The sequence below is a fragment of the Polaromonas sp. P1_F4 genome, assembly GCF_056405675.1.
This window is the reverse complement of sequence record NZ_JBFUBP010000003.1, coordinates 278,643-335,344: the sequence shown is the minus strand read 5'-3', so window position 1 is coordinate 335,344 and position 56,702 is coordinate 278,643. Positions and strand designations below refer to the sequence as shown.

Here is a 56,702-nt window from a genome sequence, read left to right as displayed (position 1 = left end):
GAAAAAGAGCCGACCAAAACCTATGAGCAGCCCGACATCGTCGGCCTGCGCGACGAGCTCATCGACAGCATCCTGACCGACATGGCGCGTATCTCGCGCGGCGCGGCCCTGCCGGCGTTAGGGGAGGGCAAGGCGTGCGACTACTGCGCCGCCCGCGGGTTATGCCGGAAGGACTTCTGGACAAACTGATGCCCCCACGTTCGTTCACTTCGTGTAACTCTCTGCCCCCCGAGGGGGCCGCTGCGCCTGCGGTCTGGCAAAGCCAGTCCCGCGGCCCCTGCTTGTATGGGACACCTGAGCTCGCCGGGGGAGTCGGACTATGAAGATCGCTCACGCCGCCGCTTACGAATGCAACGGCGAGCCGCTCTCCGCCGATGCCTTCTACGCCATCGCCTGCGACCCGCGGCGCAGTGTGGCTGTCGAGGCTTGCGCAGGCGCCGGCAAGACCTGGATGCTGGTGTCGCGTATCGTTCGGGCCTTGCTTGACGGCGCCACGGCCGCACCGGGGCAGCAGGTCTTGCCGCACGAGATCCTGGCCATCACCTTCACCAAAAAAGCCGCCGGCGAAATGCGCGAGCGCCTGGACGACTGGCTCAAGGCCTTTGCCCACGCCGACGATGAGACCCTGCAGCGTGAACTCGAAATGCGCGGCGTCAGGGTCGACTTTTCAAGCCAAAAAGGCCTGAAAGCCGCGCAGGCCGTGCGCGAGCAGCTATCAAATTTATACCGCTCCATCCTGGCCAGCGGCCGCTCGGTGCAGATTCGCACCTTCCACAGCTGGTTTGCGGCCCTGCTGCGCAGCGCGCCGGTGGCGGTGCTGCAGCGCCTGGAGCTGCCGGTGAACTACGAGCTGCTGGAAGACGATGCGCCGGCGCGCGCGCTGGTGTGGCGGCGGTTTTACGCGGCCGTCGCGGCTGATGCTTCGCTCAAGGCCGACTTTGAGGCCGTGGTGCTGGCGTATGGACGTTTCCAGGCCGACAAAGCCTTGCAGGCCGCGCTCGACAAGCGCACCGAGTTCACGCTGGCCGATGAAAAAGGTGTGATCGACACCTCCGTGCAGGCCTTCAGCGCTCAGTTCACCGAATTTGGCGGCCTGGATGAACCCGAAGAGCTGCTCAGCACCAACCGCTTTCACCGGCAAACCTTGAGGGATGCCGCCATCGCGCTGGGCCGCGCGAGCGCGCCGACTTTCTCAGCCAAAGGCGTGGAGCTCGAACAGGCGCTGACGGCCGGTGACTTTCCGGCAGCCATCGCGGCCCTGCTGACCGAAAAGGGCACGCCGCGCAAGTTCGGCGAAAAAATCGTCGGCATCGAACAGGTGCGCATCGCGCAAGACCTGGTGCTGCGTGTGGTGGCCGCCCGCCAGCAGCACGACGCCTGGCTGTACCAGCAGCGCATGGCGCGCCTGACGCGCGTGTTGATCGCCCAGTTCACCGCCTTGAAGCGCGACCGCGGTTGGGTCGACATGAATGATGTCGAGCGCGCCGCACTGCTGATGTTGGCCGACCCTGTTCTCTCGGGCTGGGTGCAGGAGCGGCTGGACGCCCGCATCCGGCATCTGATGATTGACGAGTTCCAGGACACCAATCCGCTGCAATGGCAGGCGCTGTATGCCTGGCTCATCGGCTACTCGGGTGCGGGCAGCGCGCCCAGCGTGTTCCTGGTGGGTGACCCCAAGCAAAGCATTTACCGCTTCCGCCGTGCCGAGCCGCAGGTGTTTCGCGCCGCGCAGGCCTTTGTGGTGCACGGCTTGGGCGGCGACTTGCTCAGTTGCGACCATACGCGGCGCAATGCCGAAGCCGTGATCGACACCGTCAATTCGGCCATGGCCACGGCGCGTGAAACCGATGGGTACGACGGCTTTCGCGAACACACCACGGCTTCAGGCCTGGCCGGTGCTGTGGGCAGGCTTCCGCCCATTGCACGCAACAAGGATGAAGAGGAAGCCTCGCCGCTGGCCGCCGGCTGGCGCGACAGCCTCACTACGCCGCGCGAATTGCCCGAGGAGACCCTGCGCACGCGCGAGGCGCGCCAGGCCGCTGCCTGGATTTCCGAGCAGGTCGCCGGTGGCCTCAGGCCGCAAGACGTGATGGTCCTTTCACGCAAACGCGCAGGCCTGCTGCCGCTGCAGGACGAACTGCGCGCGCTGCACATTCCCGCGCAGGTGGGCGAGAAAACCGAGCTGATCGACTGCTGCGAAGTGCAGGACATGGTGGCGCTGCTCGACGTGCTGGTGTCGCCGCAGCACGACCTTTCCTTGGCGCGCGCACTGCGCTCGCCGCTGTTTGGCCTGGCAGACGATTGCCTGGTGCAACTGGCGCTGCTGCAGCGGGAGCACCATCTGCCCTGGTACAGCCTGCTACAAAAAGAGGAGCTGCTTGCGCCCGGCCTGAAAGGGCTGGGGCCTGTTTTGATCAAGTGGAAGAGCTGGCTGGACCGCCTGCCGCCACACGATGCGCTGCAGGGCATTTACGACGACGGCGACGTGCTGGCGCGTTTTGGCGCTGCCGCCCCGGCGGCGCAGCGCAGCGCGGTGCTGGCCAACCTGCGCGCGCTGCTGGGTGTGTCGCTGGCGCTGGACGGCGGGCGTTACGCCACGCCTTACGGTTTTGTGCGCGCGCTCAAGGCCGGCGGCACCCAGGCGCCGGCAGCCGTCAGCAGTGAGGCGGTCAGGTTGCTGACCATCCACGGCGCCAAGGGCCTTGAAGCCGAGGCCGTGCTGCTGCTAGACACCGACACCGTGGAACGCAACGCCGACAGCATGGGCGTGCTGGTTGACTGGCCCGGCGAGGCGACCGAGCCGCGCAAGTTTGTCTTCCTGGTCAGCGAAAGCCGCCCGCCCGCCTGCGCTGCCGACACGCTGGCCAGCGAGCAGGCCGCCCGCAAGCGCGAAGAACTCAACGCCCTCTATGTGGCGCTGACGCGCGCCCGGCATACCTTGGTCATCTCTTCCATCGAGCCGCACCGCGTGACCACCGAGAGCTGGTGGCAGCGTCTGCACGCACTGGTGGGCGAGCTGCCTGCGCCGGTCGCGGATGAGTCTGCAGCCGCCCATCTCGATGCGGCCGACGCGGGCGTGTTCTACCTGCCCGAGCTGCCTGAACTGCCCGAGGTCATGGCGATTTCCGAGCCTGCTGCGGTGCGCGTTGATGAAGATTCGCTCAAGGCGCGCATCGGCAAGGCCATGCACCGCTTGCTGGAGTGGGGCGGTGCGCTGTCGGCGGAACAGCTGAAGGCCGCGGCGCGCGAGTTTCGCCTGAGCCCGGCACAAGTCGCCGAGGCCGCCGGCCTGGCCGGGCGCATTCTGGCGGGTGAGGGCGCCTGGGCCTGGAGTCCGCAAGCCGTGGCCTGGCAAGGCAACGAAGTCGGCCTTGTCTACGCCGGGAAAGACTTGCGGCTGGATCGCCTGGTGCAGCGCAAGGACGCCGGCCACGAAGGACACTGGTGGGTGCTCGACTACAAATCCGCCGTGGCGCCGGAGCTGCAGCCCGCGCTGGTGGCGCAGCTGCAGGACTACCGTGCGGCGGTGCAGCTGATTTACCCCGGCGCGCCGGTGAAAGCAGCTTTCCTGACGGGGCGGGGAACTGTTGTCGAGCTGGATTGATCTCACACAGCCCGCGCTCTACCCCATGTTATTCGCCGACCTGAAGAAAGAGACAACCATGTTCAAGCAACTTGCCGCCTCGCTAACCTTCCTGGCCGTCCTGCCACTGGCATGGGCCCAAACCCCGGCACCGACTAACCCCACGGTGCGCCTGCGCGCGACGATTGAAAAAGTCGATGCGACCAGCCTCACCATCAGGGAACGCAGCGGCGAAGTGATCACGCTGGTGCGCCCGGCCGAGATGGACGTGTCCGAGGTGTACCCGCTGTCGCTCGCCGACATCAAGCCCGGCAGCTACATCGGCACCGCCGGCATGCCGCAGCCCGACGGCAGCCAGCTGGCGCTGGAGGTGCTGGTGTTCCCCGAAGCCGCGCGCGGCGCCGGTGAAGGCCACCGCCCCTGGGACTTGCGTCCCGACAGCACCATGACCAATGCCACCGTGGCCGACCTGGCCGCGGCGCCAACGTCGGTGCCCGGCGGACAAAAGCTCACGCTGCGCTACAAAGACGGCGAGAAAACCGTGATCGTTCCGCCGGATGTGCCGGTGGTGTCCTTCAAGCCCGGCAAGGCCGATGAAAACGCCTTGCTGGTGCCGGGCGCCAAAGTGATGATCACTGCGCAGGAAAAAGCCGGCAAGCCGACTGCGCTGCGCGTCATCGTCGGCCGTGATGGTTTTGCGCCGCCCATGTAATGCACCGCGCGCGGGCCGGCAAGTGAGGCCTGTGATAATTGGCGCATGCCGCCAATCGGCGCCAAACCTGTACCTGGCCCCTGTTTTAAGCGATTTAGCCCTGCAGGCCAATAGGGCCAAGCGCAAGCAGCTATCAAAAACAGAGCAAACACATTCGCCTGCGAAGAGTTATCTTTGATACTTTTTACGAAGGCTGCTGCTGCCTGGCCTTGATTTCTCCAACTTCACCCTGGCTCGCCTCCGCGAGCAGACGGACACCTTTTGAACGATTCAACCTCTCCCGTGAAACAGCCGCCTTCCGGCCCCCTGCGTATTGCCGTCATAGGCGGCGGACCCGCCGGCCTGATGGCCGCCGAGGTGCTGGCCGCTGCCGGTGCGGCCGTGAAGGTCGAGGTCTATGACGCCATGCCTTCGGTCGGACGCAAGTTTTTGCTGGCCGGCAAGGGCGGGCTCAACCTCACGCATTCCGAAGCACCGGAGGTCTTTTTGAGCCGCTATGGCGAGCGCGCTGCACAACTGGCGCCGTTACTGGCCGCATTCGGCCCGGCCGAGCTGCGCACCTGGGCTGAAGCGCTGGGGGTGGAAACCTTTGTCGGTAGCTCGGGCCGCGTTTTCCCCAAAGACATGAAGGCTGCGCCGCTGCTGCGCGCGTGGCTGCACCGTCTTCGCCTGGCCGGCGTGCAGTTTTCCATGCGGCACCGCTGGCTGGGCTGGGCGGATGACGGCGCGCTGAAGTTCTCGACGCCGGCCGGCGAGGTGCTGGCACAAGCCGACGCCGTGGTACTGGCTTTAGGTGGCGGCAGCTGGGCCCGGTTGGGCTCTGACGGCGCCTGGGTTCCCTTGCTGGCCGAGCGCGGCGTGGCCGTGGCGCCGCTGCTGCCGTCCAACTGCGGCTTCGACGTGGCAGCGCGCGCGGACAGCCCGGCGCAGCTTGAAGAGGCAGCAGCCGATGCCGGCGAGACCCGCCGCGAATTCCTGCAGGAACTCATCGGGAAAAGTCCGCTAACCAAGGCCGGCTGGACTGAACACTTCGCCAGCCGTTTTGCCGGCCAGCCCTTCAAGTCCGTGGCCATCAGCTTCACCGATTCACATGGCCGCAGCTTCAGCCGCAAGGGCGAGTTTGTCGCCACAGCCACCGGCGTCGAAGGCAGCCTGATCTATGCCGCTTCCTCCTTGCTGCGTGACGAGATCGCTGAACACGGCGGCGCCACCTTTATGCTCGATTTGCTGCCCGCCAAGACCGCCGGGCAGGTGCTGGTGGAGGTGCGGCACCCGCGCGGCTCACGCTCGCTGTCTAGCCACCTGAAAAGCCGCCTGAACCTCGACGGTATCAAGGCCGCGATGTTGTACGAACTGCTGGGCAAGGATGCGATTGCCGATCCGGTGCGCCTGGCCGCCGGCATCAAGGCGCTGCCGGTGCGCGTCACCGCGGCCAGGCCGATGGACGAAGCCATCAGCACGGCAGGCGGCGTGATGTTTGAGGGCCTGAGCGCGCAGTTACAGCTGGGTGCTGCTGCTGCTGCAGTGCCCCAGCCCGTGTTTTGCGCCGGTGAAATGCTGGACTGGGAAGCGCCCACGGGCGGCTACCTGCTGACGGCCTGTTTTGCCGGCGGGCGTGTTGCCGGGCAGGGCGTTCTAAGCCATTTTGGCCTGTAGCCCAATAGGGGCGAGCGCAAGCAGCTATTGATTTTGTAGCAAATTTTCTGAACCATTCGCCGTTGCGCGAGAGGAACTGCCATGATCGTCCGCTTTAACATCGACTCTTTTGACAAGACCCAGTACGAATACCGCGTGACCCACGAAGGTGAAGACCTGTTCGGCGACGCCGGGCTGGGCGGCATTGAAGAATGCATCATCGCCGCCACCGAAGGCCTGGGCCAGGACGCCGTGGCCGCGGAAGTCGCCTTCCGGGGCATCATCAGCGGCACCTATCCGCTGGCCTCACTGGCGCTCATGTCGGCACAAATCGCCATTCATGCATTGCAGACCACCGAGGCGGTTGAAGAAGTGAGCCGGTAGTACCGAGGCCCACAAAAGCCCTGGAGGTAGACTTTGCCGGGGAACTTTCGTTTGTGCGGTAGCGCACATACCGGGGGGCCGTTAGTGCCTATACTTCGAAGACGGTGCGAGATCTCTGCCAGAGGCCCAACTCGAAGCCAGATCCGCCCCGGAGTGTCTCGATGGCCCATTCTTCCAACCCCAAAGACAACGAGCTGCTTGCCGCATTGCCGGAGGCAGAGTGGCAGCGCTGGCTGCCGCAACTGGAGTGGGTCGACATGCCGCTGGGCCAGGTGCTTTACGAGTCGGGCACCACGCTGGACCATGTGTACTTTCCCACCACGGCCATCGTCTCGCTGCTTTATGTGATGGAAAACGGCTCTTCGGCCGAGATTGCCGTCGTCGGCCATGAAGGCGTCGTGGGCATTTCCCTGTTCATGGGCGGAGAGTCCACACCCAGCCGCGCCGTCGTGCAAAGCGCCGGCCAGGGCTTTCGCCTCAAGGCACAGGCGATCAAGGACGAGTTCAAGCGCGCACCGGTGCTGCACCTGCTGCTGCGCTACACGCAGGCGCTGATCACGCAGATGGCGCAAACCGCGGTGTGCAACCGCCACCATTCGCTCGACCAGCAACTGTGCCGCTGGCTGCTGCTCAGCCTTGACCGGTTGCAGAGCAATGAGCTGGTGATGACGCAGGAACTGATCGCCAACATGCTGGGCGTGCGCCGCGAAGGCGTGACCGAAGGCGCGACCAAGCTGCAAAACCTCGGGCTGATCCGCTATTCGCGTGGCCGCATCACAGTGTTGGACCGCCCGGGCCTGGAGCAGCGCACCTGCGAGTGTTATGCCGTGGTCAAGAAGGAATACGACCGCTTGCTTCCCGAAAAACTTGCCTCCTAGCATCCCGGTGTGCGGCCTGTTGTGTGCTGTGTGCGCTGGCACACGGTGGCGTTGGCGACACCTCGTGCATACTGAGGCACCGAATTGAACTGACGACAGTAGCGCGGCCTTGTCCATGACCCGGCACTCCCCGGGGGCCATAGAACCTATTCACGATCTAAACGGAGCCGCGTTGGGGTGCAATCGGGATGAGTGGGCCGCGCAGGACCGCCGCATGGGCTAATGCCCATGCAAGGGTCTGGGTGGCTCAATCGCCCGATTTCACCCCAACCCGGAGGGCAAGCGCCTTCTCGGGCGATCTGCGGCGTTGCGGCGCTTGCCCATAGCTGCACTATGGGCAGCGCACCGCGCCTTGCATCCCATCCCGAGAAGGTGCTTGCGCGGCCCCGTTTAGACCGTGAACAGGTTCTTACACCGGAGAGCCATTTTGGCCCCTGTCGAAAACCACCTCATTGAGCTTCTCCCTCGCAAGGACCGCCTGCGCCTGCTCGCCGTCTGCGAGCCCGTCGAGTTGTCGCTGGCCGAGGTGCTGTGTGAACCCGGCAAACCCACACGTTACGTCTATTTCCCGGTCGAAAGCTTCATTTCCCTCGTGGCCTTGGTGGAAGGCAGCCCGGGGGTGGAGGTTGGCATGGTGGGCCGTGAAGGCATGCTGGGCGCGCAACTGGTGCTGGGCGTTGTCACCGCGCCAGTGCATGCGGTGGTGCAGGGCGCGGGGGCATCCTGGCGGATCAGCACCGCCGTGTTCCGGCGCGAGCTGGCGCGTAGCGCTTCGTTGCAACGCGGCCTGAACCGCTACCTTTATGTCTTGATGGCGCAGCAGTCTGCATCGGCGGCCTGCCTTCGTTTTCACCTGACGAGCCAGCGCCTGGCCCGATGGCTGTTGATGAGCCAGGACCGCGCCCATTCCGACAGTTTTCATGTGACGCACGAATTTCTGGCCTACATGCTGGGCATGCGCCGCGTCGGCATCACATCGGCCGCCAGCGCGCTGCAGCGCGGTGGATTGATCGAATACCACCGTGGTGAATTGAAGGTTCTTGACCGCGGCGGCCTGGAAGCCGCGGCATGCAGCTGTTACGCGGCTGACCGGAAAACCTATACCCAATTGCTGCATTGAGGGGCGGCTTTGGGATGGCGGGGGCCTGTCTGTCAGGCAAAAGCATCGGTTTACCTGTTTCAGCTCAACTGCGGCCCGCGACACGGCCTGAAAACCTTTTGCGGCCGATGTGCGTTACCGCACGGACGGATCGCCTAGGGCCGCCTAAAAAGGAGCGTACGGCGATATTGCGAACCTTTGAAGACGCAGCGCCCGACCGCTGTTGCAGCGCCATGCAACTCCTTTAGCGAGGGTTCTGAAATGATCCGGCTTGCTTCCTCACCCCCTCCCAATATCAGGCTGCTGGCGCGCTCGGCGCTGACCATGCTGAGCTCTCCTGAACTCATGAAGGAGTCCCGATGCGAGCTGCCCGCGACCAGTGCCGCAGCGCTGGATGTTCTGCGCGACTGGGCCAAAGGAAGCGGCGAGGGCGCTGACGACGCCCATCTCGCCTCGCTTCCCGAGCGGCAGCTCGAAGCGCTCACACCCGACCACCCGCTGGACATCGCGATCGCCGACTGGGACGCGCTGTTTGGCGCCGTCAAGGCCAGGCTCATGCTCAGCGTCGGTGAAAAACTCGCAGCAGCACCCAACTCGCAGGCCGGCGAGGCCGCGGAGCTGGTCCAGTCCACCGTGTTGGAGTGTGTGGGCGCCTTGCACCAGCTTCACCTGGCACTGACGCAGGAGCGCGGGCAGCGTGCTCATCCGGCAGTTCCAGGCGCGCAGGCCACCCAGCCTATGGCGCCAGGTTAACGCCGGGTTAGCGCCGGGCTAACTTCTCTGCCTGCCTTCTGGGATGTCCGTGAAGCCGTCAGGCCGGCTTTGACGCAACCGGCACGGGCTGAAAAGTTTCCAGGTGGGCGATGATCAGATCGGTCACCTCCATCCCGCTCAACGAACTCAACGCAAAAAACGCCACAGAGTCGGCATGGCCGGCCCGGGGATCGTAGTACTGCGACGGCACCTGCCGCAAATAACGCGCACGCGGCCTGCTGCCCTGTACGTCATACACCAGGGCGTCGTCGGCAATTCCTACTTGCAGCCCGTGAAGCGGGCCTCCTATGCAGGTCATCAGCATTGCATGGTTGTCTCCGTCAATGGACTGTATACGGATGGGGTGGCTGTGGCTATGGGCCGTCTGGCCTAGTGGTGGCTTTGTCGGCTGGATGGGCGGTGGCAAACCTAAAATGGTTCTGGCAGCCCCAGGCCGCATGTTCTTTGGGCCTTCCATGGCGAATCCCGGCTCAACCTTCAACCCATGAAACCCTATTCCATCCTCTTTGTTTGCATGGGCAATATCTGCCGCAGCCCGACGGCCCACGGCGTGTTCCAACAAAAGGTCAAAGATCGCGGCTTGGCTCATCAAATCCAGGTCGACTCCGCCGGCACCCACAACTACCACCCCAGCAACCCGCCCGACGAGCGCTCGCAGGCGCATGCGTCCAGGCGAGGTTATGACCTCTCAGGTCTGAGAGCCCGGCAGATTTCGGATTCAGATTTTGAGCGCCACGACTTGATTCTGGCTATGGACTGGGACAACCTGGCCTTGATTCAGGAAGAGTGCCCAGCGGAACACCTAGGCAAGGTGCGCAGGCTCACGGAGTTTTGCTTGAAGCATGACAGCCCGGTGGTGCCTGATCCTTACTACGGTGGCAAGGACGGGTTTGAGCATGTGCTCGATCTGGTGGAGGATGCTTGCGAGGGGCTGCTTCGGTATGTTGAGCAGCGGTTGACACCGGCGCATTGATCGGCAGCGGCTACGCGCGCTGCAACTTGAATAAGGTGACGAGCCTTGACCCCGGCACTGACTCCACAGTTAGGGCTGCTTGGTTCCCCACCTGACCCGGTTGGCCGCTTTACCATGCGGGAAGGCCCGTCACTTGGTATTTTATCCGAGGTGGGAGTTCACCCGGACGAATATCATCCAATAGCTGAAAAATAGTCCGGCCTTTCAGCCCGGATGCAGCATTTGGCGCGCCTGCAGAGCGCGCGTCGCACGCATAAAAGAAGAGGGAGAAAATTCATGTCCTGGTTTTTGAAGGTCCTGACGGGTGTGTCGGTATGCGTCGTTTTGAATGCTGCGCAAGCGCAGTTTGACGCCGAGGCTTTCAAGCCGGCGAAAACCCTGGCTGCTTTTACGGACGAGGCTGCGCTGCAGGCCTGGTTGGAGCCGTTTGTAGTGGAGCGCAAGCGGCAGGAAGAACAGCGGCGCAAGGAGCAAGAAGAATGGCGGCTGCGCCAGGACGAGGCCCGGAAGAAATGGGAGGCCGCGAACCCCGGCAAGACCTGGGTGCCGGCCCTCAGTGTTCCCCAGCCTGTCGCGATGCCCGCGCCGGCGGCCGCGCCCGCGTCCGCATCTCTTATCGGCGGCGCGGAGTCCATCACCAACAACCAGACGGCCGGCGTGGATGAAGGCGGCATCGTCAAAGTGCATGGCAAGCACCTCGTCATTCTGCGCAGGGGACGGCTGTTCACGGTGGATGTAGACCGCTACCAGCTGCAGCCGGTGTCGTCTATCAACGCCTATGGGCCGGACGTCAATCCCTCGGGCGCCTGGTACGACGAAATGATGGTGGCGGGCAACACCGTAGCCGTGATTGGCTATAGCTATGAGCGCGGCGGTACCGAGCTCGGCTTGTTCAATATCGACGATGCGGGCAAGCTCAGCTACCGCGCCACCTGGCACCTGCGCTCCAGCGACTATTACTCTTCGCGCAACTACGCCAGCCGCCTGATCGGCAGCCAGCTCATCCTGTACACCCCCATTCCGCTCAACGCCTGGGGTGACGATCCGGCGGCACGCCTGCCCGCGCTGCGGCGCTGGCAGCCGGGCGCCGGGCCCGCCGACTTCAAGCGAATTGTTGACGCCACGCGCATCTACCGGACTGACGAGCCGCTGAACGCGCAAGAAGGCACGACCATGCACACCATCGTGCGGTGCGACCTGGCCCAGCCCGAACTGGATTGCCGGTCCAGCGCAGTGCTCGGGCCGGCAGGCCGGGTGTTTTATGTGTCGAGCCGGGCGGTGTATGTCTGGACCGTCGGTTACCAGCGCGACGCCGCCACCGGGAACTTTGCGTTGCGCTCAGCGATTTTTCGTTTACCACTCGATGGCGCGCCGCCCAGCATGCTCAAGACGCAAGGCAGCCCGATCGATCAGTTCTCCTTTCTTGAGGGCGACGATGGTTACCTGAACGTGCTGCTGCGTGGCAACGGCCAAGGTGACGGCATGTGGCGCGCTGAGGGAAGCGGCGGGAATTTGTCCTTGCTGCGTGTCGCGGTGCGCGATTTCGGAGATGGTCAAACCGCTGCCGCGGCGCAAGCCTATGCGAGCTTGCCCGCTCTTTCCCCCTCTGTGGGCAACGGCAGCTTGCAGAACCGTTTTGTTGGCCAGCGCCTGCTTTATGGCGCGGGTAGCGGCTGGGGCCGGCCTGCAGCGGGGACGGTGGGGGAATTGCGGGTGGTGCATTTTGCCGACCGTGCCAGGACCGAAACCCTGACGCTACCGCATGGCCTGGACCGGATTGAGGCACTGGGCAACGATGCGATTGCCGTGGGCACAGATGGCAAGGACCTGTATTTTTCCAGCGTGCAGCTTGCGAGCACGGCACGCGTGGCCGGGCGCTACGTGCAGGCGCAGGCTGCGCAAGGCGAGACACGCAGCCATGGTTTTTTCTACAAACCCGACAGCGGTGACTCCGGGCTGGTTGGCCTGCCGGTCCGTGGTAGTGGGCAGGGCGGCTATCGCCAGCTGTGGGACGAGCCTGCCGGCATGCTCTATCTGCGCAACAGCCGCCTGAAGCTGGCCGGTGTCGGCAGCCTCGCGTCGCGCCGGGGTATAGGCAGGGACGACGGCTGTCGCGCCTCTTGCGTGGACTGGTATGGCAATGCTCGCCCTATTTTTCTGCGCAACCGGGTTTTTGCACTGCTGGGATACGAGCTGGTCGAGGGGCGCGTGTTGAAGGCGCCAGGCAAGCCCGAACGCCTGCTGGAGATGCGTCGCATCAGTTTTGCGCCTGGCTCGGCGGATTACCAGCCTTAGGAAACGGTTTACGGTCTAAACGGGGCTGTGGGCTTGGCCGCAACCGTAGAATCAGGGAATGTCCTACTTAGTTCTCGCCCGCAAATACCGCCCCAAAAATTTCTCTGAAATGGTGGGGCAGTCGCATGTGGTGCAGGCGCTGGGCAATGCGCTGGCCACCCAGCGTTTGCACCATGCTTACCTGTTCACCGGCACGCGGGGCGTAGGCAAGACAACCATTTCACGCATTCTGGCCAAGTCGCTCAACTGCCTGGGCCCGGACGGGCAGGGCGGCATCACGGCCACGCCGTGTGGCGTGTGCCAGGCCTGTACCGACATCGACAGCGGCCGCTTTGTGGATTACACGGAGCTGGACGCTGCGTCCAACCGCGGTGTCGATGAAATTGCCCAGCTGCTGGAGCAAGCTGTTTACAAACCTGTCGTCGGCCGTTTCAAGGTCTTCATGATCGACGAGGTGCACATGCTCACGAACACGGCGTTCAACGCCATGCTCAAGACGCTGGAAGAACCCCCCGAATACCTGAAGTTCGTGCTGGCCACGACTGACCCGCAAAAAGTGCCAGCCACCGTGCTGTCGCGTTGCCTGCAGTTCAACCTGCGGCCCATGGCGCCCGAGACGGTGCTGGAGCATTTGACGCAAGTGCTGGGCGTTGAAAACGTCCCGGCCGAGCAACAGGCGCTGCGCCTGCTGGCACGCGCGGCGCGCGGCTCCATGCGTGACGCCCTGTCGCTGACGGACCAGGCCATTGCCTTTGGCTCGGGCAAGCTTGAAGAAGCCAGTGTGCGCACCATGCTGGGCAGCGTGGACCGCAGCTATGTCTACCGCCTGCTGGACGCCCTGGCGCGCGGTGATGGCAAAACCGTGGTGGAAACCTCCGAAGCGTTGCGGCTGAACGGCTTGAGCGCGGCTTCCACCCTGGAAGAAATGACGACGGTGCTGCAACGCATGGCGGTGTTGCAGGCCGTACCCGAGATGGGGGCGGGCGACGATGGGGCCGACCCGGACATCGCGGAGACGGCGCGGCTGGCCCAGGCGCTGCCCGCTGATGAAACGCAGCTGCTTTACAGCCTGTGCCTGCATGGCCGCGGTGAACTGGGCCTGGCGCCCGACGAATACGCGGGCCTGACCATGGTGCTGCTGCGCTTGCTGGCCTTCAAACCCTCGGCTTCGGCTACCACCCATGCGGGGGGTGCCGCCGAGCCTGGAAAAAAGCCCCAGTCTGAGGTGGCGCGGGCCCATGCGCCCGTGGCTATGCCTGAACGGCGTGTGGCGCCGGCGCCTGCCGCTGCACGCGAACCTGCCCATGATGAGCCCGTGCCCGCTGCGCCGCGTGTTTCACAAGAACCACCCATCGCTCAAAATTTTGAGCAAAAACAGCCCGTAGCCCAAGCAGAACGGGCGCAAGCAGCTATCAATTCAGTAGCGGCTCCTGTGGTGATGCCGGAGCGCCCAGTGCCGCAGCAGCGCCCGCAGCAGGGCGCGCCAGCCGCTGCCGTTGCGCCTCTGGTGCCTGTTCCGCACGGCGAAGACTGGAGCCAGACTGTCAACCAGCTGGTGGCCGCCGAAGCCGTGGCGGCGCTGACGCGTGAGCTGGGCCTGCAGTCGGAGCTGCGCAGCCAGGCCGATGGGCTGTGGACGCTTCGGGTAGAACGCGAGTCGCTGAACCAGGCGGCAGCGCGTGAAAAGCTGCAAGCCGCACTGCAGGCGCATCTTGGCGATGCGGCCCTGCGGCTCGCGGTGGAAGTGGGGCCCGTCACCGACACCCCGGCCCGCCGCAATGCGGCAGCACAGGCCGAGCGGCAGCACGCTGCCGAAGAAATGATCCAGAACGACCCGTTTGTGCAGGACATGATTCGCGACTGGGGCGCCAAAATTGTCCCCGGCAGCATCCGGCCGCTGGCCGCGAAGTCGATATGATCAAAGGCAGGTTTTAAAACCAATTTCTGCCCCCAATTTCGACGCAATTTCAGACGCAAAGCACACCTCGATTTCAAGTTTTAAAGGAACTACCATGTTTAACAAAGGACAACTCGCGGGCCTCATGAAGCAGGCGCAGGCGATGCAGGACAACCTCAAAAAAGCCCAGGAAGAACTGGCATTTGTGGAAGTTACCGCCGAGGCCGGCGCCGGCCTGGTGAAGGTCACCATGACCTGCAAGCATGATGTCAAACGCGTCGAGATCGACCCCAGTCTGCTGACCGACGACAAGGACATGCTGGAAGACCTGGTAGCCGCTGCGTTCAACGCCGCCGTGCGCAAGGCCGAAGAAGTGAGCAACGAGAAAATGGGCAAACTGACGGCCGGGATGCCCGGTCTGCCCGGCGGCATGAAGCTCCCCTTCTAACGGCTACTGCGCGGGCTCATGGCCGCGTTGCGGGTCCCGATCAGGTCATCCTCATGCACCTCAAGTGCATTCCGGTGACCTGACACCCGCGCCTTGCCCTGAACCCGCTCGCTACGCCTTGTTCTTCATATTCTTAAAGCTGCATTTCCCACTACATGGCTGACTCCAACGCTCTCGAAGGCTTGACCCAGGCGCTGCGCAAGCTGCCGGGCGTGGGCGCCAAGTCGGCCGCGCGCATGGCGTTCCATCTGCTGCAGCACGACAAGCCCGGCGCGCTGCAGATTGCCCGTGCGCTGGAGCACGCCGTCAACAGCGTGCGGCATTGCACCCTGTGCAACACGCTGACCGAGCAGGAGGTTTGCACCACCTGCGCCAACCCGCAGCGTGACCGCAGCAAGCTGTGCGTGGTTGAAACACCGGCCGACCAGGCTGCTCTTGAGCGCACGCTGGCCTACAAGGGCCTTTATTTTGTGCTTATGGGCAAGCTCAGCCCGCTTGACGGCATAGGCCCCAACGACATCGGCTTGCAAAAACTGTTTGACCGCGTGGTGCCCAAGAACGAGCGCGGCGAGGCGTTGCCGCCTGCATCGCGCGAAGTGCAGGAAGTCATCCTGGCGACCAATTTCACGGCCGAAGGCGAAGCCACTGCGCACGTGATTGCACAGGCGCTGAAAAGCCGCGGCGTCCAGGTGACGCGCCTGGCGCGCGGAGTGCCGGTGGGAAGCGAACTTGAATACGTAGACTTGGGCACCATTGCCCACGCGTTGGTGGACCGCAGGTGAGGGCGGTGTTTTTAGTTTTATCTTGACAGCTTCATGCCCGCAGCGGGCGACCATAACGAAAGGAACCCACCATGACATTCGCACGCTTCACCATCGCCTATTGGTGTGTTCTGATTGCGGCCCTGTTGCCCATTGTGTGTGCTGCCATTGCCAAATACGGCACGATGAGCACCCCGCGTCGCGACGGCGGATATGACAACCACAACCCGCGAGGCTGGCTGGCGCAGCAAACCGATTGGCGTGCCCGGGCCAACGCCGCACAGGCCAACACATTCGAGGCGCTGCCCTTTTTCTTTGCAGCAGTCATCATTGCGCACATCCTGCAGGCGGGGCAGACACGGCTGGACATCCTGGCGCTGCTCTTTGTCGTGCTGCGCATCGCCTACATCATGATGTACATCGCAGACCTCGCCAAAGCCCGCTCGGCCATCTGGGCGTGTGCGCTTTTTATCAATATCGTCATTCTTTTTTCGGGCTTTCGTTGACACATGCGTCGGGAGGGTGAAAGTTACCTCTGGTAACGCGATCACCTTCGGTAAAAACCCGCACGGGATGACCCCGATGCGGGTTTTTTTATGCCTCGATAAGCTTGTGACATCAAAAAAAGAGAGAGGCTTGCATGAATCGCCAACCCCTGATTTCCCGCCGGGCTTTTGCCGGTGGCACCGCACTGGCAGCAGCAACGCTGGCATTGCCGGTGCTTCGCGCGCAGCCCAGGCTCGAGAAAACAAAAATTGCGCTGGCGGTCGGCGGCAAGGCGGCGTTCTATTACCTGCCTCTCACCATTTCCGAGCAATTGGGGTATTTCAAGGCCGAAGGCCTGGACATTGAAATCAGCGACTTTGCCGGTGGTGCACGCGCGCTGCAGGCTGTGGTCGGCGGCTCTGCCGACGTCTGCTCGGGTGCTTTCGAGCACACCATCAACCTTCAGTCCAAAAACCAGATGTTCCAGGCTTTTGTGCTGCAGGGCAGGGCGCCGCAAATCGCTTTTGGCGTCTCGACCAAAAACATGCCCAACTACAAAACGGTCGCAGACCTGAAGGGCAAAAGAATCGGTGTGTCTGCGCCGGGTTCATCCACCAACATGATGGCCAACCTGGTACTTTCGCGCGCAGGCCTCAAACCCGGCGACGTGAGTTTTATCGGAGTCGGCACTGCGGCGGGCGCACTGACCGCGATGCGTTCGGGGCAGATCGATGCCATGAGCAATACCGACCCGGTCATGACCATGCTCGAGCAAAAGGGCGAGGTAAAGATCATCAGCGATACGCGCACCCTCAAGGGCACGATCGAAGTTTTTGGCGGTTCCATGCCGGCGGCCTGCCTGTACGCACCGATAGAGTTCGTCCAGAAGAATCCCAACACTTGCCAGGCACTGGCCAATGCGATCGTGCACGGGCTCAAATGGCTGCAGACGGCAGGCCCCGGTGACATCATCAAGACGGTGCCCGAGAGCTACCTGCTGGGCGACCGGGCGCTGTACCTTGCGTCATTCAACAAGGTGCGTGAGTCGATTTCTCTCGACGGCATCATTCCTGATGACGGTGCGCGCACGGCGCTCAAGGCACTGGCAAGCTTTGACCCCAGCATCAAGACCGACAAGATCGACATCGCCAAGACCTATACCAACGAGTTCGCACGCAAGGCCAAGGACCGATTTAAAGCTTGAGCCCCCACGCTTTTCACTTCGTGTAATGCGCGAGGCCTTGCAGGCCGCGGCTCGCGAGACGCTTCGCCTCTGTCGCCCGTCCAGGCCTGCGCAGGCAGGCTTGGAGCCGCGGGCTCCAGCCCCTCGGGGCCGCTGCGCCTGCGGTCTGGCAAAGCCAGTCCCGCGGCCCCGGCTGGTGAAGAGGCCCTGCGCAAGCGCCTTGCTGTAAGCTCCCGCCATGCCAGAACCCGACGACGCCTACGCCCTGGAGCTGATCAACATCAGCTGCACCTTTCGCTCGCGCGACGATGCGGGCCAGCGTTATACGGCGGTGAGCGACACCACCTTGCGCATACGGGCCGGTGAATTCGTTTCGGTTGTCGGGCCTACAGGTTGCGGTAAATCCACGTTGCTCAATATTGGCGCCGGTTTGCTGGAACCGTCTTCCGGCGAGGTTCGGGCGTTTGGCCAACCGCTGGGCGGCATCAACACCCGCGCCGGCTACATGTTCCAGACCGAAGCCTTGATGCCATGGCGCAGCGCCATCGACAACGTCATGATGGGCTTGCAGTACCGGGGTGTTCCGGATGCCGAAGCGCGCCGTCAGGCGCAAGCCTGGCTGGAGCGCGTGGGGCTGGGCGGGTTCGGCGACCGTTATCCGCACCAGCTCTCGGGCGGAATGCGCAAACGCACTGCATTGGCCCAGGTGCTGGCACTGGACCCGGACATCATCCTGATGGACGAGCCGTTCAGTGCGCTGGACATTCAGACACGCCAGCTCATGGAAAACGAAGTGCTGGACCTGTGGGCTGCCAAGAAAAAGGCGGTGCTGTTCATCACGCATGATCTGGACGAAGCCATTGCCATGAGCGACAGGGTGGTGGTGCTGTCGGCTGGCCCGGCTACGCACCCGATCGGAGAATTCACGATTGATCTGCCGCGTCCGCGTGATGTGGCCGAGGTGCGCAGCCAGCCGCGTTTTGTGGAGCTGCACAAACAGATCTGGGACGTGCTGCGCGATGAAGTGCTTAAAGGCTATGCACAGCAACTCAAGAAGGCAGCCTGATCATGTGGCGCCATCTCAAGCCCTCTGAAAGCAATCTCCGCGCATGGCAAGTCGGCTTGCTGGCGTTCATGCTGATCGGCTGGCACCTGGTTTCGCGCGACCAGCAGATTGCTTTTTTCCTGGGCGAGCCCATCAAGGTAGCTGGCAGGGTGTGGAGCTGGTTCATGCCTTTTGGTTTTGGTGAAAGCCGCATGTTCCCCGATGGCTTGCCGGGCAACGCCGACATCTACCTCCACCTGGGCACCACCTTGCTGGAAACCGTGCTGGCCTTCGGCATAGGCACCGTGCTTGGCCTGGCGTGCGGCCTGTGGCTTGCCCTGGCCCCTACAGCCAGCGCCATCCTGGATCCCTACATCAAGGCGGCCAATTCCATGCCCCGTGTGATCCTGGCGCCCATTTTTGCGCTGTGGTTCGGCCTTGGCATCTGGAGCAAGGTGGCGCTGGCGGTCACGCTGGTGTTTTTCATTGTGTTTTTCAATGTTTACCAGGGTGTGAAAGAGGTCAGCCCGGTGGTGCTGGCGAATGCCCGCATGCTGGGCGCCAACCAGCGCCAGCTGTTGCGCACGGTGTACCTGCCAAGCGCGACCAGCTGGGTGTTTTCCAGCCTGCATACCTCTGTGGGCCTGGCATTTGTCGGAGCAGTCGTGGGTGAATACCTGGGCTCTGCGCGGGGAGTGGGCTACCTGATTTTGCAGGCCGAAGGCACGTTTGATGTGAATACGGTGTTTGCCGGCATTGTGGTGCTGACGGCATTTGCCCTGGTGCTGGACGGCATCGTGGGCCGGCTCGAAAAACGGCTCATGAAATGGCAGCCGCGCACGGGTGAGACGGAAAAACTCTGACGTTTTCCCTGTACCGCAACTCTTCCTGTCGTCCTACAGCCTGCGGCCGGTCGGCTCCTTAAAGTCGTGGCTGCCTGCACCGCTTCTGCCATGCGCAGTAACGGTGAGCCGGCTTCACTCCAAGGACACACCATGAATCTTTCACTCAGCATCGGCCCCATCGTGTCGCTCATCGCGGGGATCCTTATCCTGCTGATACCGCGCCTGCTCAATTACATCGTGGCGATTTACCTGATCGTTATCGGCCTGATCGGGCTGTTCGGCAGCGGTTCGTTCAAGCTGTAGCAACAGTCCGCAGGTGGTGACTGCTGAAGCGCGTGCTCCGGAACGTCAACGTTTTTTGGACTTGACGACCGTCTTGGCATTGCTGCGTTTGGTCACTTTCGCGGAACTGCCGCGACTGCGGCTGGAGGCTGAGGCCTGGCTTTTGGAGGCGTGGCTTTTGACCGGAAGGAAAACCACCACCTGATGGCCCAGCTTGAACGCGCTGGAAGTGCTGACATTGTTCCATTCGGCAACGCTGGCAGCGCTCAGGCCGTAGCGCTTGGCAATGGTTGCAACCGACTCGCCCTTGCGGGCCTTGACGGTGGTGCGGCGCGTCACGACTTCAGGAGAGAAGGAGACCTGGGCGGTATCCGCAACGTGGCTGGTAACGTCGTTTTCCACCTTGGCGGAACGCGGCACCAGCAAGGTCGAACCGGCCTTGATGAGCATGCGCGGCGGTATGTTGTTAACGCTGCGCAGATCGGCCTCACTCATGCCGGTGCGGCGTGCTGCTTCGGCCGGGTTCATGGTGCTGGGGGCCGACCAGGCGGTCCAGCTGGCGTATTGCCCCTGGGTGTAGGCTTCGAAATTACGCTGAAACACCGTAGCGTTGTCCCAGGGAAGCAGTATCTGGGGCGTCCCCGCCGCAATGATGACGGGGCGGTGCGCCGAAGGGTTCAATGCCTTGAAGTCTTCAATCTTGACGTCGGCAAGGCGTGCGGCCAGGGCCACATCAATGTCGCGTGTGATCAGCACCTGCTGGAAATAAGGGTGGTTTTCGATCAACGGCAATTCCGTGCGAAATGCCTGGGGATTGGCCACAATGTTTTTGACGGCCTGCAGCTTGGGCACGTAGAGCCTGGTTTCTGCCGGCATGTTCAGGTCGGTGTAACTGGTGCCCAGCCCCGCTCTCTGGTTTTTGGCGATGGCGCGGCCCACACTGCCTTCCCCCCAGTTGTAGGCCGCCAGCGCCAGATGCCAGTCGCCAAACATGCCATGCAGCTTTTGCAGGTAGTCCAGCGCCGCGCGGGTGGAAGCCAGTACGTCACGCCGGTCGTCGCGAAAGGCGTTTTGCTTCAGGTCGAAATATTTGCCGGTGGCCGGCATGAACTGCCACATGCCGGCGGCTTTGGCGCTGGAAACGGCCTGCGGGTTAAAAGCGCTTTCGATGAACGGCAACAGGGCCAGTTCCGTCGGCATCTGGCGGCGCTCGAGTTCTTCAACGATATGAAAAAGGTATTTGCTGGAGCGCTCGGTCATGCGCAGGATGTAATCCGGCCGGCTGGCATACCACTGCTCGCGATCCGTCACCAGTTCGTTTTGCAGGTCAGGCATGGCGAAGCCGCGGCGAATACGGTCCCAAAGTTCCTTGGGAGGCTCCGTGGAGGCGATCTGGTAAGAGCCGATCTGACCTGGTGTGATGGCTTGAAGCGGGCCGCCCGGCACTTGCGGTTTGGCGGTAGGGCTTGTTCCTGTTGTGAGGACCGGGTCACCCGGCATGCCGGGCGGCTGTGTGGCGCAGCCCGCCAGCAGTGCTGCCACAAGCAGAAACGCCAGCGGAACAATACGGAAATTGACGAGTTTGGGAAGAAGAGCGGCTGCAGTGGTTCGGTCGTGTGGCGTCATTTGAATTGGTTTTTCCACTGCCGGATGGCGGCAAATACGGTGTTGTCGTCTCGGGCCGACGCATCAAAGTGCCGGGCAGCAGCCATGATAGTGGGTTGGCGGGTCCGCAAGAAGGGGTTGATCAGCAATTCCTGGGCCACAGAGGTCGGCAAGGTTGGCTTTCCCTGGGCGCGAAGTGCAACGCATTGCGCCTGATATGCCGCCAGGTCGGCATTTTCTGGCTCGACTGCCATGGCAAAGCGGAGATTGCTGAGTGTGTATTCATGGGTACAACAGACGACGGTGTTGCCAGGCAACGCAGCCAGCTTGTCGAGCGAGGCCAGCATTTGCGCCGGTGTACCCTCGAACAAACGTCCGCAGCCTCCCGAGAACAGTGTGTCGCCGCAAAACAGCAGCGGCCTGCCGTTCACGGCAAGGCCATCCGGCGCCGGGCCGCCCCAAGCCGGATGAGCCCCCTCGGGGGGCAGCGCATCACGCGAAGCGGAAAGCGTGGGGGCAAGGTAATAAGCAATGTGACCTGCGGTATGCCCGGGCACGTCGATCACCTGGAAATCCAGGCCGAGGGCCGTGAGGCTGTCACCTCCATTGAGATGTGTGTAAGGCTGCGGAATGCGTTCGGTGGCAGGGCCCCAGACTTGGGCGCCCGTCGCTTCGCGCAGGGCATCGACACCGCCCGTGTGGTCGGGATGGTGATGCGTGACTAGAATCGACTCCAGTTGCAATGCGTGCTGCTCCAGGGTGCGCTGCACCGGCCCGGCATCTCCCGGGTCCACGACCAGGGCACGCCTGCCGTCATGCAACAACCAGAGGTAGTTGTCGTCGAAGGCAGGAATGGGAATCAAATACATACAGTGGTCTCAATGAGCTCTGAAATTATAGGTTTGACGGACTGGCTGAAGACCCCTCCCGGTGGTTATCTTCTGGACTGGGAACGCACGCATTTTGACCAGGCCGTCAGCGACGTTTTTGGCTACCACGCACTGCAATTGGGCTTGCCGGAGCTCGACGCCCTGCAGGCCAATCGCATGCCGCACAAATGGCTGGCGCTGGATTCATTGCCGCCGCCATCTGAACCCGGAAAGTCCCCGGCTACAGATACGAGCGGCCGCACAGCCGCAAGTTCCCGGCGCGCGGCGCTCCTGACCGAAGCGGGAGCGCTTCCGTTCCCGGAGAACAGCCTGGACCTGGTGGTATTGCCGCATACGCTGGAACTCAGCAGCGACCCGCATGCCAGCCTGCGCGAGGTGAGCCGGGTGCTTGTTCCGGAAGGTCGGGTGGTCATCAGCGGCTTCAACCCGACCAGCTTGTGGGGGCTGCGCCAGCGCCGCGGCCACATCTACCAGCGCTGGGGGTATGACAACCTGTTTCTTCCCAAAACAGGCGAGTTCATCGGCTACTGGCGCCTTCGCGACTGGCTGAGGCTGCTGGACTTTGAGGTAGAGTCGGGGCGCTTCGGCTGCTACCGGCCGGCGCTCACAAGCCAGGCCTGGCTGGACCGGTTCGAGTGGATGGATGCGGCGGGCGAACGCTGGTGGCCTATTTTTGGCGCTGTTTATTTCCTCGCGGCGGTCAAGCGTGTGCGGGGCGTCCGCTTGCTTGAGCCGGCCTGGAAGGCGCGAAGGGCACCGGCGACAGCGCCGGCCGCGATAGCCAACAAGGAGCCGCTCACCCGCTCATCCCGCTCACGGCCGCCTGCCTGATTTTCTTTAACCACCGGCCGCTTTTTGGAGCTTCCCGGGAGCATTTGTAACGCATGACCGACACACCAACAGGCACAACGCCACAACCACAACACGTCGTGATCTATACCGACGGCGCATGCAAGGGAAACCCCGGCCCCGGAGGTTGGGGGGCGCTGCTGGCGATGGGCGGCACCGAAAAAGAGCTATTTGGCGGCGAACTTGGCACTACCAACAACCGCATGGAGATGACTGCCGTCATCGAAGCGCTGGCGGCGCTGAAGCGGCCCTGCAGCGTGACGCTTTACCTGGACAGCGAATACGTGCGCAAGGGCATTACCGAGTGGATTCACGGCTGGAAAGCCCGGGGCTGGCGTACGGCGGCCAAGACGCCGGTCAAGAATGTGGATCTCTGGCAGCGCCTGGACGCCCTGGTCGTCTCCAGCGGCCACAAGATCGACTGGCGTTGGGTCAAAGGGCATGCCGGCGATCCGGGCAACGAGCGTGCCGATGCACTGGCCAACAAAGGCGTGGAACGCGCGCTTGGCCGCTTGTAACAAAGACCTGGCTGGGAGTTTGAAGCCGGGGCGGGAACATGTGCGCAAAAACACGCACCAAGCAGCCAAGGCCCACGCAAAAATTGCGTCCCCGAGGCGCACCGTAAGCGTACATAGCATCCGCACCGTTTTGGTCGCTCAGGGCGTTTGGTAAAGCCGTTGTAAAGCTACCGCGCTTACCCTGTGCAAAGGCCAGAAAAAGGCTGCGCGCGCCATGGTGTCCTGCTACATTGGAAGTTTGTATCTCTTTGTATAACAAGTTTTCCTCCCCATGGCATCAAAAGCAATTTACACAGCGGTCGCGATAGCGGGCATTGCGGTCGCCTCGGGTGCTGCCTGGTGGGTGCAAAAACCCAAGGCGCAGGGCGGTGCGGCCGAGTCTTCTCCGGTTGCCTCGACGGGCCAGGGCGCCGGCAATGGAACCAACGGCGCCGCCGCCGGAAAACCGGTGACCGTGGAAGCCGCGAAGGTGGAACTCGCCAGACTGTCGGATGACACCTCGGCCGTGGGCAGCTTGCGTTCGCGCCGCGGCGTGGTCTTGCGGCCCGAGGTGAGCGGGCGCATCACCCAGCTCAATTTCACTGATGGCCAGCGTGTGCGCAAAGGCCAGGTGCTGGTGCAGTTCGACGACCAGTTGCCGTTGGCGCAGGTACAGCAAAGCCAGGCTGAACTGTCGATCGCGCGGGCCAACCAGAAGCGCAACCAGGAACTGGTGGCGCAAAACTTCATCAGCCAGCGCTCGCTCGATGAAAGTGCCGCCAACCTGCAGGTGGCCGAGGCCAAGCTGTCGCTGGCCAAGGCCACCGCAGCGCGGCTGAAGATTGTTGCGCCATTTGACGGCATCGCCGGCATCCGGCTCGTCAACGTGGGCGACTACCTGAAAGACGGCGCGGACATCGTCAACATCGAGGACATCGAGGCCATCTTTGTCGATTTCCGGCTGCCCGAACGCTTCCAGAACAAGGTCAGGCGCGGCCAGACAGCTGTCCTCGACATTGACGCCTTGCCAGGGCGCAAGTACAACGCGCAAATCCAGGCCATAGACCCGTTGATCGACGCCAATGGCCGCTCCATTGGCATCCGCGGCTGCATAGACAACCGCCAGCTGCAGCTGCGGCCCGGCATGTTCGCCCGGGTCAATACGGTGTTCGGCGTGCGCGAGAACGCCCGCGTGGTGCCCGAGGAAGCCATTGTTCCGCAGGGCGGCCGGCAGTTCGTCATCAAGCTGCTGGAAGGCCCGAACGAACAGACCCGCACGACCAAGCGCGTGGAAGTCAAGGTCGGCCTGCGCAGCCCCGGCAAGGTCGAGATCCTCGAAGGCCTGGAGTCCGGCGACGTGGTGGTTGCGACCGGCCAGCAGCGCGTACAGCGTGATGGCACGGTGGTGTCCGTGGTGGACCTGGCCGCAAATGCTTCTGCCCGTGCGGGCAACGCAAAAGCACCTGCCGCTGCCGGTACTGCGCCCGCGGCAGCTGCCGCAACGGCCCCTGCGGCTGAGGCCGCGCCGGCCAAAGCTGTGGCCGCCGCCGTGTCGCAAGCACCACCGGCCGGCCCCAACCCCTGTGGCGTGGTGGTGTCGGAGGCCCCAGGCGCCCTTGTGCCGGTGCGTAGCGTCGCCCCAGCCGAGCGCCGCCCGGCCGGCCCGCCGGCCCGCGATCCCACTTGAGCGGCAGCCGCGCCATAGCCCCCACAGGCCCTTATGCAACTCGCTGAAGTTTCCATACGCCGCCCGGTCTTTGCCACCGTGCTGTCTTTGCTCATCGTGCTGGTCGGTGCGGTGAGCTTCAACCGCCTTTCGGTGCGTGAATATCCCAAGATCGATGAACCCGTTGTGACTGTGAGCGTGCGCTATGCAGGCGCATCCGCGGAGGTCATTGAAACGCAGGTGACCAAACCGCTGGAAGATTCCATCGCAGGCATTGATGCTGTCGACGTCATTACCTCCATCAGCCGTGCCGACCAAGCGCAGATCAGCGTGCGTTTCAGGCTCGAAAAAGACGCTGACTCGGCTGCCGCCGAAGTACGCGACCGTACGTCGCGGGTGCGCAACCGGCTGCCTCAGGCGATTGAAGAGCCTGTGATCGCCAAGGTTGAGGCTGATGCCTTTCCGGTCATCCAGGTGGCTTTTTCCAGCGATTCACTGACGCCGCTGCAGATCAACGACCTGGTCAACCGCATCGTCAAGCCGCGCCTGCAGACCGTGACCGGCGTGGCCGACGTGCGCGTCTTTGGCGAGCGCAAGTACGCCATGCGCGTCTGGCTGGATACCGACAAGCTCGCCTCCTACAAGCTGACCACCCAGGACGTGGAAGACGCCATCAGCCGCAGCAACCTCGAGCTGCCGGCCGGCCGCATTGAGTCGCAGCAGCGCGAATTCAGTGTGACCTCGCAGACCGACCTGGTCAGGCCCGCGCAGTTCCGCGAGATCGTCATCAAGAATGTGAACGGCTTTTCCGTCAAGGTACGCGACGTCGCGCGTGTGGAGGAGGGCGCGGCCGACGAGCGCACGGCGGTCAGGCTCAACGGCCGCTCCGCCGTGGCAGTCGGCGTCATCCGCCAGGCCACGGCCAATCCGCTGGACTTGTCCAGGGGTGTGCGGGAGGCCTTCCCCAAGCTGAAGGCGGACCTGCCGTCCGACATGCTGATTGACGTTGCCAACGACAACTCGGTGTTCATCGACCGTTCCGTCAACAACGTGTACCACACCATCGCCGAGGCGATCGTGCTGGTGGCCCTGGTGATCTTTGTGTTCCTGCGCACCCTGCGTGCCTCCATCATCCCCATCGTCACCATCCCGGTGAGCCTGATCGGCACCTTCGGCATGATGGCGCTGGCGGGCTTCACCATCAACACGCTGACCCTGCTGGCGCTGGTGCTGGCTATCGGCCTGGTGGTGGACGACGCCATCGTGATGCTGGAAAACATCTTCCGGCACATTGAGGAGGGCATGGACCCGTTCTCGGCCGGCATCAAGGGCGCGCGTGAGATCGGCTTTGCCGTGGTCACCATGACGGCCACGCTGGTAGCCGTGTATGCGCCGCTGGCGTTTACGCCGGGCCGCACCGGGCGGCTCTTCGTGGAGTTTGCCCTGGCGCTGGCCGGTGCGGTGGTGGTGTCGGGCTTTGTGGCGCTGACGCTTACGCCCATGATGTGCACCCAACTGCTCAAGCACAATCCCAAGCCCAATCGTTTTGACCGGTTCATGGAGCGGGCGTTGACGTCGATTTCCGACCGTTACGGTTCCGTGCTGCGCTGGGTCGTCACCACACGTTATGTGCCCGCGGCGGAGGAAGGCCCTGCCGGCCGGCCCTCGCTGGCCCAGCGCCTCAAAGGCATGGCCTTGCAGGCCCGCTGGCTTGTCATCGGCGTGATGGTGCTCAGTGCCCTGGCCATTGCGCTGGTGTTCCCGAGCATGAAGCAGGAGCTTTCGCCCATTGAAGACCGCGGGGTGATTCTGGCCAACGTCAATGCCCCTGACGGCGCCACGCTGGACTACACCAACCGCTATGCCAGGGCGCTGGAAAAAATGGGTGAACCCTTTCCCGAGTTCGACCGCATTTTTGCCAACGTGGGCAACCCGACGGTGGCGCAGGCCAGCGTGGTGTACCGCACAGTCGACTGGGACAAGCGTACGCGCTCCACCATCGACATGGCGCGCGAACTGCAGCCCAAATTCAACGCACTGCCCGGCGTTACTGCCTTCCCGATCACGCCGCCGTCCCTCGGGCAGGGCTTTCGCGAACGGCCGCTCAATTTTGTGATCCAGACCTCCGACAGTTACCAGAACCTGAACACGGTGGTGCGCCAGATGCTGGAGGAGATCGCCAAAAACCCCGGCATCGTCTCGCCCGACGTAGACCTGCGGCTGAACAAGCCCGAACTGCGCATTGAGGTAGAGCGGGACAAGGCCGCCGACCTCGGCGTCAGCGTCCAGGTTGTCGCGAAGGCCATCGAGACCCTGCTGGGCGGGCGCAACGTGACGCGCTACAAGCGCGATGCCGAGCAGTACGACGTGATCGTGCAGACCGAAGCCAGCGGCCGCACCACGCCTGAAGACATTGACCGCATTTATGTGCGGGGCCGCAACGACGCGATGATTCCGCTGTCGGCACTGGTAAAGGTGCGTGAAAGCGTGTCACCGCGCGAGTTGAACCATTTCGGCCAGCGTCGCTCGGTGTCCATCACGGCCAGCCTTGCGGGCGACTATTCGCTGGGCGAAGCGCTCAAGTTCATGGACCAGACCGCCGCCAAGGTGCTCAAGACCGGCTACAGCACCGACCTGAACGGCACCTCGCGCGAGTTCAGAAACTCGCAGGGCGCCCTGGCCATTGTGTTTGTATTGGCACTGGTGTTTATTTTCCTGGTGCTGGCCGCACAGTTTGAAAGTTTTATCGATCCGCTGGTCATCATGCTGTCGGTGCCGCTGTCCATGATCGGGGCCTTGCTGGCGCTCAAATGGTCGGGCGGCTCTCTCAATGTGTATTCCCAAATTGGTCTGATCACGCTGGTTGGCCTGATCACCAAGCACGGCATCCTGATTGTGGAGTTCACCAACCAGCTGCGCGGGCAGGGCATGGAAATGATCGACGCGCTGGTCAAGGCGTCATCGCAGCGCCTTCGCCCCATCATGATGACGACTGGTGCCATGGTGCTGGGAGCCTTGCCGCTGGCCCTGGCCAAGGGCGCGGGTGCCGAAAGCCGCACGCAGATCGGCTGGGTTATCGTGGGGGGCATGTCGCTGGGCACTTTGCTCACTGTGTTTGTGGTGCCCACCATGTACACGCTGTTTGCCCGCAAGGCGGTCCCAGGGGCCAACAAGGCCATTGCCAGGGAGCAACCCGATGAACACCTTGAGCATCCGGAGTACGTGGCGAAATGATCATGAGGAACCACACCCCCCAGGCCGGGTTCCTGGCATGCTGATGAGAAAACCGGTTTGACCGCAAACCCTGCGGGCCGAATCCGTACCGTTGCTTCTTTCCTCCTGATTCCATTCCTGCTTGCGCTGGCCCATACGGCTTCTGCGCAAGTCCAGGAAGCGCCTGGAACGGGCGCATATGGCGTGCAGTTCTTCTGTTCACCGTCCCAGCTGGAGCGGCTCGGCCCCCACATGTTCCGATATCTCCAGCAGCTCGGCATTCCAGCCCGCCTGGTTCAGGAAACTGTCGACAAGCCGCGGGGCACCATGACGTATTCCCTGCTGGGCTCAGGCGCGGCCGTGAGCACCCTGTTTTTGGCGCAACGCCCGGAGCTGGCGATCAAGGACGAGGTAGTGCTGGTGCCGGTGAGAAACAACAAGACACGCAAGCTCAAGACGGTTTCCAAAAAAGAAATCCTGTTGGCCTTGTTGCACCCGGGCCGGTTGACCGAATTCAGGGGAAAGGCTTGCGATGTGCAGGCATTGGCCGACCATGTCGGGATTCGCCAGAACACCGTGATCTGGGCAGAGGTGCTGGAATGGGGCTGGCCAGAGGGTGGCCCTGCCAAGTGGAATGCCCGCTATTGGATCAATGGAACTCCCAGGCTTCGTACCCCTTTGCACAAAGCCCTCAATGACATGTTTTTTGAGCAGGGGAAATACGAGATAGGCTGCTACGCCGCGACCAAGGTGGTATTTGCCCAGGGTGCACTGGATTACTTCCGCCGCGTCAAGAAGGATGTGGGCAGGGCGCAAGGCGTGGAGCGGCGATTACTGGCCGACGGTGAGCCGCTGGTTGACCTGGAACCCGGCCGTATGTGGAGTTTTGAAACGGATTTTGATCCGCTGGAGCTTGAACGGCCAGGCAAGGTCTTGCGCATGGTGGGCGGTGTTGCCGCCGGCAACTTTGTCCCGGGCGATTGGGCTTATTTTCTGAACACCGACCAGCGCACCAACCAGAAAACGGGGTATGAAGGCTCCAATGCCATCTACCTGGGCGGCAACCGGTTTGACGACTATTACAACGACAACGACCACCACTACACCTACGAGGAAAAACTCAGTGAGGTCTATCAGTGGCGTCATGATGTTTTCAGCCGGCAACGCGACGCCGCAAAAATACAGCACCTGGCCGCGCACGACTATGAGCGCCTGAACGCAACGCCGGAAAACGGCGGCTTGCTGATGAGCTTTCGGGTTGTGCCCTATTTTTTCGGCTACGAAGACCTGCCCCCGCTACCAGGTCCCCGAAACGACTAAGGCGGCGGCGCCGAGGATTCAAGGAGTTTACAGGGCGCCCTCAAACATGAGGACGTCAACCATGTCCCCTGCAGCGACATTGCCTTGCGCATGGTGAAGCACCATCAGGCCATTGGCTTCGGCCATGGAGCGCAAGACGCCCGAGCCCTGGCTGCCGGTGGTCCGGACCTCCAGGGAGCCGTCAGGCGCGGTGGATACCCAGCCGCGCTGGTATTCGGTGCGCCCCGGTTTCTTGCGAATAGGCTCCAGGCTGCGTGCCTTGAGCAGCGGCGCCGGTGCGGCGCTGGCGCCCATCATCTGGAGCAGGGCGGGGCGCACAAAGGCCAGAAAAGTCACCATCACCGCAACGGGATTGCCGGGCAAACCAAAAAGGATGGCGCCGTTGGGGTTGGGATTTGAGTATGAGTGTGGAGCGCTATATTTTTCATAGCTGCTTGCGCCCGTAGATATTGGGTTAGAGGTCGATTTCACTGTTGAAATTCGCCCCACGGCCATGGGCCGGCCTGGCCGCATCGCAATGCGCCAGAAAGCCACGTCGCCCAGCTTTTTCATCATGGCCTTGGTGAAGTCGGCTTCGCCCACGCTGACACCGCCGGAGGTGATGACAGCGTCGGCCTCAGCTGCCGCTCGTTTGAATGCGGCCTCCAGAAGTGCCGGCTCGTCGCGCACCACACCCATGTCGATGACCTCGCAGCCCAGCCGGCTGAGCATGCCGAACACGGTGTAGCGGTTGCTGTCATACACCGCGCCTTCGCGCGGTGCTTCGCCCAGCGACAAAATCTCATCGCCGGTGGAGAAGTAGGCCACCCGCAGCGGCCGCCAGGTTGACAAGGTTTTAAGACCCAAAGAGGCCGCCAGGCCAAGGCGCGCGGGCGTGAGCAGCTCTCCTTTTTGTAGCGCCGGCTTGCCCTGCATGAGGTCTTCGCCGCGCAGGCGGCGGTTGTCGCCGGGCTGGAGCAAACCTGGCGGGACGCTGATGCGCGTGCCCTGGCCGTCCTGGTGCACGTTGACAAATTCTTGCGGCACCACGGTGTCCAGGCCGGCAGGCATGATGGCACCGGTCATGATCTTGACGCACTGGCCGGGCCCGGCGCTGCCTTGCCAGGCCTTGCCGGCCAGCGCTGTGCCGTCGGCCACCTGCAGTTCAAGCGCCTTGCCGGCAGCCAGCTGCCCGCTGTCGAGAGCGTAGCCGTCCATGGCCGAGTTGTCGTGCGGCGGCACGTCAAACGGCGAAACCACATCCTGGGCCAGCACTCGCCCGAAAGCCTCCATCAAGGGCAGCTCGATCTGCTCCTGCACCGGCACGACAAGCCGGGACAGGAAGTCCAGCACCTGGTCGGCAGACAGGGACTGTGGGTCGTAGCCTTGCAGCTCTGCGGCAATCTGGTCGAGTGTTTTCACGGCTGGCGGGATTCCAGCTGGTGCAGCTCGGCCAGCGTATTGGCATTGAAGAAACTGCGGCTGTCGTCGCCGGGCTTGTCAAACGGCACGATGGCTGTTTTGTGCTGCGCCGTCCAGGCGTCTATCTTGCGGCCGCCACTGTGGGTGAAACGCACCAGGCTTTCCAGCATGTGGGTGCCCATGAGGCAAAACACTGGTTGGGGCCTGAGCTGCCCATCTTCTTCGGGCGCCGCGGCCACGGCAAAATCAGCGCCGTCCTGCGCAAGCGCTTCGGCAAGCCGTGCCACCAGGTCGTCAGGAAACAGCGGAGTGTCGCAGGGCACCGTCAGCAGGTAGGGCGTTTCGCAACGTTCCAGACCTGTGAGGAATCCCGCCAGCGGCCCGGCGAATTCGCCCAGACCTGTGCTGTCGGGCCAGACCGGAACGCCGAATGATTCATAAGCGGACAGATTGCGGTTGGCATTGATCATCACGTCGCCGACCTGCGGCGACAGCCGCATCAGCGTATGCAGGGCCAGCGGCACACCGTTGAAGTTCTGCAGGCCTTTGTCGACCCCGCCCATGCGCGAACCACGGCCACCGGCCAGGATCACGCCGGTGATGGCTTCGGCGTGGATGGGCATGGTGTTGTGGTCGTTGGTTGTCAAATCAGCCGCCTATGTAGCTCATCTCAACGCGCTTGGCGTTGTTTGAATCGGGTGTGCTGGTGTCAGCGGGCATCGCAGCGCGCAACTCCGAATAGCGGTCATCGCGCCCTTGCCAGATATGGGCCACCGCAGCTGCGATCTGGTCGTCGCCGTAGCCGCCGCGCAGCAGGGCGCGCAAGTCCTGGCCCTGGCTGGCAAAGAGGCACAAGAACAGCTTGCCTTCGGTCGATAGCCTTGCCCGGTTGCAGTCGCTGCAAAAAGCCTGGGTCACGCTGCTGATCACGCCGATCTCGCCAGCGCCGTCGGCATAACGCCAGCGCTCGGCGGTCTCACCGGTGTAGTTGGGGTCTATGGCTACCAAGGGAAATTCGGCGCCCAGGCGCTCCACCACCTGGGCAGAAGGCAGCACCTCGTCCATGCGCCAGCCGTTGGTGGCGCCCACGTCCATGTATTCAATAAAGCGCAGCACGGCACCCGAATGGCGGAAATGCCGGGCCATGGGCACGATCTCCGCGTCATTGGTGCCGCGCTTGACCACCATGTTGACCTTCAGCGGCGCAAGGCCCACTTTTTGCGCAACCTCGATGCCTTTGAGTACATCGGCCACCGGAAAGTCCACATCGTTCATGCGGCGGAAGATGGTGTCGTCCAGTGCGTCCAGGCTGACGGTGACTCGCTGCAACCCCGCGTCCTTGAGCGATTGGGCTTTTTTGGCGAGCAGGGATGCATTGGTGGTGAGGGTGATGTCCAGTGGTTTACCCTGCGGCGTTTGCAGTTTGGCCAGCATTTCAATCAGCACCTCCAGGTGCTTGCGCAGCAGCGGTTCGCCTCCGGTCAGCCGGATTTTTTCGACGCCGTGTGCTACAAAAACCTTGGCCAGTCGGGTAATTTCTTCAAAGCTCAGCAGCGAGGTTTGCGGCAGAAAGGCATAGTCCTTGTCGAATACCTCGCGCGGCATGCAGTAGCTGCAGCGGAAGTTGCAGCGGTCCGTCACGCTGATGCGCAAATCCCGCAGCGGCCGGCCCAGCGTGTCGCTCAGCAGTCCCATCGGCGCAGACAACCGGGCAGGGATATGCGGTACGCGGCTTGCGTAGCGGATATCTGCCAGCGGAATGATTTTGTCGGTCGTCATCGTGAGGGGCCCAAAGGGAGAATTTACCCCATTGGCCCGGCTGGAGCGCTAAAAAGCAGCCTTATCCCCAAAGGATGGGCGTTATTGCCGCCTGCTCATCCTCACCTTTGCGCGGGACTCTTCACCAGCAGGGGCCGCGGGACTGGCTTTGCCAGACCGCAGGCGCAGCGCCCCCTCGGGGGGAGCGAACCACACGCAGTGGGGAGCGTGGGGGCTCTATTTAGACACACCGGGCGCCGTCTACTTCCAGGCATACACCGCTGATGAAGTCCGCTTCGTCGCTGGCCAGGTAAAGCGCGGCATTGGCCACATCCAGCGCGGTCGAAAAACGTCCCAGCGGAATGCTCGCGCGAAACTTTGCCTTGCGTTCTTCATCCAGCGGGCCACCCGCAAATTCAGCCGAGAGGCCTGTGTCGGGGTTGAATACCGGGTTGATGCAATTGACCCGGATGTTGTCGGGGCCGAGCTCGGCCGCGAGTGATTTCGAGGTGGTGATGACCGCCCCTTTGGAGCCGTTGTACCAGGTCAGGCCCGGTCGCGGGCGTACCCCCGCCGTCGACGCAATGTTGATGAAACTGCCCCCGCCTTGCTCGCGAAATACCGGTGTGGCATGGATGGTAGCCAGGTAAATGCTTTTGACGTTGATGGCGTAGCACTTGTCAAAATCATCTTCGCTGACGTCCAGCGCTGGTTGGTTACGGTGCGTCCAGCCGGCGTTGCTGACCATCACGTCGAGCCGGCCGTAGCGCTGCACAGCGGCGTCAACCAGCGCCTTGACCTCGGCGGACTTTGTGACGTCGGCGGCAAAGAACGAAGCTGTGCCGCCGGCCTTGACGATGGCAGCCACGACTTTCTCACCCAGCGCCACATTGATGTCGTTGACGATGACCTTGGCGCCTTCGGCTGCCAGCCGTCGTGCTATGCCTTCACCGATACCGCCTCCGGAGCCGGTCACGATGATAGATTTTTCCTTGACCCGCATGGGTTTGTCTCCAGATTTTTGATTTGATACGTGAGCTTATTACATCTCTCGACACGGCCAGGCGGTTAACCGTGCCGTACCGCCACTGTTTTCAGCGTGGTGAAGCCATACAAGGCCTCAAAGCCTTTTTCACGGCCGTAGCCCGAGGATTTCACGCCGCCGAAAGGTAATTCCACGCCACCGCCGGCGCCGTAGTTGTTGATGAACACCTGGCCGCTTTTCACGCGCCTGGCCATGCGGAACTGGCGTGCCCCATCGCGCGTCCAGACGCCGGCGACCAGCCCGAACTGCGTGGCATTGGCAAGTTCCACTGCGTGATCCTCGTTTTTGAAGCTCATGGCGCACAGCACCGGGCCAAACACTTCCTCCTGCGCCAGCCGGTGCATCACCGGCACGTCGCGCAGCAGGGTGGGGGCCTGGTAAAACCCGGTGTCGGGTGCCTCGTCGACGATCTGGCCCTGGGCCACCATGGGAATGCTGGCAACCTGCGCATCGCTTAAAAAGTCCCAGACGCGCTGCTGCTGGTTTTGCCGGATCAACGGGCCGACGTCCAGGTCCATGGCGGCGGGGCCGACGCGCAGGTTTTCAAAGGCCTCGCCCAGGCGCAGCAGCAGGGGTTCGTAAATCGCCTGTTCTACCAGCAGGCGTGAGCCGGCCGAGCAGGTTTGCCCGGCGTTTTGCACGATGGCGTTAATGATGGCCGGGATGGCGGCATCCAGGTCGGCATCGGCAAACACGATTTGCGGACTTTTTCCACCCAGCTCCAGCGTGACAGGGCAGTGGCGCTCGGCCGCCACCTGCTGGATCAGCGTGCCCACCGAGGGGCTGCCGGTGAAGCTGATGTGGTCGATGCCTTTGTGGCGCGCCAGCGCGTCGCCGACCTCATGGCCGTAGCCAGTGACGATATTGATGGCGCCGGCTGGAAAACCCACTTCGGCCGCGAGTTGCGCCACGCGGATCAACGACAGGCAGGCGTCTTCGGCCGGCTTGACCACACAAACGTTGCCCGCGGCCAGTGCGCCACCCACGCTGCGGCCAAAGATCTGCATCGGGTAGTTCCACGGAATCACGTGGCCCGTCACGCCGTGGGGCTCGCGCCAGGTCATCACGCTGTAGCCGTCCAGGTAAGGAATGGTGTCGCCGTGCAGCTTGTCGCAGGCGCCGGCGTAAAACTCGAAGTAGCGCACCAGGGCCGCCGCGTCGGCTCGTGCCTGTTTGGTGGGCTTGCCGCAGTCGCGCTGCTCGATCATGGCCAGCTCTTCGGCATGCTCGGCCACCTTGGCGGAAAGCCGCATCAACAGTCGCCCGCGCTCGGCAGCGCTGAAGCGGCTCCATACCAGTTCCAGGCATTCCCGGGCGCTCTTCACGGCAGTGTCCATGTCGTGCGCGTTGCTGCGCTGGATCTCGTCAAACACCTGCCCGTCGGACGGGTCGATCATCGGGATGGTTTTGCCTGAAGAAGATGCGACAGAGGTGTTGGCGATGTAGTTGAGTTGCATGGCGCTATTGTGCTGAATTTGCCCCAAGCCGGAGTTGCCCGCCTCCGACGGGCAGAAATGGGCCATGAAGGCAAGGCCGGCCCGCGAGGTAACGGTCCCCAAAAACGTGCGTTTGTCACAGCCACAGCGTTGTGTCCCGGCCAATTTACAAATCCTTTGCTGCGCCAGGATTGGCATTTATGTAGGATTGAACCTACACATGCACCTTGCCAATTCCTGCAGGGAACGGTGCTCATGTTACGCAGCGGCCCGGCCGTATTGGCGTGACGACAGCGGCAGGCAGCCGGCAACTGCGGGTCCACATTTTTGACGCATACCGCGATGACTGATCCCACCAAAAGCCCAGCCGATGTCCCGCCCGGCGACGACGCGCCCACCACCAGCCTGCTGGCCTGGTTCAAAGCTTCCATGGCCCGTTTGCGCGACTGGTTGGCGATCCAGGCCTTTGGAATGAAGTTCGCCGTTTTGGCCGTGGCATTGATGATTCCGGCAAGCGCCTATTACGCCTGGTCGACCCTGGAGCGGCAGGAAAAAATGGCGCTGGAAGTCAAGGCCATGGCGGCATCAGGGCCGGGTGTTGAAGCGGCCTGGACTTACAACACCGCATTGCCGGTCGTCTTCGGAAGCGGGTCGGTCCTGAGCTTTCTCGAAGCCCATCCGGTCACGCGCATCACCATCATTTACCGGCCTATTTTGTGGACCGTTTCCGAGCGTTTTGTGCTGATTGAATCGGAGGGCAGGCAGTACGCCTATTACCCCTCGGACATGGAAACCAAGATACTGGCTGACAAGGCCGTCACAGCGCCCTGGGGCGGAAAGCTTACCTTCGTGCCCCGGGGCGCGCTTGATGACGCGAGCAAGGACATGCTGGCGCGCCTTGAGCAGCGTTTCGGTGACGCACGTCCGCAATCCGAACAGGACGCGTGGAAAGGCGGCGCCAGCGCGCTGGTCTCAGCCACCTTGACGCTGGGACTCATTGCCTTCCTCTGGTACCAGACGGGCGGGCAGCGCAAGTCCCTCAAGTTCATTTCCCCGGGACAGATCAGCGGCGACCTTGAGGACCTCGTCGGCATGGACGACATCAAGGCCGAGGTTGCGCAAATCCGCGACCAGTACGAACGCCGCCTCGAATACGCCGCTTACGGTGTGAACAAACCCTTCAACGTGATGTTCAGCGGCCCGGCAGGCACAGGCAAGACCAAGCTGGCCAGCTACCTCGCCAAAGAGCTGAACCTGCCGATCCTTTTCCATTCAGCCGCCAACCTTGAAACCGGCTATGTGGCCGGCGGCTCCAATACCCTGTCGCGCATTCTTGCCCTGGCCAAGCGGCGTAAACGCTGCATCGTCTTTCTTGATGAAGCGCAGGACCTTTTCATGAAGCGCGGCGGCAACCGCAAATACGACGATGACACGCAGAACATGTTGCTGGCCATCCTGGACGGCGTGCGGACCAAGTCGGATACTGAAATCATCTGGATCGTGGCGTCCAACTTCAATTCGGCCAACCTGCAGATGGACGAGGCCATGCTGCGCCGCTTCCAGATGAAGGTCGACTTCCGCATGCCCAACCAGCAGGAGCGCCTGGCCATCACCGGCCACTACCTGCGCCAGCGTGCCGACAAAGTGCTGCCCGACATGGACCTGCGTCATTTTGTCGAATTGACGGAAGGCTGCAGTCCGGCAGACCTCGAAACCATGGTCAACCAAGCCGGCATCATCGCAGTGCAGGCGGGCCAGATGATAGGCGCGCACACCCTGATGCAGGCTGCCGAGCGTGTGCTGGTGGGCAATGTCAACGACAACACCACCAAAGAGCGCGAGCGTGACCGGCGCATCATCGCCGTACATGAGTGGGGCCACTTCCTGATGGACTTCCAGCACCGGCGCAAGCTGGCCGGCGACAACTGGAACGCGCTGCTGGCCGACATGACCACCATCAAAATTTCGTTGAAGGCCAACCCCCGCAACAATGCCCTCGGCTTTGTACTGCACAAGCAGGACAGCAACCTGCTGCAGACAAAGGGTGACATGGAGCATGAGGTGCGGGTGCTGCTGGGCGGCATGGCGAACGAGGAGATATTCTTCGGCGAAGACGGAACCACGGGCGGCGCCCACAATGACATCACCCGTGTCACGCGGCTGCTGCACCATGCGGTGGCTGAAATGGGCATGTACCGCAAGACCCGGCTGAACTACGCCGCGCTCCTCAAGGACGGCGGCACGGCACCGCCGGACGAGGAAACCCGCAGCATCATGGAAGCCCAGAGCGAGCGGCTTTACAGTGAAACCAAGGCCACGCTGGCGCAGTACACCGCCCTGACGGAGTATCTGACCGGCTGCCTGATGAATGCCGGAGAGATGACATTGAGCGAAGCACTCCGCGAAATCAGGTACTTTGAAAGCGTGACTGCCGCACCGGATCTGGCGCTGCCTGGGCCGGGTTCCAGCCAGTGGATGCCGGCCTGAGTCAACGAACCTTTGCAGCTCCGTCCTCACCGGACACCAAAAAAAAGCCCTGCAATGCAGGGCTTTTTGCATGGGCCGGAGCGGTCTAGCGTGACGCTGGTGCGGCCGGCGTTGGGGTAGCCGCTGCATTGGGCGCTTGCGTAGGCGCGGGGGCCGGCATGGCGGGCGCAGTTGGTGTGGCGGCCGGCGCACTCATGGCAGCGGGCGCAGCCATGGGTGCTGCCGGGGCCGCTGCGGCTTCACCGCCGTGGAACTTCATCACCAGCGGCACGATCAGCAGCGCCACGATGTTGATGATCTTGATCAGCGGGTTCACGGCCGGGCCGGCTGTGTCCTTGTAGGGGTCGCCCACGGTGTCGCCGGTCACGGCGGCCTTGTGTGCCTCGGAACCCTTGCCGCCGTGGTGGCCGTCTTCAATGTACTTCTTGGCGTTGTCCCAGGCACCGCCGCCGGTGCACATCGAGATGGCAACGAAGAGGCCGGTGACGATGGTGCCCATCAGCAGACCGCCCAGTGCCTGGGGGCCGAGTGCCAGGCCGACCACGATGGGTACAACCACGGGCAGCAGCGACGGGATCATCATTTCCTTGATGGCGGCTGTGGTCAGCATGTCCACGGCGGTATCGTACTCGGGCTTGCCCGTGCCGTCCATGATGCCCTTGATGTCGCGGAACTGGCGGCGCACTTCGACCACCACGGCGCCGGCAGCGCGGCCCACGGCCTCCATCGCCATGGCGCCGAACAGGTAGGGGATCAGGCCGCCGATGAAGAGGCCGACGATGACCTTGGGATTGCTCAAGTCAAAGCTGATCACGTTGCCGTAGGCTTCGAGCTTGTGGGTGTAGTCGGCAAACAGCACCAGCGCGGCCAGGCCGGCGGAGCCGATGGCGTAGCCCTTGGTCACGGCCTTGGTGGTGTTGCCCACCGCGTCCAGCGGGTCGGTAACGGCCCGCACCTCGGGGGGCATGTCGGCCATCTCGGCGATGCCGCCGGCGTTGTCGGTGATGGGGCCGTAGGCGTCCAGTGCGACCACGATGCCCGCCATGCTCAGCATGGAGGTGGCGGCAATCGCAATGCCGTACAGGCCCGCCAGCGAATACGCCGTCAGGATGGCGATACAGACAAAAATCACCGGCCATGCGGTCGAGCGCATGGAGACGCCCAGGCCGGCAATGATGTTGGTGCCGTGGCCGGTGGTGGAGGCCTGTGCAATGTGCTGCACCGGCTTGTACTGTGTGCCGGTGTAGTACTCGGTAACCCAGCACAGCGCACCGGTCAGGATCAGGCCGACCGCGCAGGCACCGAAGAGGCGTATCTGCGTGCCGCTTGCCGTGACGGCGTTGTCGGGCATCAACCACATCGTGACGAAGTAGAAAGCGATCAGCGACAGTACGCCGGCAATCGCCAGACCCTTGTACAGGGCCGGCATCACGTTCTTCATGCCGGGCGAGGCCTTAACGAAGAAGCAGCCGATGATGGAGGCGATGATGGACACGCCGCCCAGCGCCAGCGGGTAGACCGCGGCAGTGGCGCCCGCGCCTGAGAGCAGCAGGGCGCCCAGCACCATGGTGGCAATCAGTGTCACCGCATAGGTTTCAAACAGGTCGGCGGCCATGCCGGCGCAGTCACCCACGTTGTCGCCGACGTTGTCGGCAATCACGGCGGGGTTGCGCGGGTCGTCTTCGGGAATACCTGCTTCGACCTTGCCCACCAGGTCGGCGCCGACGTCGGCGCCCTTGGTGAAGATGCCGCCGCCCAGCCGGGCAAAGATGGAAATCAGCGACGAGCCGAAAGCAAAACCAATCAGCGGGTTGAGCAGGTTGGCCAGCTTGAGGTCGGGTGTGTAGTTGCCATTGCCCACCAGGAACCAGTAAAAGCCGGTCACGCCCAGAAGGCCCAGGCCCACGACCAGCATGCCCGTGATGGCGCCGCCGCGAAAGGCGACGTCAAGCGCGGGGCCAATGCCTTTGGTGGCGGCTTGGGCGGTGCGCACATTGGCGCGAACCGACACGTTCATGCCGATAAAGCCGCAAGCGCCTGACAGCACTGCGCCGACGACGAAGCCGATGGCAGTTTTTCCGTCAAGGAAAAAGCCGATCAGTACGGTGAGGACGACGCCCACCATGGCGATGGTTTTGTATTGCCGTGCCAGGTAGGCGGCGGCGCCGGTCTGGATGGCGGCTGCAATTTCCTGCATGCGCGCATTGCCTGCATCCTGGGAAAGAATCCAGCTGCGAGCCCAGATGCCGTAACCCACGGCGACCAGCCCGCAGACGAGCGCAAGAATAAGCGCTGAGTTGCCTGTCATAGAAATCTCCTACGTTGTTTTTCGCTTGGAGGGGGTTTCAACGCTAGCAAATGGTGTCTTGACCCCCGCTGCGTTGCTTCCTCGTTGCTTGGTCTACGTAGAGACAAGACGATTGGCCAACTCGCGCAATTTACAGTGAAAACATGACAACTTTAAGAACCGTAAGGTGTGAATCAGTAAAATGAGGGTAAATACCGAGCAGTTGGCCTGTGCCACGGCTGCGCAGGTAGCCCATGTGTTTTAAGAATCTTCTTTTCTCCTTTCTTCCCTTCCTTTCTTCTTCCTTCCATAAAGAACTCAAGCGACCATGTCCCTCGATAAAGTTTCCCCCGGCAAAAACGTTCCCGAATCCTTCAACGTCATCATCGAGATCCCGATGAATGCCGACCCGGTGAAATACGAGGTGGACAAGGAGTCCGGCGCGATTTTTGTGGACCGCTTCATGAGCACGTCCATGCACTACCCGACCAATTACGGTTATGTGCCCAAAACCATCAGCGGCGACGGCGACCCGGTCGACGTGCTGGTGATCACCCCGGTGCCCCTGATTCCCGGTGTGGTGGTGACCTGCCGCGCCATCGGCATCCTGAAAATGACCGACGAAGCCGGTGAAGACGGCAAGGTGCTGGCGGTGCCCATCGACAAGAAATGCTCGCTCTACACCCAGTGGCAAAAACCTGAAGACATGAACCCGCTGCGCCTGAAGACGATTGCGCACTTCTTCGAGCACTACAAGGACCTGGAAGAAGGCAAATGGGTCAAGGTGCTGGGCTGGGAAGGCCCGGACGCGGCCAAAAAAGAAATCACGGACGGCATTGCCAACTATGCAAAGGCCGGCAAGGCCTGAGACCCGGGCACCAGGCCTGAAAATTTAAGCGTTTTAGTGTTGTAACTCGCTCAGGCCGTGCGCAAGCAGCTATAAAAAATATAGCAGTGGCGTTGAGGAAACGTAAAAAAGGCGCCTGCAGCGTGGTCTGCAGGCGCTTTTTTTATGCCTGGGTGGAATGGTATGTGGCGCCGCCCGGCGCCACATTGAAGCCTTACGCTTTTCGTGCAGGGTCCGGGAACACCAGGCCGTGCAGCTTGCCTTTATCCCCGCGCGAAAACGGCTTCCATTGGCCCTCAGCCTGCGCCAGCCGGTCGGCCACGGCCCACCAGGCGCTGGGGTTCACGCCCATGCCGATATGGCTGGCCAGCACTTCGATGTTTTCGGTCTGCGGATGGGTGGCACTGGCTGCCTGGATGCTGGCCTGCCATGCCACCACACCGTCGCTGCGCGAATAAATGCTGGTGGTCGGCACAGGCGGGGCGGCCGGCAGATCGTAGCTTTCGGATTCGCGCTCGACGTTGCGGCCGCTGGTGAGTTCATAGATGCGCCAGGCGTTGGTGGCCTTGTGCGAGCCCGCGAAGGGCGTGCCCAGCGTGATCACGCCGCGCACCATGTGCGGCAGCTCCTTGGCCAGTTCGCGTGCGTAGACGCCGCCCAGACTCCAGCCGATCAGGCTGACCTTGCGGCCTGTGGCGTCGAAGGTGCGGGTGAGGCTGTCGCGGGCTTCTTCCAGCACGCCGGCGCGCGGGCCGAAGTTAAAACCCTGTTCCCAGCCCCAGGGCCTGTAATTGAGCGACTGCAGGTATTGGCGCAGCGGCACGGTGGTGGCGTCGTTGGCCGACAGGCCCGGAAACACCATCACGGCATGGCCGTCGCCGCGTGGCGCGCGGGCCAGCAAGGGCCAGGCGGGCAGCAGGGCACCGAATTCCCAGAACGCACGCAGCTCAAGCGCCAGCAGCCAGGCGCTGGGCGGAACATCGTGCGGGGACGGTTTTGCTTGATCTTGGGGGGAGGATGAAGACGGATTTCGCCTGGGTGACGGGCTTGCCATGGCTTGAAGCATTGATTGTCTTGTTGGAGTTCCGACTAGGGTCTGATAGCGCTGTTTTTGCAAGATGCGTTGCGAGTCAAAAAGGCCATGAGCAAGGCGCAAAACGCAGGCGGGGTGAACCCCGTCAAGGCTTTGCAACGCCGCGCAGGGCCTTTTTGATCGCAACCCGTAGGGAACGGGGTAAAAAAGGCGCCACTCGGCGTTGCGCTCCTAGCTCAGACGCCCGGTCTGAGCGTCGTCGCGCGCCTTGATTGGCGCCTTTTTTACCCCGTTCGCATTTGCAAAAACAGCGCTATTAGACCCTAAGAGTATGGAGGCGCTTACGGTTTTTTACAGAGAGAGGGCTCTCTAAGGTGAGCGCCTGGCGGCGGTTTTCGTCGCTTTCGTGACAGCGGTTTTGCGGGTTTTTACCGGGGCGGCCTTCACGGCGGCTTTAACGGAGGCCTTCTTTGCCCTCTTTTTCGGCGCGGGCGCCGTGGCGGCGGGTGCAACAGGCGCCGTGCTCACCATCAAGGCTTGGGCCTGAGTGAAGGCCTCCTCGATTGCTTTCGCCAAATCCTTCGCATGCGGCAGCGCCTTCTTGTCGGCAACGATGCCGAAATCCACATGGCCGGCATAGGTCTGTATGGTGATATTGAGCGCCAACCCGTGCATGACGATGGACAGCGGGTGGAAGGTCAGGAACTTCGCGCCGGCCAGGTACAGCGGCACCGGCGGGCCCGGCACGTTGGAAATCGCCAGGTTGGCCACCATGGGCAGGCGGCTGGCGATACCGCTTTTGCCGTAGGCGTTCAGCGCCATCTTGGCTGCGCCGCCCACCAGCCACGGCGCCAGCAGCGAAGGGTAGTCGGTCGGCAGCAGGCCCTTCAGGCTTTGCATCGACGTTTTCACCTTGGCGGTCGATGCCATGATGGCGTTCATGCGCTTGAGCGGGTGCGCCAGCTGCGTGCCCAGCTCCACCAGGCTCATGCTGACCTGATTGCCCAGGTTGCTGGCGTCTGTGGCGCCGGCTTCGCGCAGCGACACCGGCATGGCCGCCACCAGTGACTTTTTCGGCAGGCTGTGGTGCTGCGTGAGGTAGCTGCGCAGCGCTGTTGAGCAGATCCACAAGACCACGTCGTTAAACGAGCCGCCCACCGCCTTGCCCATGGCCTTGCATTCAGCCAGCGGCAGGGTGGCCGTCACGAAGACGCGGTCCGTGGTGATGCCGGTATTAAAGGGCGTTTGTGGCGCCAGCTTCATCGGCATTTTGGCTTTGATGCCCGTGGCCGAACTGGTGGTGGATTGCTTTGCCAGCGTGCTGCCAAAAGTGCTGGCCGCAGACGGTAGCGCCTTGGCCAGTTTGGCCAGTTGGCCCAGCGAACTCGAAAACACCGAGCCGATCATCTTGCCCAGCTTCAGGTCGGCCTCGGTTTTGCGGCGGCGGGCAGGGTCGGGCGGCGGCACCTCGCGCGGCACCGGGCTGAAATCGAGCAGGGCATTGGCCAGCATCACGCCGCCTTTGCCGTCCAGCGCCGCATGGTGAATCTTCGAGAAAAACCCGGCCACCACCTTGCCGCCCTGCGATGCGGGCAACTGGATGCGGTCAAAAATATAAAACTCCCAGAGCGGGAAATTGCGGTCGATGACCTCGCTGTGCAGTTGCGCGCACAGCTTGTGTACCTCGGCCAGCGTCATGGCTGAATTTTGGTGTGAAGCACCTTTTTTGGCGGAGTCCGCGCGGCGGATGTGAAAGTCGATATCCACCGCGTCGGCATCCACCCACAGCGGATGGCCCAGATCCAGCGGCATGAACACCAGCTTGCGGCTGAATACCGGCGCCAGGTGCATGCGTTTGGCGATGTGCGCTTTGACCGCCTTGTGAAAACTGCCCTTGAAGCCCGCCGGCAGTTCGCACAGGTTGAGCGAGCCCACATGCATGGGCATCTCGGGGGTTTCAAGGTAAAGAAAGGTCGCGTCCAGGCCGGTAAGGGATTTCATTGTTATGTCTCCGTGAGGGAGACATTAACCGAGCGGGCCGGGTTGCGGCACTAGGGTTTGCCGTAGCGGCCTGTCCCGCAAAGCGCAGCCCGGAACGCATCAACACGGCAGGCCTGCGCGTGCTGGTGTCCAGGCGCTCAGCATTCGCCGAGCATTCCCTGTTCGTCGTCGATGAGCCCGGCCACCGGTGTCGCCTTGGCCAGCGCCATCCATACGCCCAGCGGCAGTTGCTGGCGCATACGCCGCGGTGCGGCCCTGGCAACGGCCAGGCGCGTGTTCTCCAGCACCATCACACCGCACTCCAGCGGCAACTCGCTGGCATCGCCAATCGGCCGGCCCTTGGCGTCGCAACCGAGCACATACCAGCACTCGCCGCCCAGGTCGAGGTAGGCGGCGCGTTTGTCGGGGCGGCGCAGGTCGCCCAGCAGGTCGGAGCGATGCACCTTGATCTCGTGCACGATCGGGTCGACGTATTCCTGCACGGTGGTGTTGCGGATGGAAAACACATCGGGCCGGGCGATGCACCAGCGGGCCTTGCCGCCTTCTTCTTCGGGCGGCAGCTGGGCGCGCAGGCCCAGGCCGCGCCAGGTGACGCGGCCGGCACGCACCATTTCGCAGGCCACCTGCTCGACCAGTGCCTCATGCTTTGAAAGCGCCGAGCGGTTGCGTACGAGCACGGTGGCCAGGTAGGCCACGCCGGCATCGGTCACGCGCAGGGTTTCGTGGCCTGCAGGGCCGGCCACGCGCTGCAGCATGCCGGTGGCCAGCAGTTCGATCTCCAGCAGGTCCTGGCAGGGCCAGCCGGCGGAGCGGTAGACCTCGCGCAGGCGCCGGGCGTGCGGACGGCCCAGCGGGGTCGCAGGGTCGGCGGTCTGCGTTGCGGGGTTTTCGGGTGTAGCAGTCACGAGAGCATTCATGGGGAAATAGCGGTTTGAGCCGGCGGTAGGGTGGCCGCCGGCGCCTTGAAAACCGTTCGGAAACAGGCCTGAAAGACAGAGCTTAAATCAAGCCGGGGCTTAAGGGAAACAGGCCACTGGCGCAATGCTGACGGGCGCGAGCAGCTATCAATACGATAGCGATTCCGCGCCGGCCGCACCGCGAAGCAGGCCGCCCGCCGGGCAAACTGCTTGAGGGGTCAAAGCGGAAGGATTTCGAAACGCGCGTTGTCCAGGTTGTCGCCCAGCGGCCGCATCGCCGCCAGGATCGCGTCGGTCTCGGCGTGTTGCCAGAGCGCAATGACCTGTTCTTCCGCCTCCGAGGCGTTCTCCAGCGGCAGGCCTTCGTGCAGCGTTTGCGTCAGCATGTAGGCCTGCAGCGAAGGCAGTACATATTCGGGGCCGCCCAATGCGAATTCAAGCGCCATGCGAAAACGCAGCTCAGCCGCTGCGCGCTCGTCGGTGGTCAGGGTTGGGCATTCGACGAGGTTGACGGTGTACGTACGTTCGTTGGCGCGGTTTTGGTTGCTCATGGAAATTCCTTTGAACGGGCTTTATAGCAAATAAAGATTGCCCGTGTGATGACAGGCATGACGAGGTTGCAGGTAAGGGCGCAAGCGCGGCCAGCGCATGTTTTGCACGGAATATTTATGGAGAAAGTCCCTGAAACCCAAGATGGACGAGCGCAAGCAGCTATGAAAAACGTAGCGCCTGCGGTCACCGCGAGCCGGCACCTAAGCCGAGGTGCCCGGCGCAGCTTGCCTGAAAGGGCTGCGGCGTTCCAGGTCTTCCATGTAGTTGTCGATGCCGGCGCCTTCGCGCGCCAGGAAACGCTCGACCGCGTCGGCAAACGAGGGATGCGCCAGCCAGTGGGCGCTGGTGGTCTTGACGGGCAGCAGGGCGCGGGCCATTTTGTGCTCGCCCTGCGCGCCGCCTTCAAAGCGCTGGTAGCCGTGCTCAATGCACCACTGCAGCGGCTGGTAGTAGCAGGCTTCAAAGTGCAGGCAGTCGACACGGGCGAGGGCGCCCCAGTAACGGCCGTACGCAACCAGGGACTGGTTTTCGGCGCTTTCCCCGCCGCGATCTTTTTCGGGACGGGCGCTGACGGCGATCAGGCTTGTCGCGATGGGCCGCCGCTGGCCGTCGGCGTTGTGCTCGGCCACAAACAGCAGCCAGTTCTCCGGCATGGTGTCCTGCATGCGCTGGAAGAAGTCGCGGCTCAGGTAAGGCGCGTTGCCGTGCTCGTAATAAGTACGCTCGTAGCAGCGGTAGAAAAAATCCCAATCGGCGTTGCTGATGTCTTTGCCCAGCGACCAGCGGAAAGTGATGCCCGCCTCGGCGACCTTGCGGCGCTCCTGGCGGATCTTTTTGCGTTTTTCCTGGCTGAGCGACATCAGGAAGTCGTCGAAGTCGCGGTAGCCGACCTGGCGTTCCGCCGACAGGCCGCCCTTAGGCGGAACGGCCCCCTCAGGGGGCAGCGAGGACACGCCAGTGCCGAGCGTGGGGGCACTGTTATCAGTCCAGTGGAATTGGACTGTGTGACGCAACATTAATCCCGCTTCTTCGCAGGCCGCCACGTCTTCATCCGCGGTAAACAGCAGGTGCAAGGACGAGAGATCCTCTTTCGTGCACCAGGCCACCAGCGCCTTTACCAGCAGGGCGCGTTCGGCCGTCGTGCGGGCCAGCAGGCGGGCGCCGGGTACGGGGGTGAAGGGTACGGCGACCAGCGCCTTGGGGTAGTACTCAAGCCCATGCTGCTGGTAGGCATTGGCCCAGGCGTGATCGAACACGTATTCGCCGTAGGAATGCTCCTTGAGGTAAAGCGCGCAGGCGCCTGCCAGTACCTTGCCCTGCCAGAGGGTGACAAAACGCGGTGTCCAGCCGGTTTCGGGCGTGGCGCTGCCGCTTTCGTGCAGCGCGGCCAGGTATTCGTGACGCATGAACGGGTTCGCGGGCTCGCCCGGGCTTTGTGCCGCCAGCAGGGCGTTCCACTCGGCCGCATTCACCTCCAGCGGTGATTTCAGCACGCGAATGACATAATCGTTTGAGTTCTTTTTCACGTGTTTTCGGGGTTCTACTTCAACATGCCACTCAAAATCTGCGTTGCCCAATTGAACTATTGCGTCGGCGATATGCCGGGTAATGCGCAAAAGATCATCGACGCTGCCCGCACGGCCTATGAGGGCGGCGCCCGGCTGCTGCTGACGCCCGAGCTGGCCATTTGCGGCTATGCGGCAGAAGACCTGTTCTTGCGCCCATCGTTCATCCAGGCCTGTGATGATGCCGTGAATCTGGTGGCCCGCGAGCTGGCCGGGTTAAAAGGCCTGACAGTGGTGGTGGGCACGCCCACCCACGGCGACAACGGCAAGGGGCTGCGCACCAAAAGCGTGGAAGTGCAGCAGCGCCACAACGCCGCGAGGGTTCTGCGCGAAGGCCAGGTTATCGAAACCTACGCCAAACGCGAGCTGCCCAACTACCAGGTGTTTGACGAGCGCCGTTATTTCACACCGGGGCAGGGCACCTGTGTGTTCCAGGCCGGGGAAGGCAATGACGCCGTCAGCGTCGGGCTGCTGATTTGCGAAGACGCCTGGTTTGAAGAGCCGGCACGCCTGGCCAGGGAAGCGGGGGCCGAGCTGCTGGCGGTCATCAATGCGTCGCCGTTTCATGTCGGCAAAGGCGGGGAACGCGAGCAGATGATGCAGCTCCGGGCCCAGGCTACCGGGTTGCCGTTGATTTATGCGCACCTGGTGGGCGGGCAGGACGAAATCGTTTTTGAAGGCGCGTCTTTTGCCTTGCAGGCCGATGGCGCCCTGGCCGGAAGGGCTGAAAGTTTCAAGGAAAATCTGTTTGTAATTCAGGCGGGACGAGCGCAAGCAGCTATTAAATTAATAGCAAGCACGGCACCTGAACGCAGCCACGAGGCGGATCTGTGGGACGCGCTGGTGCTGGGCGTGCGCGACTACCTGGGTAAAAACGGCTTTCCGGGCGCCATTCTTGGCCTGTCCGGTGGCATTGATTCGGCCCTGGTATTGGCGATTGCGGTGGATGCGCTGGGCGCCGACAAGGTGCGCGCGGTGATGATGCCTTCGCCCTATACAGCAGACATTTCCTGGATCGATGCGCGCGAAATGGCCGAGCGCGTGAAGGTGCGCTACGACGAGATTTCCATCGTGCCGGAGTTCGAGGCCTTCAAGGCTTCGCTGGCCGGCGAGTTCAAGGGCCTGAAGGAAGACACCACCGAGGAAAACATCCAGGCGCGTATCCGCGGCGTGTTTTTGATGGCGCTGTCGAACAAGTTCGGCTCCATCGTGCTGACCACCGGCAACAAAAGCGAAATGGCGACCGGTTATTGCACGCTCTACGGCGACATGGCCGGCGGCTTTGCGGTCATCAAGGACCTGCTGAAGACCACGGTGTTTCGCCTGGCGCGCTGGCGCAACGAAAACGACCCGTACGGCACGGGCAGCAACCCGATTCCCGAGCGCATCATCACGCGGCCGCCCAGCGCCGAGCTGCGGCCCGACCAGACCGACCAGGACAGCCTGCCGCCCTACGATGTGCTGGACGCCATCCTGGAGCGCTACATGGAGAACGACCAGGGCGTGGATGCCATCGCCGCTGCCGGGTTTGACCGCGCGCTGGTCGTGCGCGTGGCCCAGCTGATCAGAATCAACGAGTACAAACGCCGCCAGGCGCCCGTGGGTATCAGGGTCACCCACAGGAGCTTTGGCAAGGATTGGCGCTATCCTATTACCAGCAAATTCCGGCAATAGGGCCCCCACGCTCCCCACTGTGTGTGGTTCGCTGCCCCCCGAGGGGGCGCTGCGCCTACGGCCCGGCAAAGCCGGTTCCGCGGCCCCTGCTGGGTTAAGAGGGGACGCCACATGCTTTTGATGATATTTAGAACTAACGGAGATATTCAGTGAAACAAATTACCGCCGTCCTCAAGCCCTTCAAACTCGAAGAAGTCCGTGAGGCCCTCGCAGAATGCGGTGTTACCGGCCTGACCGTCACTGAAGTCAAGGGCTTTGGCCGCCAGAAGGGCCACACCGAGCTGTACCGTGGCGCCGAATATGTCGTCGATTTCCTGCCGAAGGTCAAGGTCGAGGTCGTGGTGAAAACCGAAGACGTGGAACGTTGCGTGGATGCCATCGTGCGCGCCGCACGCACCGGCAAGATCGGTGATGGCAAGATTTTCATCACCAGCGTCGAGCGGGTGGTGCGCATCCGTACCGGGGAAGAAGACGAAGCGGCGGTCTAGATAGGCCCCCACGCTTAAATATAGGCCCCCACGCTTTTCACTTCGTGTAATGCGCTGCCCCCCGAGGGGGCCGCTGCGCCTGCGGTCTGGCGAAGCCAGTCCCGCGGCCCCTGCTGGTATTGGGAGGAAATCCCCGGGGAGGGTCAGATTTGGTCGAGGCGGGTGTTGCCTGGCGTCATGCCGGCTGCCTGCACCAGCGTTTCCAGCAGTGATTCCGCGTCGCTGCTGGTGCGGATCAGGTCCATCAGCCATTCGTTCATGAAGCCGGTCTTCACCGAAGACGCCAGGAAGGCCAGCAGGGCGTCGTAGTAGCCGTTCATGTTGAGCAGGCCGACCGGTTTGTCGTGGTAGCCCAGCTGGCGCCAGGTCCATACCTCGAAAAACTCCTCCAGCGTACCGATCCCGCCGGGCAATGCCAGGAACGCATCGGCATGTTCGGCCATCATGTATTTGCGCTCATGCATGTTTTCCACGATGTGCAGCTCGGTGCATCCAGTGTGGGCCCATTCTTTCTCTACCAGTGCCTTGGGGATGATTCCCACAACACGCCCGCCGGCCGCCAGCGCAGCGTCGGCCATGATGCCCATCAGGCCGTTGCGGCCGCCGCCGTAGACCAGTTGCCCGCCGCGCTTGCCTATCCACGCGCCCACGAGGGCGGCAATGGCGGCGAATTCGGGTTGGTTGCCGGGACGGGAGCCGCAGTAAACGCAGAGAGAAAAAGCGGACTTGGAGGCGGTTTTGGAGGTATCGGTCACTTTGTTGATGCTTGCGTTCATGCGGCAAATCGCTGGAACAGCGCCAGGGCCCAGGTACCTGCGCACAGCAGCAGGCTGAGCAGGACGGCGGCGCTTCCCATGTCCTTGGCGCGCTTGGAAAGGTCATGCCATTCGGGGCCGATGCGGTCGATGGCGGTTTCAATGCCCGTGTTGAGCAGTTCCACGATCATGATGAGGATGACGGTACCGGCCAGGAGCACCGTTTCGACCCAGCTGCGGCCCAGCCAGAAAGCGGCGGGGATCAGCACAATCGACGCGATCGCCTCCTGGCGGAAAGCGGTTTCATGCCAGCCGGCGCGCAGGCCGGCAACGGAATAGCCGGTGGCGTGCCAGACGCGGCTCAGGCCCTTGCGGTGTTTTTGGGGGTTGACGGGCTCATTGGAGGCCAGTCGGGAGGTGGCGCCAGCGGGAGCGACATCAACATCAGATGGCGTCGCTGGCACAGACATGGGAAACTGAACTTGTTCGGACATGGTGCCATTGTCGCGCAGCTTTATGGCACATTGATGTTAGGGCTGATGGGTCGCAGTACCGGTGATACCGACTTTGTTTTTGGCCTTGCGCCCGGGTTTTTCGGGTGCGACCCAGGTGATGAGCCGCGTGCCTGCCCAGGCGTCGTGCCAAAACTGTTTTTGCGGATGAAAGCGCGCCAGGATGGCCCAGATGGCGACCCATCCCAGCGTCAGTACAGCGCCTTCCCGTCCTGGCAGCGCCATTGCCCAGCTCACGGCCAGGGGGGGCAGAAACCAGAGCCAGCTCAGCGCATAACGCAGCAGGGCGCGTTTCTGGGTGACGGGTTCACCGTTGACGTCGACTACGCGGATGTTCCAGGTTTTCATGGCCAGGGTCTGGCCTTTGGCCCAGAACCAGACGAAGTAAATACCGAAAATCACAAACACGAACGCCTGCAGGGCATGGCGATTGTCCAGGGCATTTCGGGTCTGGCTCAATGTGCTGAAGAGGTAACCGGCCAGAAAAACCACGCCGAACATCAGCATGCCTTCGTACATCCAGCAGGCCATGCGGCGGGGAATGGACGGAATGGGGAGGGTGTCTGTGACTGTCAAAGATGTCGCGATAAAGGTTGGCCGCAGTGAACGGCAGCAGGCATGGGCCAAGCCCAGCCGCTGCGGGTAGCGCTTAGCGTTGGGGCGTAGCGCTTGTTGCGGCACCGCTTGCGGACGGCGCGGCGGGCGTAGCAGCTGAGGCAGGTTGCAAAGCAGTGATTTTAGGGCCAGGTTTGCTGGCTGCCTTGACCGGATGCGGCGTCACGGGCGCCAGCTTCTGTGGCGCCACCGGTTTCACCGCTGTTGCCGCCCCGGTAGGCTTGGGACTGGCTTTGGCGGCTAATTTCTGCTTTTCTTCGGGGCTGAGGGCCTGGTAAGTCTCCCATTTGGCTTTTTTCTCTTCAGGCGTGAGCTGCTTGGAGAGTTCCTTGGTCTTGCCGAAGTTCAACCGGGCTTGCGCGCGCTGCTGGGGGCTCAAGGTGACCCATTCATTCATGCGGCTGTGCAGGTTGGCCTGCTCTTCCGGTGTGAGTGAAGGGTAATTTTTGGAGATTTCCAGCCATTTGCGCTTTTGCGCCTCGCTGACGGTATCCCAGCTTGAAGCCAGCGGTTTGAGCGCCTGCTGTTGCATGGGCGTGAGTTCGGCCCAGGTCGGCTTGGCCACGACGGGCTTGGCAGGGATGGCCGGCGGCTTCACAGCTGCGCTGGCAGGGCCTACGGGCTTAGGTGCTTGTGCAATGCCCAGAATGGGCCAGGCCAGCAGGGTAGCCGTCACAAGCCCGAACGACAGCCATTGCAGTCTCAACCGCATTGAGCTGCCATCGACAGACGAGGCGCGTCGGGAGATTGCGCGCGGGATCATTGGGCCGTAGGGACTTGGCGTGTGGTTTTGAGGTACTGGACAAAACCCGGATCGGCAAAAGCAGCGGGCGGGAGTTCGTCAGTAAGCAACGCTACATCGACTTCGGCCAGTTCCTGGGCGCGGTTGTCGTTCTGGATCGAATTGATGGCCAGCAGGCCTACAACCAGTGCAACAAGTGGAAGGACCGAACCAATCCGTGCCCACCAGCTCAGGCCGTCATCAGATCCCCATGACAGGGCGGCACTTGTGCCAACGCCGACAACGCTGGTGGCGGTTTGTGTTTTGGCAACTTTACGTTTTGAAACAGCTTGAACGCGTGCGGCGCGCAGGCGCTCGGAAATGTCGTAAGGCAGGTCTGCAGCTCCTGCGGACAGGTAGGACACGGTCTTCAGGCCAAAGCGGTCCTGCAGGATTTCGGCTCTTTTTTGTAGTGAGTTAGTCATAGTTTTATACCTTTGGCACTCAGGGCTTTGCTGAGGGCGTGAACTGCGCGGGAACAATGTGTTTTGACACTGCCCTCCGAACAGCCCATGGCGGCTGCTGTTTCAGCGACATCCATTTCCTCCCAGTAACGCATCAGAAAGGCTTCCCGTTGACGGCCCGGCAATTCCTTTACCTGCAGTTCGATCTCATGCAATATTTGCGCCCGCTCAGTAGCATCCTGGGCGCTCTCTGTACCCTCTGAGTTGGTAAGGCTCTCTAAAGTTTCCAGAAGATCGAAATCTCCGTCTTCTCCCTGCGATTCAAAGTCGCTCATGTTGGAGAAAAGCGCGTTCCGGGTCTTGCGGCGGCGGAACCAGTCCAGCGTGGTGTTGGCCAGGATGCGCTGGAACAGCATGGGTAGCTCGGCCGCAGGCTTGTCGCCGTAGTGCTGGGCCAGCTTCATCATGCTGTCCTGAACGATATCAAGGGCCGCTTCTTCATCCCGCACGTGGTAGATGCTGCGCTTGAAAGCCCGTTTTTCAACGCTTTTCAGGAAATCCGAGAGTTCTTGTTCAGTTGCCAACGGTGTGGGGTTCCGGTTCGTCCAGCGCTGCACAGGGTGGTCTGCGGGTACTCGCAGGGCCGATGCCAATAAGGCATGCATCCAAGGATACAGCTGGAAAATTATCGCATCCCGGCCGGTACCGGATGCGATTTTTCACCGCGTGCAGCCATTGCGCAACGCGAAATGCCATAATACGGCCTGCAATTCAAAAGGCAAACGGGTCATGACTCGGCGGTTTATGTTTCCGCTTATGGTTTTGGCCTCAAGTCTCGATGCTGCTTCACAAGAGTGGGCAAAGAGGCACCCAAGGTATTTCGTTAGAGAAATTCACAAAGGTTCATCATGGAAATCTCCAAAGCGGAAATCGCTTCCGCGGCAGCTGCGTCTGCACAAACAAATTCTCAAGAACTCCGCGGCGCGGAAATCCTCATGAAGTCCCTTCAGGCTGAAGGCGTCAAATACATGTGGGGTTATCCGGGCGGTGCAGTCCTGCATATTTACGACGCCGTTTACAAACAGGATTCGATCCAGCACATCCTGGTGCGCCATGAGCAGGCCGCTGTGCACGCAGCCGACGGCTATGCTCGCGCCACAGGTGAGGTGGGCGTGGCGCTGGTCACTTCCGGCCCGGGCGTGACCAACGCCGTGACCGGTATCGCGACAGCGTACATGGACAGCATCCCGATGGTCATCATCACGGGACAGGTTCCTACCCACGCCATCGGGCTGGATGCCTTCCAGGAATGCGACACCGTCGGCATCACCCGGCCCATCGTGAAGCACAACTTCCTGGTCAAGGATGCGCGGCACATGGCCGAAACCCTGAAAAAGGCGTTTCATATCGCCCGCAGCGGCCGGCCCGGCCCTGTGGTCGTTGATATCCCCAAGGACGTGTCCTTCAACAAGGTGCCTTACAACGGCTATCCGCAAACCATTGAGATGCGCTCTTACAACCCGGTGCGCAAAGGCCATGGCGGGCAGATCCGCAAGGCCCTGCAATTGCTGCTGGCGGCCAAACGGCCCTATATCTACACCGGCGGCGGCGTATTGCTCAGCAATGCCTCGCAAGAACTGCGCACGCTGGTCGACATGCTGGGCTACCCTTGTACCAACACGTTGATGGGCCTGGGCGCCTACCCGGCCAGCGACAAAAAATTCCTCGGCATGCTGGGCATGCACGGCACCATTGAAGCCAACAACGCGATGCAGCATTGCGACGTGTTGCTGGCCGTCGGTGCCCGGTTTGATGACCGCGTGATCGGCAACCCCAAGCACTTCGCGCAGAACGAACGCAAGATCATCCACATCGATATCGACCCTTCCAGCATTTCGAAGCGCGTGAAGGTCGACATTCCCATCGTTGGCGACGTGAAGGACGTGCTGACCGAACTGATCAGCATGATCAAGGAATCCGGTCTCAAGCCCGACGCGAACGCGCTGGGCGGCTGGTGGGACACGATTGAAGGCTGGCGCAAGCGCGATTGCATGAAATACAGCATGGGCAAGGGCGACGTCATCAAGCCCCAGCACGTTGTCGAAACGCTCTGGAAGCTGACCAAGGACGCCGACACCTACATCACGTCGGACGTGGGCCAGCACCAGATGTGGGCCGCGCAGTACTACAAATTCGACGAGCCACGCCGCTGGATCAATTCGGGCGGCCTGGGCACCATGGGCGTCGGCATTCCCTATGCCATGGGCATCAAGCTGGCCAAGCCCGATTCGGAAGTGTTCTGCATCACGGGTGAGGGCTCGGTGCAGATGTGCATCCAGGAGCTTTCCACCTGCCTGCAATACAACACACCGATCAAGATCGTTTCGTTGAACAACCGTTACCTGGGCATGGTTCGGCAATGGCAGGAAATTGACTACGAAGGCCGCTACAGCAGCAGCTACATGGATGCGCTGCCCAATTTCGTGAAGCTGGCCGAAGCCTATGGTCACGTCGGCATGCTGATCGAAAAACCGCAGGACGTGGAGCCGGCGCTTCGCGAAGCCCGCAAGCTCAAGGACCGTACGGTGTTCATGGACTTCCGCACGGACCCGACCGAAAACGTGTTCCCGATGGTGCAGGCCGGCAAGGGCATTACCGAAATGCTGCTGGGGTCGGAAGACCTCTAGGCCCCACGCCAACCACACCCATTCATTCACCGTCACCTGACGAATCTATTGTCTGCCGAGCCTGCGCATTACCGTGCGCAGGGGAGGGCAGCGAAAAGAGGAATCTTCTTATGAAACACATCATTGCAGTTTTGCTGGAAAACGAGCCGGGCGCTCTTTCCCGCGTGGTCGGCCTGTTCTCGGCGCGCGGCTACAACATCGAAAGCCTGACCGTCGCCCCGACGGAGGACCCGAGCCTGTCGCGCATGACGATACAGACCACCGGTTCCGACGACGTCATCGAACAAATCACCAAGCACCTGAATCGCCTTATCGAAGTGGTCAAGGTTGTCGACCTGACCGAAGGCTCCTACACCGAGCGTGAACTCATGATGGTCAAGGTGCGCGCAGTCGGCAAGGAGCGCGAAGAGATGAAGCGCATGGCTGATATATTCCGCGGGCGAATCATCGACGTGACGGAGAAAAGCTACACCATCGAGCTGACTGGCGACCAGTCCAAGAACGATGCATTTCTGGAAGCCATAGACCGCAGTGCGATCCTTGAGACGGTGCGAACCGGCTCCAGCGGTATTGGCCGCGGCGAGCGGATTTTGCGGGTTTGATTTAAGTCGTCCGTGCGCGCGTTTCGACAGGCTCAACGCGAACGGATTTTGAGTGGCGATATGCGTTTACCGTTCGCCCTGAGCCTGTCGAAGGGCATTTTCGCCAATACCTATTCTGGAGAGAAACATGAAAGTTTTTTACGACAAAGATTGTGATTTGAGCCTGATCAAGGGCAAAACAGTCGCCATCATCGGCTACGGCAGCCAGGGCCACGCGCACGCGCAAAACCTGAACGACAGCGGCGTGAAAGTGATCGTCGGCCTGCGCAAGGGCGGCGCTTCGTGGCCCAAGGTCGAAAAGGCCGGCCTGAAGGTCGCTGAAGTCGCGGACGCGGTCAAGGCCGCTGACGTGGTCATGATCCTGCTGCCCGATGAACAGATCGGCGCGGTCTACAAAAACGACGTGGCTCCCCACATCAAGCAGGGCGCTTCCCTGGTGTTTGCCCACGGTTTCAACGTGCACTATGGCGCCGTGATTCCTCGTGCCGACCTCGACGTCTGGATGGTCGCCCCCAAGGCACCCGGCCACACGGTGCGCAACACCTACGCCCAGGGTGGCGGCGTGCCTCACCTGGTCGCCGTGCACCAGGACAAGTCCGGCAAGGCCCGCGACCTGGCCCTGAGCTATGCCATGGCCAATGGCGGTGGCAAAGCCGGCATTATTGAAACCAACTTCCGCGAAGAAACTGAAACCGACCTGTTCGGCGAGCAGGCCGTGCTGTGCGGCGGCACAGTCGAGTTGATCAAGGCCGGGTTCGAAACGCTGGTGGAAGCTGGTTACGCGCCTGAAATGGCGTACTTTGAATGCCTGCACGAGCTCAAGCTGATCGTTGACCTGATTTATGAAGGCGGTATCGCCAACATGAACTACTCGATCTCGAATAACGCAGAATATGGCGAATACGTGACAGGCCCGAACATCGTGACCTCGGCTACGAAAGACGCGATGCGCAAGTGCCTGAAAGACATCCAGACAGGTGAATACGCCAAGAGCTTCCTGTTGGAAAACCAGGCTGGCGCGCCAACCCTGCTGAGCCGCCGCCGCCTGAATTCCGAGCACCAGATCGAGATCGTGGGCGAAAAGCTGCGCGCCATGATGCCCTGGATCGCGAAAAACAAGCTGGTCGACCAGACCCGCAACTGATCGAAGCCCGTCAGGGCTTTGTCCTGCAAAAAGCCGCGCAAAGGTCCTGCGCGGCTTTTTTTCTGACCAGAGCAGACTGGATGGGGTGAGGTAAAAGTTTCTGCCGAGTCCGACCTTGGTATCCTTGGAGGCTTGAGTCGACGGCCTATTCCTTCAAGGAGGCCCGGCTTCTGGATGGCATCTACGGGTGCTATGAATTCGATAGCTGTTTGCGCGCACCAGTTGTGCCTCAGGAGTGTTTTTATGCATGATGGTGAAGATTCGGCGTTCCCTACCGAAGCGGTGGTGATACGCAAGCGACGCAAGGGCATTTACATATTGCCCAATTTATTCACGCTGGCCGCCCTGTTTGGCGGCTTTTACGCCATCGTCATGGCCATGAACGGGCGCT

51 protein-coding genes and 1 other RNA gene (2 of these 52 cut by a window edge) are annotated in these 56,702 nt (G+C 62.3%); 31 read left to right on the top strand and 21 right to left on the bottom strand.

The features are described 5' to 3' along the window. The 8 genes from AC1DYQ_RS09160 to AC1DYQ_RS09125 form a co-directional block, all read left to right on the top strand. Positions 1-189, top strand: partial view of a PD-(D/E)XK nuclease family protein gene (locus tag AC1DYQ_RS09160; protein WP_477686528.1) — the 3' portion only. It extends 2,376 nt beyond the left edge of the window; only the last 189 of its 2,565 coding nucleotides appear in the window; the start codon falls outside the window, past its left edge; the stop codon is at positions 187-189. A 130-nt stretch (positions 190-319) separates the two neighbouring features. Further along, complete coding sequence (locus AC1DYQ_RS09155; RefSeq protein ID WP_477686527.1) at positions 320-3,604, top strand: UvrD-helicase domain-containing protein; 3,285 nt, start codon at positions 320-322, stop codon at positions 3,602-3,604. Between the two features lie 58 nt (positions 3,605-3,662). Next, positions 3,663-4,295, top strand: a complete 633-nt coding sequence (locus AC1DYQ_RS09150) for a hypothetical protein (protein ID WP_457278648.1) — start codon at positions 3,663-3,665, stop codon at positions 4,293-4,295. 282 nt (positions 4,296-4,577) lie between these two features. After that, the gene (locus tag AC1DYQ_RS09145) at positions 4,578-5,951 is read left to right on the top strand and encodes a TIGR03862 family flavoprotein (protein ID WP_477686526.1); all 1,374 of its coding nucleotides are present in this window, start codon (positions 4,578-4,580) and stop codon (positions 5,949-5,951) included. Positions 5,952-6,032: 81 nt separating this feature from the next. Next, positions 6,033-6,314: a hypothetical protein gene (locus AC1DYQ_RS09140; RefSeq protein ID WP_477686525.1), complete on the top strand. Its 282-nt coding sequence runs from the start codon at positions 6,033-6,035 to the stop codon at positions 6,312-6,314. A 161-nt stretch (positions 6,315-6,475) separates the two neighbouring features. After that, on the top strand, positions 6,476-7,192 hold the full coding sequence (locus AC1DYQ_RS09135; RefSeq protein ID WP_477670878.1) for a Crp/Fnr family transcriptional regulator: 717 nt from the start codon (positions 6,476-6,478) through the stop codon (positions 7,190-7,192). A gap of 427 nt (positions 7,193-7,619) precedes the next feature. Next, positions 7,620-8,312 (top strand): Crp/Fnr family transcriptional regulator, encoded by a 693-nt coding sequence (locus AC1DYQ_RS09130; protein ID WP_477686524.1) that lies wholly within the window; start codon positions 7,620-7,622, stop codon positions 8,310-8,312. A 240-nt stretch (positions 8,313-8,552) separates the two neighbouring features. After that, entirely contained in the window at positions 8,553-9,044 is a 492-nt protein-coding gene (locus AC1DYQ_RS09125; RefSeq protein ID WP_477686523.1) for a hypothetical protein, read from the top strand. A 58-nt stretch (positions 9,045-9,102) separates the two neighbouring features. Here the strand turns inward: AC1DYQ_RS09125 and AC1DYQ_RS09120 are convergent, their stop codons facing one another. Next, positions 9,103-9,363, bottom strand: a complete 261-nt coding sequence (locus AC1DYQ_RS09120; protein WP_477686522.1) for a hypothetical protein — start codon at positions 9,361-9,363, stop codon at positions 9,103-9,105. A 186-nt stretch (positions 9,364-9,549) separates the two neighbouring features. Here AC1DYQ_RS09120 and AC1DYQ_RS09115 point away from each other — a divergent pair, with 186 nt between their 5' ends. Further along, positions 9,550-10,038 (top strand): low molecular weight protein-tyrosine-phosphatase, encoded by a 489-nt coding sequence (locus AC1DYQ_RS09115; protein ID WP_477686521.1) that lies wholly within the window; start codon positions 9,550-9,552, stop codon positions 10,036-10,038. Positions 10,039-10,072: 34 nt separating this feature from the next. On the opposite strand, the gene ffs is transcribed toward AC1DYQ_RS09115, so the two are convergent. After that, positions 10,073-10,169: signal recognition particle sRNA small type (gene ffs, locus AC1DYQ_RS09110), an RNA gene on the bottom strand. 145 nt (positions 10,170-10,314) lie between these two features. Between ffs and AC1DYQ_RS09105 the strand changes: the two genes are divergently transcribed. The 9 genes from AC1DYQ_RS09105 to AC1DYQ_RS09065 all read left to right on the top strand — a co-directional run bounded on the left by AC1DYQ_RS09105 (position 10,315) and on the right by AC1DYQ_RS09065 (position 19,301). Continuing rightward, the gene (locus tag AC1DYQ_RS09105) at positions 10,315-12,333 is read left to right on the top strand and encodes a beta-propeller domain-containing protein (RefSeq protein WP_477686520.1); all 2,019 of its coding nucleotides are present in this window, start codon (positions 10,315-10,317) and stop codon (positions 12,331-12,333) included. Between the two features lie 58 nt (positions 12,334-12,391). Further along, on the top strand, positions 12,392-14,251 hold the full coding sequence (dnaX, locus tag AC1DYQ_RS09100) for a DNA polymerase III subunit gamma/tau (protein WP_477686519.1): 1,860 nt from the start codon (positions 12,392-12,394) through the stop codon (positions 14,249-14,251). Positions 14,252-14,345: 94 nt separating this feature from the next. Beyond that, the gene (locus AC1DYQ_RS09095; protein ID WP_457278639.1) at positions 14,346-14,678 is read left to right on the top strand and encodes a YbaB/EbfC family nucleoid-associated protein; all 333 of its coding nucleotides are present in this window, start codon (positions 14,346-14,348) and stop codon (positions 14,676-14,678) included. Between the two features lie 155 nt (positions 14,679-14,833). Beyond that, positions 14,834-15,460 carry a recombination mediator RecR gene (gene recR, locus AC1DYQ_RS09090; protein WP_457278638.1) on the top strand — a complete coding sequence of 209 codons (627 nt, stop codon included), beginning with the start codon at positions 14,834-14,836 and terminating at the stop codon, positions 15,458-15,460. A 71-nt stretch (positions 15,461-15,531) separates the two neighbouring features. Continuing rightward, complete coding sequence (locus AC1DYQ_RS09085; RefSeq protein WP_477667240.1) at positions 15,532-15,945, top strand: MAPEG family protein; 414 nt, start codon at positions 15,532-15,534, stop codon at positions 15,943-15,945. Between the two features lie 134 nt (positions 15,946-16,079). Then, positions 16,080-17,129, top strand: a complete 1,050-nt coding sequence (locus AC1DYQ_RS09080) for an ABC transporter substrate-binding protein (RefSeq protein ID WP_477686518.1) — start codon at positions 16,080-16,082, stop codon at positions 17,127-17,129. 217 nt (positions 17,130-17,346) lie between these two features. After that, positions 17,347-18,174, top strand: a complete 828-nt coding sequence (locus AC1DYQ_RS09075) for an ABC transporter ATP-binding protein (protein ID WP_477686517.1) — start codon at positions 17,347-17,349, stop codon at positions 18,172-18,174. 2 nt (positions 18,175-18,176) lie between these two features. Next, complete coding sequence (locus AC1DYQ_RS09070) at positions 18,177-19,016, top strand: ABC transporter permease (RefSeq protein ID WP_477686516.1); 840 nt, start codon at positions 18,177-18,179, stop codon at positions 19,014-19,016. 132 nt (positions 19,017-19,148) lie between these two features. Further along, the gene (locus AC1DYQ_RS09065) at positions 19,149-19,301 is read left to right on the top strand and encodes a DUF3096 domain-containing protein (RefSeq protein WP_348050368.1); all 153 of its coding nucleotides are present in this window, start codon (positions 19,149-19,151) and stop codon (positions 19,299-19,301) included. A 45-nt stretch (positions 19,302-19,346) separates the two neighbouring features. Here AC1DYQ_RS09065 and AC1DYQ_RS09060 read toward each other — a convergent pair whose 3' ends face one another. Beyond that, positions 19,347-20,906, bottom strand: a complete 1,560-nt coding sequence (locus AC1DYQ_RS09060; RefSeq protein WP_477686515.1) for a transglycosylase SLT domain-containing protein — start codon at positions 20,904-20,906, stop codon at positions 19,347-19,349. Continuing rightward, positions 20,903-21,754, bottom strand: coding sequence for a hydroxyacylglutathione hydrolase (gloB, locus tag AC1DYQ_RS09055; RefSeq protein ID WP_477686514.1), 852 nt, complete (start codon positions 21,752-21,754; stop codon positions 20,903-20,905). The genes AC1DYQ_RS09060 and gloB overlap by 4 nt, the downstream gene beginning before the upstream one ends. A gap of 12 nt (positions 21,755-21,766) precedes the next feature. On the opposite strand from gloB, the gene AC1DYQ_RS09050 reads away from it, so the two are divergent. The 5 genes from AC1DYQ_RS09050 (at position 21,767) to AC1DYQ_RS09030 (ending at position 29,320) form a co-directional block, all read left to right on the top strand. Continuing rightward, complete coding sequence (locus tag AC1DYQ_RS09050) at positions 21,767-22,606, top strand: class I SAM-dependent methyltransferase (RefSeq protein ID WP_477686513.1); 840 nt, start codon at positions 21,767-21,769, stop codon at positions 22,604-22,606. Between the two features lie 53 nt (positions 22,607-22,659). Then, positions 22,660-23,142 carry a ribonuclease HI gene (gene rnhA, locus AC1DYQ_RS09045; protein ID WP_477686512.1) on the top strand — a complete coding sequence of 161 codons (483 nt, stop codon included), beginning with the start codon at positions 22,660-22,662 and terminating at the stop codon, positions 23,140-23,142. Between the two features lie 271 nt (positions 23,143-23,413). Next, positions 23,414-24,808 (top strand): efflux RND transporter periplasmic adaptor subunit, encoded by a 1,395-nt coding sequence (locus tag AC1DYQ_RS09040; protein ID WP_477686511.1) that lies wholly within the window; start codon positions 23,414-23,416, stop codon positions 24,806-24,808. A 33-nt stretch (positions 24,809-24,841) separates the two neighbouring features. Further along, complete coding sequence (locus AC1DYQ_RS09035; protein ID WP_477686510.1) at positions 24,842-28,021, top strand: efflux RND transporter permease subunit; 3,180 nt, start codon at positions 24,842-24,844, stop codon at positions 28,019-28,021. Positions 28,022-28,078: 57 nt separating this feature from the next. Then, on the top strand, positions 28,079-29,320 hold the full coding sequence (locus AC1DYQ_RS09030) for a hypothetical protein (RefSeq protein WP_477686509.1): 1,242 nt from the start codon (positions 28,079-28,081) through the stop codon (positions 29,318-29,320). Between the two features lie 27 nt (positions 29,321-29,347). Here the strand turns inward: AC1DYQ_RS09030 and moeA are convergent, their stop codons facing one another. The 5 genes from moeA to AC1DYQ_RS09005 all read right to left on the bottom strand — a co-directional run bounded on the left by moeA (position 29,348) and on the right by AC1DYQ_RS09005 (position 34,981). Beyond that, positions 29,348-30,721 carry a molybdopterin molybdotransferase MoeA gene (gene moeA / locus AC1DYQ_RS09025; RefSeq protein ID WP_477686508.1) on the bottom strand — a complete coding sequence of 458 codons (1,374 nt, stop codon included), beginning with the start codon at positions 30,719-30,721 and terminating at the stop codon, positions 29,348-29,350. Further along, positions 30,718-31,344 (bottom strand): molybdenum cofactor guanylyltransferase MobA, encoded by a 627-nt coding sequence (mobA, locus tag AC1DYQ_RS09020; protein WP_477670863.1) that lies wholly within the window; start codon positions 31,342-31,344, stop codon positions 30,718-30,720. The genes moeA and mobA overlap by 4 nt, the downstream gene beginning before the upstream one ends. Before the next feature lie 25 nt (positions 31,345-31,369). Next, positions 31,370-32,500, bottom strand: coding sequence for a GTP 3',8-cyclase MoaA (moaA, locus tag AC1DYQ_RS09015; protein WP_477686507.1), 1,131 nt, complete (start codon positions 32,498-32,500; stop codon positions 31,370-31,372). A gap of 220 nt (positions 32,501-32,720) precedes the next feature. Beyond that, a complete protein-coding gene (locus tag AC1DYQ_RS09010; RefSeq protein WP_477686506.1) occupies positions 32,721-33,482 on the bottom strand; it encodes an SDR family oxidoreductase in 762 nt (253 codons plus the stop codon). Positions 33,483-33,547: 65 nt separating this feature from the next. Continuing rightward, on the bottom strand, positions 33,548-34,981 hold the full coding sequence (locus tag AC1DYQ_RS09005; RefSeq protein ID WP_477686505.1) for an aldehyde dehydrogenase family protein: 1,434 nt from the start codon (positions 34,979-34,981) through the stop codon (positions 33,548-33,550). 321 nt (positions 34,982-35,302) lie between these two features. Between AC1DYQ_RS09005 and AC1DYQ_RS09000 the strand changes: the two genes are divergently transcribed. Further along, positions 35,303-37,447, top strand: coding sequence for an AAA family ATPase (locus AC1DYQ_RS09000; protein WP_477686504.1), 2,145 nt, complete (start codon positions 35,303-35,305; stop codon positions 37,445-37,447). Between the two features lie 85 nt (positions 37,448-37,532). On the opposite strand, the gene AC1DYQ_RS08995 is transcribed toward AC1DYQ_RS09000, so the two are convergent. After that, complete coding sequence (locus AC1DYQ_RS08995; RefSeq protein WP_457278618.1) at positions 37,533-39,755, bottom strand: sodium-translocating pyrophosphatase; 2,223 nt, start codon at positions 39,753-39,755, stop codon at positions 37,533-37,535. 307 nt (positions 39,756-40,062) lie between these two features. Between AC1DYQ_RS08995 and ppa the strand changes: the two genes are divergently transcribed. Then, positions 40,063-40,602, top strand: a complete 540-nt coding sequence (gene ppa / locus AC1DYQ_RS08990; protein WP_457278617.1) for an inorganic diphosphatase — start codon at positions 40,063-40,065, stop codon at positions 40,600-40,602. A gap of 193 nt (positions 40,603-40,795) precedes the next feature. Here the strand turns inward: ppa and AC1DYQ_RS08985 are convergent, their stop codons facing one another. The 5 genes from AC1DYQ_RS08985 to AC1DYQ_RS08965 form a co-directional block, all read right to left on the bottom strand. Beyond that, complete coding sequence (locus AC1DYQ_RS08985; RefSeq protein WP_477686624.1) at positions 40,796-41,635, bottom strand: alpha/beta hydrolase; 840 nt, start codon at positions 41,633-41,635, stop codon at positions 40,796-40,798. Positions 41,636-41,983: 348 nt separating this feature from the next. Then, the gene (locus AC1DYQ_RS08980) at positions 41,984-43,615 is read right to left on the bottom strand and encodes a wax ester/triacylglycerol synthase family O-acyltransferase (RefSeq protein WP_477686503.1); all 1,632 of its coding nucleotides are present in this window, start codon (positions 43,613-43,615) and stop codon (positions 41,984-41,986) included. Between the two features lie 137 nt (positions 43,616-43,752). Further along, the gene (locus AC1DYQ_RS08975) at positions 43,753-44,532 is read right to left on the bottom strand and encodes a hypothetical protein (protein ID WP_477686502.1); all 780 of its coding nucleotides are present in this window, start codon (positions 44,530-44,532) and stop codon (positions 43,753-43,755) included. A gap of 218 nt (positions 44,533-44,750) precedes the next feature. Further along, positions 44,751-45,083: a hypothetical protein gene (locus tag AC1DYQ_RS08970; protein ID WP_477686501.1), complete on the bottom strand. Its 333-nt coding sequence runs from the start codon at positions 45,081-45,083 to the stop codon at positions 44,751-44,753. A 201-nt stretch (positions 45,084-45,284) separates the two neighbouring features. Further along, entirely contained in the window at positions 45,285-46,610 is a 1,326-nt protein-coding gene (locus tag AC1DYQ_RS08965) for a GNAT family N-acetyltransferase (RefSeq protein WP_477686500.1), read from the bottom strand. 24 nt (positions 46,611-46,634) lie between these two features. On the opposite strand from AC1DYQ_RS08965, the gene AC1DYQ_RS08960 reads away from it, so the two are divergent. Both AC1DYQ_RS08960 and AC1DYQ_RS08955 read left to right on the top strand, forming a co-directional pair. Further along, the gene (locus AC1DYQ_RS08960) at positions 46,635-48,323 is read left to right on the top strand and encodes an NAD+ synthase (protein WP_477686499.1); all 1,689 of its coding nucleotides are present in this window, start codon (positions 46,635-46,637) and stop codon (positions 48,321-48,323) included. A gap of 149 nt (positions 48,324-48,472) precedes the next feature. Continuing rightward, positions 48,473-48,811, top strand: a complete 339-nt coding sequence (locus tag AC1DYQ_RS08955) for a P-II family nitrogen regulator (RefSeq protein WP_007869659.1) — start codon at positions 48,473-48,475, stop codon at positions 48,809-48,811. Between the two features lie 143 nt (positions 48,812-48,954). On the opposite strand, the gene AC1DYQ_RS08950 is transcribed toward AC1DYQ_RS08955, so the two are convergent. The 6 genes from AC1DYQ_RS08950 to AC1DYQ_RS08925 form a co-directional block, all read right to left on the bottom strand. Then, positions 48,955-49,587 carry an LOG family protein gene (locus AC1DYQ_RS08950; RefSeq protein WP_477686498.1) on the bottom strand — a complete coding sequence of 211 codons (633 nt, stop codon included), beginning with the start codon at positions 49,585-49,587 and terminating at the stop codon, positions 48,955-48,957. Then, positions 49,584-50,060 (bottom strand): diacylglycerol kinase, encoded by a 477-nt coding sequence (locus AC1DYQ_RS08945; RefSeq protein ID WP_477686497.1) that lies wholly within the window; start codon positions 50,058-50,060, stop codon positions 49,584-49,586. The genes AC1DYQ_RS08950 and AC1DYQ_RS08945 overlap by 4 nt, the downstream gene beginning before the upstream one ends. A 36-nt stretch (positions 50,061-50,096) precedes the next feature. After that, on the bottom strand, positions 50,097-50,654 hold the full coding sequence (locus AC1DYQ_RS08940; protein ID WP_477686496.1) for an RDD family protein: 558 nt from the start codon (positions 50,652-50,654) through the stop codon (positions 50,097-50,099). 73 nt (positions 50,655-50,727) lie between these two features. Beyond that, on the bottom strand, positions 50,728-51,405 hold the full coding sequence (locus AC1DYQ_RS08935; protein ID WP_477686495.1) for a DUF3106 domain-containing protein: 678 nt from the start codon (positions 51,403-51,405) through the stop codon (positions 50,728-50,730). A 47-nt stretch (positions 51,406-51,452) separates the two neighbouring features. Next, the gene (locus tag AC1DYQ_RS08930; protein ID WP_477686494.1) at positions 51,453-51,899 is read right to left on the bottom strand and encodes a DUF3619 family protein; all 447 of its coding nucleotides are present in this window, start codon (positions 51,897-51,899) and stop codon (positions 51,453-51,455) included. Continuing rightward, the gene (locus AC1DYQ_RS08925; protein ID WP_457279761.1) at positions 51,896-52,462 is read right to left on the bottom strand and encodes an RNA polymerase sigma factor; all 567 of its coding nucleotides are present in this window, start codon (positions 52,460-52,462) and stop codon (positions 51,896-51,898) included. The genes AC1DYQ_RS08930 and AC1DYQ_RS08925 overlap by 4 nt, the downstream gene beginning before the upstream one ends. Positions 52,463-52,786: 324 nt before the next feature. Here AC1DYQ_RS08925 and AC1DYQ_RS08920 point away from each other — a divergent pair, with 324 nt between their 5' ends. The 4 genes from AC1DYQ_RS08920 to pssA form a co-directional block, all read left to right on the top strand. Then, positions 52,787-54,565: an acetolactate synthase 3 catalytic subunit gene (locus AC1DYQ_RS08920; RefSeq protein ID WP_477686493.1), complete on the top strand. Its 1,779-nt coding sequence runs from the start codon at positions 52,787-52,789 to the stop codon at positions 54,563-54,565. A gap of 110 nt (positions 54,566-54,675) precedes the next feature. Further along, positions 54,676-55,167, top strand: a complete 492-nt coding sequence (ilvN, locus tag AC1DYQ_RS08915; protein ID WP_011483239.1) for an acetolactate synthase small subunit — start codon at positions 54,676-54,678, stop codon at positions 55,165-55,167. A 127-nt stretch (positions 55,168-55,294) separates the two neighbouring features. Next, positions 55,295-56,311, top strand: coding sequence for a ketol-acid reductoisomerase (gene ilvC, locus AC1DYQ_RS08910; RefSeq protein WP_477670845.1), 1,017 nt, complete (start codon positions 55,295-55,297; stop codon positions 56,309-56,311). 243 nt (positions 56,312-56,554) lie between these two features. Then, a protein-coding gene (pssA, locus tag AC1DYQ_RS08905) for a CDP-diacylglycerol--serine O-phosphatidyltransferase (RefSeq protein WP_477686492.1) crosses the window boundary here: on the top strand, positions 56,555-56,702 show its start. It continues 665 nt past the right edge of the window; only the first 148 of its 813 coding nucleotides appear in the window; its start codon is at positions 56,555-56,557; its stop codon lies off the right edge, out of view.

Excerpts from the sequence above, each read along its gene's own strand:
- AC1DYQ_RS08995 (WP_457278618.1), bottom strand. The coding sequence starts at position 39,755 with ATGACAGGCAACTCAGCGCTTATTCTTGCGCTCGTCTGCGGGCTGGTC.
- AC1DYQ_RS09075 (WP_477686517.1), top strand. The coding sequence starts at position 17,347 with ATGCCAGAACCCGACGACGCCTACGCCCTGGAGCTGATCAACATCAGC.
- AC1DYQ_RS08920 (WP_477686493.1), top strand. The coding sequence starts at position 52,787 with ATGGAAATCTCCAAAGCGGAAATCGCTTCCGCGGCAGCTGCGTCTGCA.
- ilvN (WP_011483239.1), top strand. The coding sequence starts at position 54,676 with ATGAAACACATCATTGCAGTTTTGCTGGAAAACGAGCCGGGCGCTCTT.
- AC1DYQ_RS09005 (WP_477686505.1), bottom strand. The coding sequence starts at position 34,981 with ATGCAACTCAACTACATCGCCAACACCTCTGTCGCATCTTCTTCAGGC.
- AC1DYQ_RS09050 (WP_477686513.1), top strand. The coding sequence starts at position 21,767 with ATGAGCTCTGAAATTATAGGTTTGACGGACTGGCTGAAGACCCCTCCC.
- AC1DYQ_RS09150 (WP_457278648.1), top strand. The coding sequence starts at position 3,663 with ATGTTCAAGCAACTTGCCGCCTCGCTAACCTTCCTGGCCGTCCTGCCA.
- AC1DYQ_RS09060 (WP_477686515.1), bottom strand. The coding sequence starts at position 20,906 with ATGACGCCACACGACCGAACCACTGCAGCCGCTCTTCTTCCCAAACTC.
- AC1DYQ_RS08960 (WP_477686499.1), top strand. The coding sequence starts at position 46,635 with ATGCCACTCAAAATCTGCGTTGCCCAATTGAACTATTGCGTCGGCGAT.
- AC1DYQ_RS09085 (WP_477667240.1), top strand. The coding sequence starts at position 15,532 with ATGACATTCGCACGCTTCACCATCGCCTATTGGTGTGTTCTGATTGCG.
- AC1DYQ_RS09135 (WP_477670878.1), top strand. The coding sequence starts at position 6,476 with ATGGCCCATTCTTCCAACCCCAAAGACAACGAGCTGCTTGCCGCATTG.
- recR (WP_457278638.1), top strand. The coding sequence starts at position 14,834 with ATGGCTGACTCCAACGCTCTCGAAGGCTTGACCCAGGCGCTGCGCAAG.
- AC1DYQ_RS09105 (WP_477686520.1), top strand. The coding sequence starts at position 10,315 with ATGTCCTGGTTTTTGAAGGTCCTGACGGGTGTGTCGGTATGCGTCGTT.
- AC1DYQ_RS09035 (WP_477686510.1), top strand. The coding sequence starts at position 24,842 with ATGCAACTCGCTGAAGTTTCCATACGCCGCCCGGTCTTTGCCACCGTG.
- AC1DYQ_RS08935 (WP_477686495.1), bottom strand. The coding sequence starts at position 51,405 with ATGCGGTTGAGACTGCAATGGCTGTCGTTCGGGCTTGTGACGGCTACC.
- AC1DYQ_RS08950 (WP_477686498.1), bottom strand. The coding sequence starts at position 49,587 with ATGAACGCAAGCATCAACAAAGTGACCGATACCTCCAAAACCGCCTCC.
- rnhA (WP_477686512.1), top strand. The coding sequence starts at position 22,660 with ATGACCGACACACCAACAGGCACAACGCCACAACCACAACACGTCGTG.
- dnaX (WP_477686519.1), top strand. The coding sequence starts at position 12,392 with ATGTCCTACTTAGTTCTCGCCCGCAAATACCGCCCCAAAAATTTCTCT.
- mobA (WP_477670863.1), bottom strand. The coding sequence starts at position 31,344 with ATGCCCATCCACGCCGAAGCCATCACCGGCGTGATCCTGGCCGGTGGC.
- ilvC (WP_477670845.1), top strand. The coding sequence starts at position 55,295 with ATGAAAGTTTTTTACGACAAAGATTGTGATTTGAGCCTGATCAAGGGC.
- AC1DYQ_RS09040 (WP_477686511.1), top strand. The coding sequence starts at position 23,414 with ATGGCATCAAAAGCAATTTACACAGCGGTCGCGATAGCGGGCATTGCG.
- AC1DYQ_RS09000 (WP_477686504.1), top strand. The coding sequence starts at position 35,303 with ATGACTGATCCCACCAAAAGCCCAGCCGATGTCCCGCCCGGCGACGAC.
- AC1DYQ_RS09070 (WP_477686516.1), top strand. The coding sequence starts at position 18,177 with ATGTGGCGCCATCTCAAGCCCTCTGAAAGCAATCTCCGCGCATGGCAA.
- AC1DYQ_RS09010 (WP_477686506.1), bottom strand. The coding sequence starts at position 33,482 with ATGCGGGTCAAGGAAAAATCTATCATCGTGACCGGCTCCGGAGGCGGT.
- AC1DYQ_RS08985 (WP_477686624.1), bottom strand. The coding sequence starts at position 41,635 with ATGGCAAGCCCGTCACCCAGGCGAAATCCGTCTTCATCCTCCCCCCAA.
- AC1DYQ_RS09155 (WP_477686527.1), top strand. The coding sequence starts at position 320 with ATGAAGATCGCTCACGCCGCCGCTTACGAATGCAACGGCGAGCCGCTC.
- AC1DYQ_RS08975 (WP_477686502.1), bottom strand. The coding sequence starts at position 44,532 with ATGAATGCTCTCGTGACTGCTACACCCGAAAACCCCGCAACGCAGACC.
- AC1DYQ_RS09065 (WP_348050368.1), top strand. The coding sequence starts at position 19,149 with ATGAATCTTTCACTCAGCATCGGCCCCATCGTGTCGCTCATCGCGGGG.
- moaA (WP_477686507.1), bottom strand. The coding sequence starts at position 32,500 with ATGACGACCGACAAAATCATTCCGCTGGCAGATATCCGCTACGCAAGC.
- AC1DYQ_RS09140 (WP_477686525.1), top strand. The coding sequence starts at position 6,033 with ATGATCGTCCGCTTTAACATCGACTCTTTTGACAAGACCCAGTACGAA.
- gloB (WP_477686514.1), bottom strand. The coding sequence starts at position 21,754 with ATGTATTTGATTCCCATTCCTGCCTTCGACGACAACTACCTCTGGTTG.
- AC1DYQ_RS09115 (WP_477686521.1), top strand. The coding sequence starts at position 9,550 with ATGAAACCCTATTCCATCCTCTTTGTTTGCATGGGCAATATCTGCCGC.
- ppa (WP_457278617.1), top strand. The coding sequence starts at position 40,063 with ATGTCCCTCGATAAAGTTTCCCCCGGCAAAAACGTTCCCGAATCCTTC.
- AC1DYQ_RS09080 (WP_477686518.1), top strand. The coding sequence starts at position 16,080 with ATGAATCGCCAACCCCTGATTTCCCGCCGGGCTTTTGCCGGTGGCACC.
- AC1DYQ_RS08980 (WP_477686503.1), bottom strand. The coding sequence starts at position 43,615 with ATGAAATCCCTTACCGGCCTGGACGCGACCTTTCTTTACCTTGAAACC.
- AC1DYQ_RS09120 (WP_477686522.1), bottom strand. The coding sequence starts at position 9,363 with ATGACCTGCATAGGAGGCCCGCTTCACGGGCTGCAAGTAGGAATTGCC.
- AC1DYQ_RS09125 (WP_477686523.1), top strand. The coding sequence starts at position 8,553 with ATGATCCGGCTTGCTTCCTCACCCCCTCCCAATATCAGGCTGCTGGCG.
- AC1DYQ_RS08930 (WP_477686494.1), bottom strand. The coding sequence starts at position 51,899 with ATGACTAACTCACTACAAAAAAGAGCCGAAATCCTGCAGGACCGCTTT.
- AC1DYQ_RS08970 (WP_477686501.1), bottom strand. The coding sequence starts at position 45,083 with ATGAGCAACCAAAACCGCGCCAACGAACGTACGTACACCGTCAACCTC.
- AC1DYQ_RS09095 (WP_457278639.1), top strand. The coding sequence starts at position 14,346 with ATGTTTAACAAAGGACAACTCGCGGGCCTCATGAAGCAGGCGCAGGCG.
- AC1DYQ_RS08945 (WP_477686497.1), bottom strand. The coding sequence starts at position 50,060 with ATGTCCGAACAAGTTCAGTTTCCCATGTCTGTGCCAGCGACGCCATCT.